We start from the raw sequence: 57,671 nt of genomic DNA on the forward strand, positions 1-57,671 counted from the left end.
CGGTCTGGTTGTCGCACTCGCGGTTGGTGCCGCAACACTCGTCGTCGCTGGTGCACTCGGTGCCGATGCCGACGTCGTTCGTGCAGCACACGTTCGGCCCCAGCTCGCAGTTCAGCACCCCGCAGCAGTCGCCGTTGTTGGCGCACGTCTCACCGAGCGTCTGGGTGCAGCACTGTCCGCCCTCGCACGTGAGCGTGCCGCAGCACTGCGCGGCGCCCGTGCAGGTGTCGGTGACCTCGTTGCCACAGCACATGGTGGTGTCGAAGGTGCAGTCGTCGGCGCAGCCGAGCGTGCCGCCATCGAAGCCCTGCATGTTGCAGGTGCCCGGGACGTTGGTGGTGTCGCACTGCTCGCTGCCGTCGAGCATGCCGTTGCCGCAGTAGTCGCAGCCCGAGAGATCGAGCTGACAGCTGGCGTTGCAGGTCGGCGTGCCGCTGCCGGTGCCGCAGGTGGCCCCGCCGATGTCGGCGCCATCGCAGACCTCACCGCCGTCGCGGATGCCGTTGCCACAGTCGCCGCAGCCGCCCTCGTCGAAGCCACAGCCGACACAGGCCAGTGCGCCAGAGTCGTGGCCGAGCGAGACACACGTTGCACCGGCGAGATCGCTGCCGTCGCAGGGCTCGATGCCGGTGGCAGCGTTGTCGCCGCAGTTGCTGCAGCCGTCGAGCACGAACGCGCAGCCGGAGCACGACAGCGTGCCGAAGTTGTACATGCCGCCGCCGAAGACCTCGGCGCAGCCGATGCTCGGGGGCCCGTCGCACTGCTCGTCGCCGTTGACGAAGTTGTCGCCGCACGCTGGGCTCTGGCACGCCGGCGTGCAGCTGTCGTAAGGATCGGCGTTGCCGTCGTCGCAGTCCTCGCCAGGATCGACCTGACCATCTCCGCACGACGCACCACCACAGCTGCTGCTGCAGCCGTCGCCGTCGACGAGGTTGCCGTCGTCGCACATCTCGTTGGCGCCGAGGTAGCCATCGCCGCACACGTTGAACTGGCAATCGTCGCGACAGCTGTTGCCGCCGCCGTTGCCGGGCCCATCGTCGCAGGCCTCGCCGGCGTCGACGACATCGTTGCCACAGCTGCCGCTAGCACCGCTGTCGCTGCTGCTGCCGTCCACGACGCCGCTGTCGACCGCGCCGACGCTGCTGCCGCTGCCGCTCGAGGCCGGCCCCGAGCTCGCGCTACCGATCGTGCCGGTCGGATCTTCGAGCGGATTGCCGGTGCACGCCGCCAGCCACAGCATCGAGATGCCCATCACGCCCATCACGACTCGATGCGCGCCGGCAACACCGACGTGCCCTCGCCCCCCAGTGCAGCGTCGCTCGGAGCTCATGCGTGAAATCCCAGGCCAACCACGCTGCCCGAGTTTGTCGCCGCGGTCGAGTCCGAAGTAGTCTAAGGTGAATCGTGCGCGAGGGATGATGGGCTGGGAGCAGGCCACGCATGGCGAACGACGACGTGCGCGCCTGGGCGTACGACGCGTGGGGCCGGTGGTGCTCGCGCAAGCGATGATGCTCACGGTCGGCTGCTACGAGGTCCCCGCACCGACGTGGGTGCTCGACGAGCACGCGCGTGGCTACGGCGTACGCATCGAGGTCGTCGCGACCGGCGAGCTCTCGAGCGCGCTGTTGCTGCCGGTGCCCGCCGACCGTCGTCGCGTCGAAGCGCTGCCGGGTGACACCGTGTCGTTCGCACTGCTGGCGGCCGACGCCACGTCGGTGCTCGGCGACGACGCCCTCGATCCGGCGTTCTGGGTCTGCGTGGGCTGCCGCAGCTTCGTCCCCGCGGGCGCGCCCATCACCTGCGATGGGACCCTCGCGACCCTGCTCGACGGCTGTCTGGTGGGCCGCGGCGCCGACGTGCGAATGACCCTGCCCACGGTGGTCGACGCCGCCGACCTGGCGCTGGTCCGGACCCCGCGGGTCGTGGCGATCGCGGGCGTGCCCGGTGAGGCCACCACCGACGCGTGCGTCGAAGCGTACTTCGCCGACCAGCGCGACGAGTCCCTGCGGCAGTGCGTGCTGGCCAGCAACCAGGTCGCGCTGGGGCCCTGGTGGCTGCTGGCACCGCTGCTCTCGCCTGATCTGCAGCAGGCCGGCGTGCTGGCCGAGCACCCCGAGCTCGCGCTGCAGGTGCCCGACTTCAACCCCGAGGTCGAGCGCTTCGCGGTCTACATGGGCGCGTCGCTCGCCGGTGGCTACGGCCTGCACGACGTCGGCGATGTGATTGCCGCGCCCACCGGCCAGGTCGTCACGCTCGCGTTCGACGCCGACCCGCGCGACGCCCAGCGGTGGTTGGCCGTCGACGCCGAGGGCAACACCATCGACCTGCGTCAGTTCGTGCAGGCGCGGTGGTTCGCCAACATGCCACTCGACGGCGTCACCTCGGCGTCGTCACCCGAGTTCAGCTTCCGTACCCCGTCGGAGCCCGCGTCGCTGCGGCTCGACGTGGTGGCGTGGGACGGCCGCTCGGGCCTCGCGGTGGGTTCGCTCGACTTCGACGTGCGAGATGCGGCGCCCTGAGCCAGTGCACTCGCCGCGCGCGTCGCTGCGCGTCGCGCTGGCGTTCGTGACCGCGCTCCTCGTCGTCGGTACGACGCACCAAGCGCTCGCGGCCGACCCGTGCAGCGAGGGCACCGCGTGTACGGCCGTGCGCGGACGCGTGCGGCGGGCCGGCGACCGCACACCGCTGTCGTCGGCGCGGGTGTTGGTGGTGCCCGAGCCGAGCGCGCGCAAGCCCGGCGAGCTGCCCCCGCGCCTGCACCTGCGCGAGCAGGACGAACCGGCGTGGCTGCTCGCGGCCCAGACCGACGCCGACGGCCACTACGCGCTGCCGGCGGTGCCAGCGGGGCGCGTGCGCATCGTCGTGCTCGCCGACGGCTTCGAGCGCCACGAGCGGATCGAGCTGGTGCGTCCCGGTCGCGCCGTGACGACGGTGTTCCTGCGTCCGCTCGAGGGCAACCCCTACCGCACGGTGGTCAATCAGAGCGCGCCGGCCACGACCGCGGCCGAGCCGGTGACAGGCCGCGCGCTCGAGCGCGAAGAGATCGCGACCATGCCGGGCACGCAGGGCGACCCGCTGCGCGCGGTGCAGAGCCTGCCGGGGGTCGGCCGCTCGCCCGGTGGCGTCGGCTTCCTGGTGCTGCGCGGCGCCTCGCCGACGCAGTCGCGCGTGTTCTACGGTGAGCACCCGATCCCGCGGGCGTTCCACGTGCTCGGCTTCACCAGCGTGATGCAGGCCGACGTCATCGACAGCCTCGAGGTGCAGCCGAGCACGTTCGCGGTCCGCTACGGCAATGCCACCGGCGGGGTGGTGTTGTTGCAGCCGCGACGCGGTCGGCGCGACGGCGTGCACGGCCACGGCAAGGTCGACCTCATCTCCGCCAGCGCCCACGTCGAGGGCAAGCTCGGACGCGGCACGTTTCTCGTCGGCGGTCAGCGTGGCTACGTCGACGCGGTGCTGCGCGTGGCCGAAAAGGTCGACCCCACCGCCGTGTTCGCGCTGCCGCGCTACTTCGACTACCAGGCGCAGTACGACCTGCCGCTGCGCAGCGGCGCCGACTTCACCGCGCGGGTGATCGGCTCTGGGGATCGCTGGCAAGGCCGCTACCTCGACGAGTTCGGCAACCGCGGTCAGGCCTATACCCTGGGTGATCACTTTCATCGCGCCGAGCTGGTCCACCGTCACAGCTTCGGCCGCTGGCGCACGCTGGTGAGCCCCGCGTTCCGGTTCGACGTCGCCAACGCGGGCTTCGAGACCTTCCGCAGCTATCGCCGCACGTACGTCACGTCGTGGCGCGCGGAGATCGAGCGTCGCATCGGCGAGCGCGTGTCGATCACGTTGGGCAACGACCTCGTGGTCGCGCCGTTCAGCTCGCGCCGACGCATCAGCGACGGCAGCATCGGCGGCTCGGCGACGATCCGCGAGCTCCGGGGCGTGGAGACGACGCTCGGCCTGTACGGCCACATGACGCTCGAGCTCGGCGAGCTCACGCTGTGGCCCGGCGTGCGCGTGGCGGGCTATCACCGGCGGGCGCCGGAGGACACCGGCGTGCGACAGCATGGCGCCTGGTCGGTCGACCCGCGCCTGCTCGCGCGCTGGCGGATCGGGCGGCGCTGGGTGTTGCGCGGTGGCGTCGGCCGCTACTCGCAGGCCGATCCGCTGTCGTTCTCCGGCAGCACCGGCCTGCTCGACTCGACCCTGGGCCTCTCGCAGAACGTCGCGTTGCCGGCCGTGCTCGCCGAGGCGCTCGACCCCGGCATCGGCCTCGACGATCTCGACGACATCGTGAACGTGTGGATGGCCGTCCACGCCAACCTCGGCGTCAGCTGGACCAGCCGCTTCGGGCTCGGCGTCGACGCCAACGTCTTCACGCGTCGACTGCTGACCTCGCAGAGCCTGGTCTTCGCCCGCGGCGACCCCGGCCCGACCATCCTCGACACGCGCGAGAGCAAGACCGTCACCTTGGGCGGCGAGTTGCTGGTGCGGCAGCGCATCTCCGACAAGCTCTACGCGTGGGTCGGCTACACGGTCATGCGCTCCGACGTGCTCGCGGTGTCGCGGCTGCGCGGCGGCCGGCCCAGCGACTACGACCAGCGCCACAACCTGGTCGTGCTCGCCAGCTACGCCCTGCCCCGTCGCTTCCGCCTGGGCGCGCGCTTCCGCCTGGTCTCGGGCTCACCGTACACCCCGGTGGTCGGCGCCATCGCGACCGAGGTCGGCTACTTCGGCCTCCCCGGAGGCACCAACGCGGCCCGCTTCCCGGTGTTCCACCAGCTCGACGTGCGACTCGACAAGACCTGGATCCGCAAGCGCACCACCTGGTCGGCCTACGTCGACGTGCAGAACGTCTACAACCACGAGAACACGGAGGCGCTGGTCTACGCGCGAGACTTCCGCAGCGTGGTCGGCAACCTCGGGCTACCGATCTTCCCGAGCCTCGGCGTGCGGTTCGACTGGTGAGGAGGGCTCAGCGCCCTTGCGCGGCAGCCACCACTCCTTCAGCACGATCAACGCCGGCAGCACCACCACACACGCCACGAACGTCATCAACACGCCGACCACCGAGACCAGCGACAGCGACTGCAAGCCGCGGTGATTGGTCGAGAGGATCGCACCGAACCCACAGATCGTCGTCCAGGCGGTCATCGCGATCGCGCCGCCGGTCTCCTCGATCACCAGCGCGAGGCTGCCGATGCCGTCCTCGCGATACCGGGCGATCACGTGCAGCGCGGCGTCCTCACCCAGCCCGACCAGCAGCGGCATCGCGATCACGTTGAAGAAGTTGAGCTTCCAGCCGAGCACGTACATCACGCCCAGCAGCCACGCGATCGCCATCGGCACCATCAAGGCCGAGGCCAGGCCCGCCGAGAGCGCGCGGAAGGTCGCAATCGAGGTGCACAGCATCACCACGAACGACAGCGCGACCACCCACGGGCCGTCCTCGACGATGGCCTGGTAGACCTCGGGGATGACGAAGAACTCGGCCGCCAGCGCGACCTCGCCCTGGGGCGTCTCGAGGGTCGCGAACGCGTCGTAGATCCGACGCACGTTGCGGTAGTCGGTCTTCGAGCCGCGGGTCCAGATCACCACGAAACGACCGATCGCGCCGCTGGCATCGGTGAACTGCGCCCTCACCCACTCGGGCAGATCGGCGATCGTCAGCGGCCGGTCGACCTCGAGGTAGTGGTACCACTCGTCGATCTCTTCGCGCGTGCGCTTGCTGAGGCCGCCGCGCTTGGCGTCGATGCGCGCGCGGATGTCGGCGATGACCGCGAGCTTGTCGGCCTGCTGCTCGGGTACGAACACGAACACCGACGTGAGGTCGTGGAGGCGATCGACCATGGTCGCCAGCCGCTCGGGCGCGTAGGCCTGCAGCATCGCGACCACCTCGGGCGCGAGCCGTGGCCGCTTGGCCGCGGCCTGCTCCATCGCCACGAACTTCGGATCGGCGAGGTCGGCGTCCTCGAACTCCTCTTCGTCGTCGAACTCCTCGGCGTCCCAGTCGTCACCATCGTCGCTCGCGGGTGCGGCGGGCGGTGGCGCCGGCTTCGGCGGCGCCACCGTGCGGGCGGGCGTGGGCTCGACCGCCGGCTTCGTCTTCGGCGCGGGCTCGGCCATGCGCGCCGCATCGAAGTGCTCGGCCTCCTCGACGCTGATGTGCCGCAGCGCGTCCATCTGCCGGTAGATGTCGGCGGCCTGCTGGTCGTCACGACCGAGCGCGACCGCATGGGCGACGGTGCGGCTCTTGCCGACCGCGTCGCGGTAGTTCAGCACCTTCTCGTTGGTCGCGGCCTTCTCGGGCCCGAGCTTGTCGAAGTCGTACTCGAACTCGATGTCGCGCGCGTGCGACAACGACCAGCCGGCCCAGCCCAGCGCAATCACGACCACCGCCAGCGCGGCGACCCGCCAGCGCGGCTCGGTGCCGGCGATGTGCATGTGGGTCTTGCCGGCGCGATGGGGCTTGATGTGCCAAGGCCGCACGCGGTCCATCAGCACGATGATCGCGGGCATCACGATCATCGCCGCGGCGATGGCCGCGAACACGCCCACGTTGGCGACCACACCGAACTGCGCGAAGCCCTGGAAGTCGGCCATCGCCAGCACGCCGAAGCCGAGCGCCGTGCTGGCGCCGCCGAACAGCGACGCCGGGCCGGTGGTCGCGAGCATGGTCGCGATCGCGGCGACCGGCGACAGCCCCCGCTGCCGCTCGTCGCGGAAGCGCGCGAGCAGCACGATGTTGAAGTCGATGCCGAGGCCCAGCAGGATCGCGAAGATGAACGCGCTGACGAGGTTGAGGAAGCCGTAGGCGAGCGCGGCGAAGGCCAGCGACATCAGCACCGAGCCCACCAGCGGCACGAACACCAGCACGATCGAGCGCAGGCTGCGAAAATACAGCGCCAGCGACAGCACCAGCACCAGCAGCGAGCCGGCGCTGCCGCCGATGATCTCGCGCTCGAAGGTCTTCACGCGGCCCGTCACCTGCGCGTAGGGCCCGTCGAAGTTGACCTTCATCTCGGGATCGAACGAGCTCGGCGCGAGCGCGTCGACGTGTTGCTGCAGGTCGAGCTGCAGCGCGCGCGCGAACTTCACGTCGGTCGGGGGCAGCCGCGGTCGCAGGCGCACGACCATCATGCGGCCCTCGTCGGCCTCGTCGTACTCCTTGAACTCACCGACGCCGTACTTCTCTTCGAGCTGCTGCTTGTCGAGCTCGAGCTTCTCCTGCCCGCCGGCCTGCTCGGCCAGCCGCTCGCGCTCGCTCAGCAGGCTGAGGTCGCCATAGGCCTGCTTGCGGACCTCGTCGCGGATGCGCTCGATGACGCGGCGCCGCAGATCGAGCACGTCGGTGATGTCGGCGTAGAGCAGCGCGTTGTGCTCGAAGAACGCGCGGTCGCGGTGGAAGATGACGTGACGCAGGTCGGGATGCTCGGCGACCCGCGCCGCGATCGCGTCGCCGAAGGCGATGTTCGCGTCGCGCGACGGGCTGCGGATCGTGATGTACATGTCCGACTGGTTGCCGATCTCGTCGGACAGCCGGTCGATGCCCACCACGCTGGGGAAGTCGTCGGGCAGCAGGCGCCGCAGCTCCTGGTCGATCCGCAGGCGGGTGGTCAGCCAGCCGCTGGCGAGCGCCACCAGCAGGAACGCGACCACGATCGAGCCGGCCCGACGCTCGATCCACGCGGCGACCGTAGCCGCCATCCGCATGCCCTTCTCGGACACGCCCTGGGGTCGAACGAGCTCGTCGCGCAGGGCCACGGGGACGACGGAGGGTAGCGGAGTTTCACCGCGTCGGCGACCACCGCTGCGCGAGCGCCACGGCGATCGCCAGGCCACGGCCGTCGAGCGCCGCGATGCGCTCCGCTGCCCACGGCAGCGCAGCGAGCATGCGCGCGCGCAGATCGCTGGCGTCGCGAGCGTGCGCGCTGGCATCGATCAGGGTGTGCTGCCAGTCACCGAGCCGCGCGCGATCGAGATCGTCGGCAAGTGGAGCCCTGGGCGCCGCGAACGGCGGCGGTGACGGGGTCGCGTGCGCCAAGCGCTCGCGGATCGCGAGCACGTCCGCCTCGAAGCCGGCCGCGTCCCGCTCGCTTCGCAGGGTGTCACCGAGTCGCTCGAGCACCACCACCTCGAGCGCCGGCAGCCACGGCAACACCCGCGAGAACAGCTCGAGCAGCGGCTGCGGCACCGCGTCGTCGTGGGTGTCGCGCCGCACCGCCGTGGTCGCGCCCGGCGGCGTCCACCAGCTACCGCCGGAGAGGTGCACGCAGGTGACGCGCGCCAGCGGATGGTTGGCGAGCACGTCGGCGGCGTCGAGCCCGAAGTTCACGAGCTGGCACCACAGGTTGTGCAGGTCGAGCACGTAGTAGCCGTCGACCGCAGCGAGCACGGCGGCGATCAGATCGCCCTGCCGCCACACGTCGTCGGGATGCAGCGCGAGCGCGAGGTTCTCCAGACCCACCGCCATGCCCGTGGTCTGGGCCAGGCGCATGAGATTGGCGGTCGACACCTCGCGCGCCGCGGCGCCGTCGGTCAGCGGCAGCGGTGCGCCGGCGTCGTGCGGGCCCGCGACCATGAAGCCGAGGTGCTCGGAGATCCCGCGCGCGCCGGCGATCGTTCGATCGGCGGCGAGTCGCGCGAGCCAGGCGTCGTGCCGCGTCGAGCCATCGACGCTGCCAGGCGAGAAGCTCACGCCGTGGGCCCACAGGCGGTCGGCCGCCGCGTAGTGCTCGAGCAGCGGCGGCAGCCATGGCGGCGGCACGCGATCCCACACGGCGTCGAAGCTCCACTCGAGCGCGTCGACCAACCCCTGCTCGAACAGCGGCAGTGCGGCGCGCCGCCAGCCGTCGTCGGGCATCAGCGACAGGGCGAGCCACGCGGTCATGTGTCGAGATGATGCCCGTGGGTCGGCATCGGTGACAGGTGAGCGTCAGCCGCGACCGCACGGGCCACACTCCCAGCTCGGCCCGGGCTCGGGCGCGGCGATCGGCTGCGGCGTGACGGCGATCGGCGGGCCCGACTGCGCCGACGGCCACGCCGATGGCGCGACCGACTCGGGGGTCGAAGGGTGCGAGGCCACGCGGGGCGCGGGCCGTGCGGTCGGGTTGTCGCGCGCCGCCATGCCGGCGAACGCGGCGGGTCCGGGACCGCTGGCGGCATCGGCTCGGGTCGCACAACCGGCGTCGACGCCGAGGCTTGCGGTCAACAGGGCTGCAGCACCGACTCCGGTGCGCAGGCGCTCGATCATGGCGGCGGGCAGCTGCATCGTCGTCGGCTGGAACGTCCGCGACCACGGTTCGGCTTTCACCCCGCGTCGAGACCGGCCGACGACGGGGTACAATCGGCCCGTGGTGGCGAACTCGCTGCGGATCGCGACCCTCGGCCTCGCGCTGGCTGCGGGCTGCCGCGAGCGGCTCGACACCGTCGCGGCCCACGACGATGGACCCAGCGCGGGCACCAGCAGCGATGCCCGGGCGGACGCCAGCTCGAGCAGCGACGGCGGGCTCGATCCCTGCGCCGGTCCGTTCGCGAGCGGCCCCGCCACCAGCTGGCTCGGCTACGGACTCGACCTCGCCAACACCCGTGCGAACCTGCTCGAGCGCGGCATCACCCCCGAGACCGTCGCCTGCCTGACGCCGCGGTGGCGCCTCGACGATCTCGCAGGCGTCACCTCGACGCCCGCGGTCACCGACGGGCGGGTCTACTTCGGCGACTGGGACGGTGACGTCCACGCAGCCGCGGTCGCCGACGGCACCCCGGCATGGGTCACCCCGGTCGGCGCCGCCATCAACGACTCGCCGTTCGTGACCGCCGAGCGGGTCTTCGTCGGCGACGCCGAGGGTTTCCTGCACGCCCTCGATCGCGCCACCGGCGAGGTGCAGTGGTCGCGCGAGCTCGACGCCCACCCCGACGCCGTGATCTACGGATCGCCGGTGGTGGTCGGTGGGCGCGTCATCGTCGGCGTCGCATCGACCGAGCTGGCCACGCCCATGCCCGAGTACGACTTCCGCGGCAGCATCGTCGCGCTGGCGGCCGACGACGGCGCCGAGCTGTGGCGGGTGTACACCACGACGGACGACGACCAGGGCGGCGCGGGCGTGTCGGTGTGGTCGACGCCCGCCATCGACGAGGCCCGCGGGCTGCTCTACATCGGCACCGGCAACACCTACGAGCCGCCGGCGGCACCGCGCTCCGATGCCTTGCTGGCGCTGCGCATCGGCAGCGGCGCGCTGGCATGGTCGCGCCAGTTCACCGCCGGCGACGTGTACACGATCTTCATGCCCGAGCCCCAGGGGCCGGACGCGGATCTCGGCGCCGCGCCGAACCTCTTCCGCGCCGGCGATCGCGAGGTCGTGGGCGTGGGTGACAAGGCCGGGGTCTACGCCGCGCTCGATCGCGACGACGGCGAGACGGTGTGGGCGGTGCAGCTCGGCACCCCAAGTCATCTCGGCGGCATCATGACCACCGCCGCGGTCGCGCAGGGCCGCGTGTTCGTGGCCGCCAACATGTGGAGCGATGCGCTGTTCGACTTCGGCAACCCCGAGCACCGCGCGGTGCTGTGCGCACTCGAGGCCGAGACCGGTACGGTGCTGTGGCAACGCCCGCTGCCCCACCCGGTGTTCGGCGCGATCACCTTCGCGAACGGCGTGGTCGTGCACGGCACCATCGACGGCACCGTCCACGCCATCGACGCCGCGACCGGCGTCGAGCTGTGGACGACCCCCGTGCGCGACGATGGCGACGGCAGCATCGGCGGCGGCTTCTCCGTCGTCGACGGCACGCTGTGGGTCGGGCACGGCTTCTGGTTCTTCACCGAGCCGGCACAGGCGCGCGGCGGCCTGATCGCCTACGGCCTCCCCGTCACGCAGTGATCGGGCCGCCGTCACGCGCAGCGTCTGCGCCGGGCGGCCGTCGCGTTGCGCCGGTTCCTCGCGGGCGCACCGCCCGGCGGATGCCTATGGTTGCGGCCATGACCGAGCCGACCGTCGCCCACTTCATGACCACGAATCCCGCCACTGCGGAGAGCGGCCTGCGGCTCGCCGATGCCCAGGAGCGGATGTTCCTGAACAACATCCGCCACCTCGTGGTCCACGAGGGCGGCCGCGTGCGCGGCCTGCTGTCGACCCGCGACGCGGCGCTGGCCCTGGCGGTCGGCGGCGAGTCGAAGAAGCTCACCGTCGCCGACGCGATGAGCCGTGAGCCCTACACGTGCAGTCCGACGACGCCGATCAGCGCGGTCGCCTCCGAGATGGAGGCGCACCGCTACGGCTGCGCCATCGTCGTCGAGGGCGACGAGCTGCTCGGCGTCTTCACCACCACCGACGCGATGCGGGCCCTGCGGGAGCTCGCGACCGGAAAGCCCGCGGAGCCCCTGACCAAGCCGACCCACGTGGTCGAGCAGACCGCCGAGGCCCACCACGTGAAGCTGCATCGCCATCGCCCCATCGAGGAGGCGGGGCTGTGGCCGAACAACCTCCGCGTGCGTTGAGGTGCGCCGGGCTTCGGCGGGGCTGGTCGCGAACCCGCGCGTCGCCGATGCGTGCCGAGCCATGGCGACGATGCGGGCGCCCCGGCCGCCCCACGCTGCTCACCCGCGGACCCTGGGTTCGCGGACGACCTGCGCGTCGACCGACCGCTCGGTTTTTCGGGTGAGCTCCGGGCGCCCGCGCACCCGGCTCGCTTTCGCGGCGACCACCACGACCCGTGTTAGGCTTGTCGAGTGGGGCGTGTGCCCACGGGGTTTGACATGGGTGTCCGCGCGTCGTTGGCTTCGTGGTTCGTGACGGTCCTGCTGCTGGTGGCGGCGGGCTGCGGTCGCAGCGACTTCATCTTCGACCCCACCACCGGCGCGTCCGACAGCGACACGTCGACCACCGAGACCACCACCGTCACGCCGACCACGACCGACACCGGCGTGATGTGTGGCGATGCGGTGTGCGAGGCTTCCGAGTCGTGCGACAGCTGTCCCGCGGATTGCGGGCCCTGTGGCAGCTGCGGCGACGCGGTCTGTGACGCGACCGAGAGCTGCGACAGCTGTGCGATCGACTGCGGCCCCTGTGGTGTCTGCGGCAACGGCGTGTGCGAGCTCGATCTCGGGGAAGTCTGCGAGACCTGCCCCAGCGACTGCCCTTGCGATCCGTGCGGCAACTTCGTGTGCGAGCCCGAGTTCGGCGAGCAGTGCGACAATTGCCCGGGCGACTGCGGCGATTGCTTCGGCTGCGGCGACGGCATCTGCGTGCCGCAGCAGGGCGAGTTCTGCTTCAGCTGCCCGGCCGACTGCGAGCCCTGCGACGGCTGCGGCGACGGCGTGTGTGATCCCTTCGCGGGCGAGCTGTGCTTCAACTGCCCGGTCGACTGCGGCCCCTGCAGCGACTGCGGCGACGGCATCTGCGATCCGTTCTCGGGCGAGCTGTGCTTCACGTGCCCGGTCGATTGCGGCACCTGTAGCGAGTGCGGCGACGGCATCTGCGATCCGCTCTCGGGCGAGTTCTGCTTCACCTGCGCGCAGGACTGCGGCACCTGCGAGGACTGCGGCGACGGCGTCTGCGACATCAACTCGGGCGAGTTCTGCTTCACCTGCCCGCAGGACTGCGGCATCTGTCAGGACTGCGGCGACGGCAGCTGCGATCCGTTCGCGGGCGAGTTCTGCTTCACGTGCCCCGACGACTGCGGCGATTGCATGGGTTGCGGCGATGGCAGCTGCGATCCGAACGCAGGCGAGTTCTGCTTCACCTGCCCCGACGACTGTGGCGACTGCAACGCCTGTGGCGACGGCATCTGCGACGCCATCCCCGGCGAGTTCTGTGGCAGCTGCCCGCAGGACTGCGGCCCCTGCGGCGCCTGCGGTGACGGCTTCTGCGACAACGACGCGGGCGAGTTCTGCATCAACTGCCCGCAGGACTGCGGCGGCTGCATGGGCTGCGGCGACGGGGTCTGCGATCCGAACGCGGGCGAGTTCTGCGACAGCTGCCCGCAGGACTGCGGGTTCTGTCCGACCTGCGGTGACGGCTTCTGCGACGGCCAGGGCGGCGAGTTCTGCTTCTCGTGCCCCACCGACTGCGGCCCCTGTGGCTTCTGCGGCGACGCGTTCTGCGACGCCGGTGCCGGTGAGTTCTGCTTCAACTGCTCGCAGGATTGTGGCGACTGCCCCGGCTGCGGCGACGGCTTCTGCGACGCCCAGGGCGGCGAGTTCTGCTTCTCGTGCCCGCTCGACTGCGGCCCGTGTGCGGCCTGCGGCGACGGCGTGTGCGATCCGCTCGCGGGCGAGTCGTGCACCAGCTGCGCGCTCGACTGCGGCAGCTGCAACGCGTGTGGCGACGGCAGCTGCGACCCACTCGCGGGCGAGTCGTGCGCGACCTGCAGCAGCGACTGCGGCCTGTGCCCGGGCTGCGGCAACGGGGCCTGCGAGCCCGGCATCGGCGAGTCGTGCAGCAGCTGCCAGGCCGACTGCGGCGCCTGTGCCGGCTGTGGTGATGGCGTGTGCGCGCCGCTGGCGGGCGAGTCCTGCAACGACTGCCCGCAGGACTGCGGCCCGTGCACCGCGCAGTGCGGTGACGGCGTGTGCAACCCGCTGGTCGGGGAGTCCTGCAACACCTGCCCACAGGATTGCGGCGGCTGCCTGTTCTGCGGCGACGGTCAGTGCAACAACGGCGAGGACCAGTTCAACTGCGCGATCGACTGTGGCTGCAGCTCCGGCGCCTGCGGTGGCATGGCACCGGGCAACTGCTGGTGCGATGCGGCGTGCACGAGCATCGGCGACTGCTGCTGGGACGCCTGTGACGCCTGCGGCGAGTGCTCGATGCCGCAGTGCGGCGACGGCAGCTGCAACGGCGGCGAGGACTGCAGCTTCTGCCCCGAGGACTGCGGCTCGTGCGGCTTCTGTGGCGATGGCCTGTGCGACTTCGACGAGGATTGCAGCTTCTGCCCCGAGGACTGCGGCTCGTGCGAGTTCGACGGCTGCACCGCGGACCCGGGCCCGGGCTGCGACGGCTGCGGCTGCGAAGCCTGCGTCTGCGGCATCCTGCCGGCGTGCTGCAACAACCAGTGGTCGGGGGTCTGCGCGCTGGCGTGCAACTTCTGTGGTGGCTGCCCGTAGCGCGACCTCGTCGCTACGAACGCGGCGGGAACAGCCGCACGACCTGGCCGCGCCCGCCGCCGCCGCCGCTGCCACCGGGCCCGGGCTCGAACGGCGGCAGCGCGGCGACCTGCTTCTCGATCACCGGCAACGCGCGGATGAGCGTCGCCTCGGCGTGGAGCGCCGAGCTCTGCGGTCCACACACCAGCACCACGCGGTAGATGCCGCCGAAGGCCCGCACCACCCGCTCGTGGGCCTCGCCCACCTCCGCGTCGCCCCGCCGCGTGCTGGCGATCGCGCGCATCGTCGCCACGAACGCGTGCCACTGCGCGGGGCTGCGCTGCAGCCCGATCTGCTGCAGCCGCGTCGCCGCCCGCTGCAGCCGCGCGCCGTCCTCGGCGGGCAACGACGCACAGGCCTGCGCGAGCGCGTCACGGGTGCCGACGACCAGCTCCGCGAACGCGAGGCCGTGCCGGTCGGCGGTGTTCGCCGCCGCCGAGACCCACGCCGCCACGTCGACGTCCTCGGGCCCGCGCGGCTGTAGCGAGCTGGCCCAGATCACCGGCGAGTGATCGTCGATGACGACCGCTGCGATGGCGTGGGACAGCTCGGCCAGCGCGATCATGGTCTCGTCGAGCGCGCCGCTGGCGAGCTCGGTGCCGGTGACCGGCTGGGGCGCGCGCGCGAGCCCAGCGGTCAGCGTGGTGGAGAAGGTCTGCGCCAACGCCTCGAGTCGGGCGCGCCGCGACTCGGCGTCGGGCGGCGGCGCGGCGAACACCGCGGTGAGACGAAAGCCGCCGGTGAGCTCGACCGACAGATCATGGGGTGCCGGCGGCTTCCACGTCAGCTCGAGACGAACATCGTCGGCCTCGAGCTCGCGCGCCACGAGCTCCAGCAGTCGCGCCATCGCATCCACCGGCGGAGCCTAACAGCGCGTCGCGAGCGCTCGCAATGCCGCGACGCCGCCACCCGCTCGCCGCGAACGCCGATCGGTCGTCTGGCCGAAAGTCGCGGGCGCCGAGCGGCGTTCGGGGGGCCATGACAGCACGAACCCTCATGACTGCACTCGGGCTCGCGGCCGCACTCGGCGCGTGCACGGGCAAGAAGGACACCAGCAAGCCCGACGGCGGCAACGCGGCTTGCACCGAAGAGGCCAAGGTCTGCCCGGACGGCAGCTCGGTCGGGCGCACCGGAGCCAACTGCGAGTTCGCCGAGTGCCCCGCGGCTGCCGACGGCGACGCCACGCCGACGCCCGAGGGCGATGCCCCCGAGGGCGATGCGCCCGACCCGGCCGACGCCGAGTAGCGGGCCAACCGGCTCGCGTGCGTGCGTCGGCGGAGCACCTCGCCCTCACACGCACGCGGGCGACCTCGCGGCGCCTCACCACTCGTCGCGGAAGCGCAGGATGCCGTCGCGCACGCGCTGGAACACCGCGGTGGTGGCCCGCACGTCGCCGGCGTTGTAGAGCGCGATCTGGGCCAGGTCGCCCTTGGCGTAGGTCGTCGCGACCATCGAGCCGTCCATGGTGTCCTTCGGGCTCGCGACGCCGAGCGCCCAGCACACGACGTCGAGCGAAGAAGGTCCGCGACCGTAGCCGCCGAGCACCGCGAACAGATCGAGGTGCGGTCGCAGGGCATACTTCGAGGCCAACAGATCGATGCGCACCGGCACGCCGTGGATGAGCGATCGTCCGATGAGGAACGGCACGTCGAAGCCGCGGCCGTTGTAGCTGACGACCACGTTCGCGTGGCCGGCGAGGGCCCAGAACGCGCGCAGGAGATCGACCTCGCTGACCGGACGGATCCAGTGCGGCAGCGCGGCGGTGCTGGGCTGCGGACCAGTGCCGTGGCCGCCGGCCGGCGGCACCACGAACACCGTGACGTCCTGCGTGCGGGGATCTTGATCGCCGTTGCCGACCGCCAGCGACACCACCTGCCCGAAGTACGGCGAGAGGCTCATGACCTTGGCCTGATCCCACTCGTTGCGCTCGGCGTGCTTGGCCACCGCCTGGGCGATCGTCGGCGGCGCCTTGCGCAGGTCGACGGCCGGCACGGTCTCGATGTCGAACACCATGACGTCGCACAACAGATCCGACACCAGCTCGTGGCCCTCGTCGACCAACGACGTGGGGTCGTAGCCAGACTCGCCGGGCTGTGCAGGCCGGAGCCCGCGAATCGTCAGCTGCAGCGCGCCCTTGTATTCCTCGACCTCGAACAACGCCTTGACGTGATCGCCGACCGAGAGCTCGTCGACCGCCGCCATCGCCCGGGTCGCGTCGCTCCAAATCTTGCCGGCCACGGTGCGCGAGCGATCGGCCAGGCGCAGCTCGCAGTACGGCTTGCCCTGGCGGGTCTGTGCGCGCCGCAGGTGACGTACGACGGCGAACGCCGTGTGCATGCCGGCACCGGCGACCAACGCCTCGAGATCGGCGACATGCGTGACGTCCTGCGGCTCCATCGGGGTGGCGGTTCCGCCACCAGTGTAGCTGTGTTATCAAGCCCGGCGCGAGACGAGCGGTGCTGCCTGCCGGGCGGTACCGGCCGCTCCCGCGCGAATCACATCCCCAGTCACGTCCCAGCCAGGAGAGACCATGCCACAGCTCAAGGGCAGCAAGACCCACGGCAACCTGAAGGCCGCCTTCGCCGGCGAGTCGCAGGCGAACCGCCGCTACCTGTACTTCGCGAAGGTCGCGGACGTCGAAGGCTACCCGGAGATCGCGGGCAACTTCCGCGAGACCGCCGAGGGCGAGACCGGCCACGCGCACGGCCACCTCGACTACATGAAGTCCGCAGGCGATCCGGCGACCGATCTCCCGATCGGCGACACCGCCAGCAACCTGCGCGCCGCGGTGGCGGGCGAGACCCACGAGTACACGGACATGTACCCGGGCATGGCGAAGACCGCCCGCGAAGAGGGCTTCGGCGAGATCGCCGACTGGTTCGAGACCCTCGCGAAGGCCGAGAAGTCCCACGCGGGTCGCTTCCAGGCCCTGCTCGACGGCATCAGCTGACGCGATCGCCTCGCCGCGCGGACGCCCGCGTCGCCGCTGCCCGCTGCGCAGCTCGACCGCGGGCGTCGCCAATTCGTGCGACCCTGGTGGCCCGAGCATGCGAGCGATCGCCCTTCTCACCTTGCTGATTGCCGCGTGTCACGGCCACGCGCCGCAGCCCCCGGTCGCCACGCCGAGTCGCACCAAGGACGTGATGGTGCTGGATCGCGAGGGCCACGCGGTGCCGTTCGACCGCCTGCGCGGCGATGTGACGGTCGTGGCCTTCTGGGCCTCGTACTGCGGGCCCTGTCGCGCGGAGCTGCCGGTGCTCGAGCGTCTGGCGCAGCGCTACGCCGACGATCCGGCGGTGCGCTTCGTCGCGATCGCGGTCGATGAGCCCGAGCAACGCGGGCTCGCCGATGCGACCCTCCACGAACTGGCGCCCTCGGTGGTGAACCGGTTCGCAACACCGGAGGCGCTCGGACCCCTGGTCGCGGTCGACGACTTCGGTCGCCCATCGATCGGGCTGCCGATGCTGACGATCCTCGATCGCGCCGGCCACCTGCACGCGGAGGTCGGCGCGGCGGGCACGATCGACGAGCGCGTCGCCGCCTATGCCCGGCTCGTCGAACTCGCGCGCCACAACGAGCTGCCCGAACGCCGCCCTCGGGGCACCGACGACTTCGTCGCCGAGCTGCGCATGGCCGACTGCGAGCTCATCGTCGAGGTCGCGACCCTGCCACGCACGCGCGCCCGCGCAATCGACGGGATCGTCGAGTTCCTGGGCATCTCCAGCGTCGCCGACACGCCCGAGCTGCGCGCGGACGTGGCGGCCGGGCTCGACGGCGGCGAAACCACGTTCCGCGCGCCGCTGGCGGGCGACGACTGTCAGCCGTCGCAGTCGACCGGCAGGTAGACCGGGTCGTAGCAGCTGGTCAGACGGAAGTCGAAGGTGCCGGTGAAGAGCTCGCCGCACCAGACGCGCACCTCGTCGTGGTACGAGGTGCCGGGCTCCATGCCGATGATGATCGGCACCTGGTTGAACTGATCGATCTTCGCGATGTCGGCCTCGACCACGCTGGCGGCGGAGCTGATCCAGTTCACGGTGAACTCGGTGCCGATCGGCACGGCAATCGACGGCGGCGTGATGGTGAAGGTGCAGTCGTCGTGGGCCACGAAGGTCACGTCGAGCACGCCGTCTTGCAGGTCGCCGCCGCTGCTGCTGCCACCCGTCTCGAAGGTGGTACCGGAGTCGCCGCTGGCGGCGGTCGTGCCGGGCTCGGTGGTGCCCGAGGTGGAATCACCGCTGCCGTCGGTACCGTCACCGGCGCTCGCGGACGCCGTCGCACTCGCGCTCGCACTCGCGCTCGCGCCGTCGTCGCTGCCGGCGTCGCTGCTCGAACCACCGCCCGCGGTCGCGCTCACCGTCGCGGTGGTGCCGAGCGAGTCGGTGCCCTCGGCCGAGGCCTTCGCACCGTCACCGGCGTCGTGGCACGCCAGCGGAATCAGCAGGCACGGGATCGAGAGCCACCGTGGACGCAGGCTTCGCATGTGCACGATCTAGCAGCGTGGGCACGGCGACGCGAGCCGCGACAGGCGAGCGCGACGGCGGCTGCAACCACCGCCATCGCGTTCCGTCTCCCCTCCTCGGGGCCTTCGCGTCGCGCGTGCGAAGCAGCGCTCTCGACATCACGCCTGCGGCCGGCGTCGTCGCCACAGTGGCAGCAGGAGCAACGCCCACGCGGCGCCGCCCGTGGGTGCGCCGCTGCGACAGCTGCAGCCGCCGCCGTCGTCGCTGCCGTCATCTGCAGGCGCACCGCCGCTGCTGTCGGCCGCGCCGGAGCTGGTGGCCTCGACGTCGCCGGTGGTCGTGCCGATGCCCTCGGTACCGCCGCTGGTGTCGGCGGCGTCGGTGGTGCCGCTGCCGCTGCCGTCGTCGCCGGTGCTCCCGCCCGTGCTACCGCCGGCCTCGCAGATCTCGGTGACGTGGCCGCAGTCTTCGACGCAATCGAGCTCGAGCGAGACCTCGCAGATGCCGTCGCCGCACTGCGGCGCGCTGCAGTCGGCGTCGCAGCTCGCCGCCGTCTCGGTGCCCGAGCACACGCCGTCGCCGCAGCTCGCCGTGGTGCCACACAGCGGCGTGGGCCAGCCGCCGTCGCACAGGGTCGGCAGCACGTCGGAGATCTGCGCCGCCGCACCGAGCTGCGGCGCAGAGTCGATGCCCGGGATGTGACCATCCTGCGTGTAGAGCTTCGCGATCGAGCAGTCGCCGGTGTCTTCGTAGTCGCCGCCGGGGCCCTGCACGTGCACGCCCCACAGCAGGCCGTCACCGTCGAACACGCCGGAGCCGGAGTTGCCGAGGAAGGTGTCGCAGTCGTGGCGCACGAGCCCCTGGTTGTTGAAGTCGACCACGTTGCACGAGCGCGCGATCTTCATCGGCACGCCGGTCGGGAAGCCAATCACGCCCAGCGGCGCGCCGATCTCTGCGGGCGTGGGACCCAGCACCGCCGGCACCATCCCCACCACGGGGCGATCGAGCTGCACGAATGCGATGTCGACACCTTGCAGCTCGGCGACCACGCGGCGGCAACCGTAGATGTCGTCGGGGCCCGGCATGAACAGCTCGCCGGGCGCGGTGTAGCGCAGCCCCGGTGCGAACGACGAGGTCGCGCACGCGTCGTCCTCGAGCACGCAGTGGCGCGCGATCACGATGAGATCGTCGTCCACCAGCGTCGCCGAACAGCTCGCCAGCACCGGGTCATCGATGAAGGCCTCGCCCTCGCAGAGGTTCTGCCGCTCGCCGAGCGTGGTGGTGGGCGACACCGCAGCGCCGTCGCAGATGCCCCAGCCGGCACGCAGCTTGAGGACGATCGACTGCTCGGCGAGGCTGCGCCAGGCCTCGTCGGTCTCGTCGTACACCTGCACGCGGTCGTCGACGCCGTAGATCGCCGCCTGCACGGGCGCGGTGCCCATGCATGCGGCGAACCCGGCGACGCTCGCGAGCACCTGGCTCGGCGAGCGGGGCATCACGGCGTGTGCCCCATCATGCGATGGTTGAAGTTCGAGATGAAGCCGAAGTCACCGACCATGTCCGCCCACGCGTAGGGCACCTCGGCGGCGTTGCTCCACCAGTCCAGATCGGCGACGCCGCCGGTGTCACGGCACGCGCGCACGCAGATGCTCGCCGAGAGGTCGTCGTTGCCGGCCATCTCGACCGCGATCACCAGGGCCTGGCCCTCGGTCAGCGTGATCGGCGTGTCGAGGTCGATGACGACGGTGCGCTCCTCGGTCGCGGCCTCGTCGGCCTCGATCGCGAACATCTCGTTGGCGACCGCGTCGGCGGGGTCCGCCGGTGGCTCGCTGCCCTCGATGACGTACACCTCCACGCGGTGCGCCATCGTGCTGTCGCACGCGCCCGCGCCCGCGGTGCCGATGAGATCGTAGACGAGGCTGGTCACCTCGAAGGGGTACGAGGCCGGTGTCAGCGTGGTGGCGGCCATGTGGCTCGCCTCGTCGGGCAGGATCGGCGACACCACCTCGCCCATGTTGCAGGTCTCGGGGGTGTTGCGAACCTCGACCTCACCACCGCCGCCGGTGGTGTCGGTACCGCTGCTGCCGTCCGCGCCCGTGGTCGGGTCGGAGCCGTTCGAGGTGCTCGCGTCGGTGTCGCTCGCGTCGGTGGTGGTGCCGTCGGTCGCGGTGGTCGACGCCGTGGTCGACGCGGTGGTCGACATCGTGGTGGAGTCGGTGGTGCTCGCGGTGGTGGAGGCGCCGCCGGTGCTCGAGTCGGCGCCGGTGTCGTCGTCGCCCGAGGTCGTGCAGGCCGCGCTGGACGCAGCCAGCAGCGAGAGGAGGGGGATCATTCGGATGTTCATCGCCAAGTCCGTGGGTTTCAGGAACCAGCTTTGCGGTTCGCCCCCCAAGGCGTGGCTGCGACGACGATGATCCACGGTCCAAACGTGACCAATCTCAACCCGGCATCGCATGCCGTCCCGGCAGTCCCCGGGGACGGGTCCCCGGGGACCGCGGGCCGCCGCAAGCGATCGGTGCAGTGCCCATCGCCGGTCTGCGCTCGCGAACTGCGACTGGCATCGGCGCTGCAGTCGTGGGCACCCGAGATGCTCGACCTCCACCGCCCCCGCTCGCTTCTCGCTCTCGCGTCCGTGTTGCTGCTCGCCTGCGATCCCGCGGGAGGCTCGTCGAACGACGACGGCGATGGCGGCGGCGGCGGAGCCGATGCCAGCGTCGCCGCGCTCATCGACGACGCCATCGAGCAGAGCAACGACAACATCGAGATCGTCTGCGACTGCTGGGACGAGGCGGGTTTCGCCTCGCGCGGCGCGTGCCTCGAGGATCAGATCCTGCCGGCGCAGCGGCGCTGCGTCGAGGATGCCTACGCCCGCGACGCCGCCGCCTCGCGGCTGTACCTCGAGTGCGTCGTGCCGCTGATGCGTGAGCTCGGCACGTGCCTCGACGCGCGGCTCGACTGCGTCGATCCGTCGACGGTCGACGCGTGCTTCGCCGACTTCGATCTCGGCCGCGAGTCCTGCGTGCAGGTGCCGCTGTCGGTACAACGCGCCTTGGACGACTGCGACCCCGACGACGGCACCGACCCGGGCACTGCACCTGGGCCGGATCCAGGTACGGATCCAGGTACGGATCCGGGTACGGATCCACCGCCACCACCGCCCGCGCCGAGCGACGACCCGCCCACCGACCCGCCAGCCCCGGCGCCCGGCGGCTAGAACCATCCGACGCCGCGGATGCGAAACGGCAGCATCAGCTGCGTCGAGGTGCGGGCGAAGCGATCGAGGTCCACGACCTCGTGGACCCCACGCACGGTCGCTCCCCCGCGATCGCAGGCGTACAGCGAGCGGGCATAGAACGGCGCGTCGACCAGGGTTCGCAACAATCGCGTGTCATCGCCGCGCTCGCTCCGGGTCGAACGCGGCAATCCCCAGCGCGACGGGCCCAGACTGGTGGTCACCGCGGGCTCGATCCGATCGATGCCCGCCGGGCCATATCGCAGCCCCAGCCGACGCTCGACCCCGTCGCGATCGGTCACGTCGTACAGCAATGCGGTGGCGTCGCCCTCGTTCGACCGCGACCAGGTCCAGCTGCGCAGCGACTGCTCGAGCGCTTCGCAGCCGCGGTTGCTGTCGTGATAGCCCGGCCCGACGAATCGCATGGCCGGGGCATCGAGGTCGACCTCGATGCTCGCGCGCGGTGCAACCGGCCACCACAGGTGTCGCCCGGCGCCATCGAGCGCGAACTGCTGCGTGCGCCAGCCGTGCGCCTGCAGCCGGATGCGACCACGTACCGGCCGCCCCCACGGATAGGTGCGCTCGTCGATCTCGACCACCAGTCCGCGATCGTCACGCGTGATGCGGCTACGCCCCAGCGCCAAGGTATCCCCGTGCCGCGAGACCTCGGCGCCACGATACTCGGTGAACACCCACGCGTTCGCACGCGGCCCGTGCACGACCACGTTCAAGCCGCAGTGCGCGAGCGGGTCGGCGGCGCGACCACGACCTCTGGCGCGGAAGTACGCCGGCGAGAACACCGAGCCGACGAATGCGATGACCGTCACCGCGTGTTCGGACGCCTCGTCGAACCCATCGATGTACCACCACAGATACCCGCCGGGTCCGACCTCCACATCGAAGGCAGGGCCGCGTGCAGCGGCGGCCCCACGCGAGCTCCCGTCCGACGCGTCGGCATCAAGCATCGCGCGCTCACGATACCGGCACGGGACGGGGCCGCGGACGGTTCCTTCGACGCTGCCCACCACGCGCGACGCGGGCGAGATCTCCGACGAGAAGCGTACCCGAGCGCACGCGCGAGCGATGGGACGGATGCAGTGCGCGGCCGGTCGCCGCCCGAACGGTGGCTCCGCGTACCCTCCACCACGCGAGTCTCGGAGGGACGGGGCGACGCGCCGGCGGTACGCGGACACACGCGTCGGACGGGTCGCCTACGCAGCCCGATGCGCGTGCGATCGGCGTTGCGTCGTTCCCCGCGAGGGTCGCCACGGGTGCGCTGTCGCAACCCGCTGCACCAACGTTGAACAAGCGCGGCCGCAACGGCGCGCTCGCTCGGCCTGCGCCGCCGACCGCACGCGGTGGCGTCCCCCTGCTCAGCGCCAAATTCGAGCCTCCGAGGCCTGCGACGTCGCCTCGAGGCCGAGGTGCGGCGGCCCACACCTGCACCAACGTTGAACGATCAGGACACCGCCCGCGCGCACCGGCGATCAGTGCACGACGTTGGCAGTCGACGAGGTGGGTCGCCAAATGCCGAGCGTCGACGCCGTGCCCGAATGGCCGGTCGTCACCGCGAGACTGCGTCACACGTGTCCGCGGATTCTGGTCGCGAGTGCCGGCCCAAACCGGTACGCTCGGAGTGAGGGTTGCCGTGGAAAAAAACGCGACGGAATTCCAGATGAACGGGCTTGGCGAATCGTCCTTCGCCAGCCAACGGCGCCCCGCCCCCGAGCACGAGGCGCCGCGCGAGCCACAGCCGCAGTCCGACCCACGGCTGCTCGCACTCGTGGTGGCCAACGACATCATCCCGCGCCTGCTACTCGCGCACCGACTCGACGAGATGGCGGACGATCAGAGCCCTGCGCCCCAGCCGGCCCCGCCGACCCCAGACGACATCGCGCAGCTCGTGGAGATCGCGGTCGCGATGGACACCGACGGTGCCGTTGCGGCGGTCGAGGCCCGAATCTCGCGCGGCGAGTCCTACGAGGCGGCGTTGCTCGACTTCGTCGGCGGCGCTGCTCGCATGCTCGGCGAGCAATGGTTCGACGACGAGCGCTCGTTCGCAGACGTGACGATCGGCCTGGCGACGCTGCATCGCGTGGTGAGCGTCATGCGACACCGGCTGCGCGCGCCGGGCTGCTCGCGTGGGCTCGTGCTGCTGCTGGTCGGGCCCGGTGAGCAGCACACGCTCGCGATCCACATCCTCGGCGACTTGTTGGTGCAGGCTGGCTGGGACGCGGACGTTCGGCCCGTGTTCGAAGAGGCCGAGCTCGTCGCCACCGTCGCCACCGAAGCGGTCGTGATGGTCGGCATCTCGATGAGCACGGACTGCGAGCTCGAGCCCGTCACGCGCACGGTGGGCCGCATCCGGGCCGCGTCGTTGAACCGTGACGTAACCGTCTTGCTCGGTGGCGCCACGGATCTGAGCGACTATGCTAAGAAGATCGGAGCTCACTACTTCGCTGACGCGCGGCATGCGCTCGACTGGCTCGATCGCCGCGGCACCATCGCCCTCTAGTCGAACATGTCGATGCTCCTCACAGGTTCCAACGCGGCCCACGCGATCCTCGACCCGGAAGCCAATCCGCTGACCGCCCGCGTCATCGCATCGATCTGCGACATCGCCCTGGTGATCGACGGCAATGGCGTGATCGTCGAGATCAACGCGAGTGCGGAGTTCGAGGCCCTGCCCGCCTTCCGCGAGCTGGTGGGGCAACGGTGGATCGACCACCTGACCAAGGACTCGCACGCCAAGGCCGGACACCTCCTCACGGAGGCACGGCGGGGCCAGACGTCGCGCTCGCGCGAGATGAACATGCGGATCGCCGGGTTGGGCGAGGTGCCGTTTCGCTTCACCGGCACGCTCGTCGACGGCGAGCGGGTGCTCGCGTTCGGCCTCGACATTCGCTCGGTCGCGGCGGTGCAGCAGCGCTTGGTCAACGCGCAGCTCGCGATGGAGGCCGAGTTCCAGCGGGTACGCCAATCGGAGGCGCAGTACCGGGTGCTGTTCCACGTCTGCTCGGAGGGCGTGGTGCTCGCGCAAGGGCCTCGCCATCTGATCACCGACATCAACCCGGCAGCGCTCAAGCTGCTCGGCAAGTCACACGAATCGGTGCATGGCAAGTCCGTGCGCGACCTCGTCGCGCCGTCGAGCCACGAGGAACTCGCCGGGCTCATCGCATCGGTGGAGGCGGGAAAGAACGTCACCGTCGAGGTGCGCACCGCCGGCGAACCGGGGGTCGACGTCACCGCCCAGCTCACGGTTTTTCGGCAGGCCGGACACGCCGTCTTCCTGTTCCGTTTCTGGCCCGAGCGCATGGAGGCCGCGGCGGCGGTCGACGACGCTGGTCGCGAGCGCACGTTGCGGGTGGTTCAGGCGATGCCCGATGGCTTCGTCGTCACCGACCACGAGCTCCGCATTCTCACCACCAACGCCAGCTTCTGTGAATTGGTGGAGCTCGCCTCGGAGACTCAAGTCGTCGGCACCGCGCTGGGTTCGTGGCTCGGTCGCGCCGGTGTCGACCTCAACGTGATCGTGTCGAAGCTGCGGAGCGACGGCGTCGTGCGCAACTTCTCGACCGTCATTCGCGGTGACCTCGGTGGTGAGCGAGGCGCGACCGTCACGGCCGTCGCCACCCCCGAGGGCGATTCGCGCTACTTCGGCTTCACGATCCGCCCGACCGTCGATACCGTGGGTGCGCGCCGCGGGTCGTTCCAGTCGCGCTCGCCCGAGCAGCTGAAGGCGCTGGTGGGGCAGACGTCGCTGAAGGAGATCGTGCAAGAGTCGGCCGACATGATCGAGCGGCTCTGCATCGAAGCCGCACTCGAGGTCAGCGGCAACAACCGCGCCGTGGCGGCCCATCTGCTGGGCCTGAGCCGACAGAGCCTCTACACCAAGATGCGTCGCTACGGGCTCGAAGAGTTCCCACTCAAGGCGAGCACCAACGAGTGGGATCCCTGAGCTCGCGGAGCGAGCCGCGATCGCGGGCCTCGCCAGGCGTGGTGCCCGGCGCTCGCCCATCTCGAAGCTAGCAGCCCGTGGTGAAACTCCGTGGCGCGAGAACGCCGTCATCGGACCCCGTGGCAAGACGCGAGGACGAAGGAATACCTGGCGTATTTCGAGCTCCGAGCAACGCCGCCAAGGGGTCCGAGGGCGGTGTTATCGCGTCGCGGAGTTTCACCACGGGCTGCTGCGCGAGCGCCGTCGCGAGGGCGACGGGGCCGCCCCGCCGAGGCAGCCGCCGCGTCACCCCCCTTGGCGCGCTCACTGGCGGAAGCTCTTCACCTTCTTCAGCAACTCCTCGACGACCTCGGGCTTGTCCTTCAGCTCGGGATTCGGCGCCATGTTGGCGCTGAGACCCACGGCTGCACCGCCTTCGACGATCACCTTTCGAATGCGGGCGTCGTCGGGCTGCCAGGTGCTGCTGTGGAAGTTGCGCGGGGACGGCTGCAGCACCTTGCCGGCCTCGCCGTCGCCGTTGCCCTCCTTGCCGTGGCAGGTGGAGCACTTGGTGTCCCAGACCCGCTGTGCCTCGGCTACGGCCTCGGGGTTGCCCGGAGGGGCTTCCGCGTTGTCACACGCGCCCAGCAACGAGAAAACGGCAAACAGTGAGAGTGGGACCTTCGGCATCGCTACCTCTTCGCGCATACGTTTTGATGGAGAAGCACCTCTTTGCAAGCCAGGCCGCAAAGAGGTGCTTCGTGTCGTACCTTTGTCTACATCTCCTCCGCCTACGGTAGGGCGGAGTTCTCGACCCGGCCCCCGGACGCTGCCTTCGCGCCTTCGAGCCAGTTGAATCGAGGTGTGCTGAGCAGCACGAGATGGATCACGATCGCCAGTCCGAACAGGAAGACCGAGAGACCGATGAGTGCTTGGCGGGGATCGAACAGTAGCCAGATGCGGTGCATGGCAGGCTCCTACGTCAAGAACGTTTGTGAAATGGTGTTGGAGATTTCGAGCATCGTGGTGTAGCCGTTCTTGCCCGGCACCCACGGGCGCCACATCCAGACCAAGACATGCGCCGCGACGGCGATCAAGGTGAATGTGATGAATCCCGACATGAAGAATTTGTGGAACTCCTGGGCCTGCTTTTCGGTCAGCCCAGAAGGGGAGAATAGCTCTTCGTTTGCCATGATGTATGACCTCCGATGTTTCCTTTCAGTCGACGCGGCTCCGATCCGCATGATTGGGTTTGTTCGGGCTTGCGCCCACTCGGAGATCGACTGAGGCGACGTGCTCGCGGCCGACTCGGGAGGCCCCCGCACGTCGAGCCGTTCGCTCGGCAGCGTCGCGAAGTTCCTTGGCCGCCGAGATCCGGGTCAGGATCGGCGTCGAGGACAGCGCGTCGTCGATGGCGCGCTCGGCCGCCTCGTCCCACGGCAGCTCCTCGTGCACGCGGGCAGGCGTCGCGTCGACCGCGTCCAGCTGCTTGCCGAGGGGCAGAATCGCGAACAATGCATCGAACAGCGCATTGCACACCTCCTGCAAGAGATAGGTGGCACCGCCGTAGCCCATGAAGGGCGTTCCGGGACAGCGTCGAATCGCGGTACCGGGAAAGGACGCGGGAATGTAGATGCCCGGGCGCGCAGCCTCGGCCATGTACATCCGCTCGTTGTACGAGCCGAAGAGAATGAGTGGCGTCCGCGAAGTGACCGCCTCGCGCACCGCGGCGTTATCGGTCTTCTGACCCGGCTTGCGCGAGATCGCGAAGTTGCACGGCAACCCCAGCTCGGTCTCGAGATAGGCCTGGATGCCGCGGGCATAGGTATCGTTGGCAACGATGCCGAAGCTCGCGGTGCCGAAGAAGTCCTGCGTGACGCTGCGCCAGAGGTCCCACATCGGCTTGAGCGTGGTGTGCTTCTCGCGCTCGATGAACGGCTCGACGTCGAGCTCGAGCATCTCCCCCAGCGTTCGTAGGAACCTCGTCGTCGTGTCGAGTCCGATCGGCGCCTGCAGGTACGGCACGTCGAGTTCCTCGCACAACAGCCGCCCGAACTCCCGGTACATCACGACGTTGACGTCGGCGTTGACGAGCTTCGGCACGTCGGCGAGGTGGGTGCCCAGCGGAAAGGTGAGGTTGACCTCGGCGCCGATACCCTCGAGCAAGCGGCGGATCTCCGCGAGATCCGACCACGTATTGAAGTAGCCGTAGCTGGGGCCGATGATGTTCACGCGCGGCTTGCGGCCGGGATCGCGTGCGGGCTTCTTGGGCTTCGCCCGCTTCTTCGGGCCGAACTGCTGGAACAGCCACAGCAGCGCTCGATCGGCGCTCTGCCACTGGTCCTCGTCGATGGTGCGCGGCAGGAACCGTTGGATGCCGGTGCCCTCCGGGGTCACGCCGCCACCAATCATCTCCGCGATCGAGCCGGTGACGACGACGCTGGGCAGGCCGGGGTCGAGCGTACCGTGGGCGCGCTTCATGGCCTGCTCGGTACCGTGCTTTCCGAGCTCCTCCTCGGACAATCCGGTCACCACGATCGGAAGCTCGTGCGGCGGTAGCCCGTCGGTGTAGTGCAGCACCGAGGTGACCGGCAGGTTCTCGCAGCCCACCGGACCGTCGATGATCACCTGCAGGCCTTTGACCGCGGTGAACACATACACGGCGCCCCAATAGCCGCCGGCACGGTCGTGATCGAGCACTAGCATCCGATCGCACCATCGTCCTTCGGCTTGGCCTTGGCACGGTCGCGCCGGAACTCGGGCCGCTCCCGCGGGAGTTCCTCCCACACGCCGGCCGCATGGCCTTGACCCACGCCCTCGAAGAACCTGCGCATGCTCGACATGCGCTCGTGGTTTGCCATCGCGGTGTTCACCACCTGCGCCAGCGAGCCGGCCCCGGCGGCGCCCATCAGCGGACGGGCGGAGATGAGGTTGGTGAAGTACAGTGCAGGCGTGCCCTGTTGCTTCGCCACCTGCACCACCGGCGTGGTACCGATCACGAGGTCGGGCCCGTGTTCGCGCATTGCGGCCAGGTCTTGCTCGAGCGAGGCCCGGTATTGCACCGTGACGCCGCGGGCATCGAGCCACTGTCGATCGGGCTCGGACCACGGCGTCGCCGGGCACGCGGTGCCGACGTACTTCACCTCCGCGCCGCTCTCGATCAGCAGCCGCGCGACCAACAGCTCCGAGCCCTCGTAGCCCGACACGTTGATGCGCCCGCGAATCGGCGAGCCCGCCAGCGCGCCGTCGATCGCGGCCACCGCGGCGTTCTTGGCGGCTGCGATGCGTTCGGCCGCCACGCCACACGCGTCGCCGATCGCGTCGAGCCAGGCCGCGGTTCCATCGCGACCCACCGGCGCCGAACCGATCGCGCGACGCCCCGCGAGCGCGAACTCGCGGATCGATGCGGTGTAGAAGGGGTGGACCGCCGCGACCACGGCGCAGTCCAGCGCGGCGTACAGCTCTCGCCACTCGCGCGTGGGCACGACCGGTCCGGCGGCGAGCCCGAGCGGCTCGAGCAGTCGTCCGATCGTCACGGGATCGACGGGGAACATCTCGCCGAGCAGCGTCACCGTCGGCTGGGTCGCGCGGCCTTGCCGAGGCTCGGCCACCGGGCCCTGCTCGACCTCGCCGCGCGCGTGCGCGAGCATGGCCCCGGCGAGGATGTCCTTGGCCTCGGCATGGGTCGGCACGCCGAAACCCGGCACGTCGATGCCGATGATTCGAACGCCATCGATCGCGCGTGGCAGCAGGCGCAGCGGGACCCCGGACGCCGTCGGCACACAGAGGTTGATGACCACCACCGCGTCGTAGTCTGCCGGCTTCGCGACCGCATGCACCGCGTCGCGCAGGTCTTCGAACAGCTTGCCGGTGACCAACGACTCGGAGTCGAACGGAACGTAGCCGACGGTTCGGCGCGCACCATAGAAGTGCGAGGTGAAGGTCAGCCCGTACACACAGCACGCCGAGCCGCACAGCAACGTTGCGGTGCGACGCATCCGCAGGCCCACGCGGAGCGACCCGAACGCGGGGCACATGCTCTGCGGCTGGTCGTGGGGCCCGACCGGATAGTCGGCGGCATAGCGCGCGAGCAGCTCGCCCTGCCCGGCCGCCGCTGCGGCCACGCGAAGCTTCACCTTGCCGCCCGAACAGCTCGCAGCGGTGTCGACCGTGTCAGCGGTCGGAGGATCGATCGACTGGTCCATCGGATGCGCTCCTATACGGACCGGTCGTAGATCACCTCGAGGGTGCGTTTGCGGATGTGCTGGGCACCGAAGTCCTCGAGCGTCGCGGGCTCGAGCACGACATCGCGACCCACGGCGTCGCTCGAGAACAGTGCCAACAGGCCATCCTGGTCGAGCGGCGTCGGTGCCAAGGGCGGCGCGGTCGCGATGTTGTCCGCGAGCTCGCCGAACAGCGGGCCCCAGGGGCTCTCGGGACGACCGATGATCTCGTACTTTGCGCTCTTGCGGCGGATGTCGTCGTCGGCCGGAATCGCGGCCAACACCGGGATCCCGACCTTCTCGGCGAAGGCACGCGCCTCGCCGGTGTGGTCGTCCTTGTTGATCACGATGCCCGCGACGCCGACGTGACCGCCGAGCTTGCGAAAGTACTGCGCTGCCGAGCACACGTTGTTGGCCACGTACAACGACTGCAGGTCGTTGGACGCCACCACGATCACCTTCTGGCACATGTCACGGGCGATCGGCAGGCCGAAGCCGCCGCAGACCACGTCGCCGAGGAAGTCGAGCAGGACGTAGTCGAACCCCCACTCGTTGAAGCCGAGCTTCTCGAGGGTCTCGAAGCCGTGGATGATCCCGCGTCCGCCGCAGCCGCGGCCGACCTCGGGGCCGCCGAGCTCCATCGCGAACACGCCGTCACGCTTGAAGCAGACGTCGCCCACCGTGACGTTGTCGCCCGCCAGCTTCTTGCGCGACGAGGTCTCGATGATCGTCGGGCACGCACGACCGCCGAACAACAGCGAGGTGGTGTCGCTCTTGGGATCGCAACCGATGAGCAGGACCTTCTTGCCCTGCCGCGCCATCATGTACGAGAGGTTGGCGAGCGTGAAGCTCTTGCCGATGCCACCCTTGCCGTAGATTGCGATGATCTGCGTCGACTTGGTGACGACCGTGGGGATGAGCTCTTCGAGCTCGTTGAGTGTCGAATCTGCGTTGGCCGTCATGATCCCTATCTCCAGTCCACGAGCATCTTGAGGCAGTCGACATCGCCGAATGCCGTCGCGTACGCGTCGTGGACCTGATCGAGTGTGCGTCGGTGGGTGATGAGGCCCTCGAGATCGAGGCGGCCGTCGGCGGCCATGTCGGCGACCGCGATGAGATCCTCGGGCGCCCACTCGGCCGCGACGCGGAATCTCGCTTCTTTGAGGAAGGCGAGCGGGAACTCGAAGCCGACCCGATCGGCGTAGAATCCTGCGAGCACGATCTCGCCGCCGCGTGCCAGCCGCTTCAACAATGCGTCGAGCAGCGAGGCGTCACCGCTGGCGTCGTAGATGCTGCGGTAGTCACGGCGGGCGTCTTCGTCGGGCGCGACCACGCGGTAGCCGACCGCGCCCCGGGCTCGCCGCGGGTTCTTCTCCCACACCGTCGGTGTGCCGCCGGCGGCCACGGCGAGGCGGGCGAGCAGGCGTCCGAGGACGCCGTGGCCGATGATCAGCTCGGGCGGCCGTCCATCGCCGCCGACCAGCGCGTGGCGGGCCGTGGCTGCGAGCGCGAGCAGGATGCCACGCTCGCCGAGGTCGTCGGCCAGGGGCGTCAGGCGTGCCGCGGGCACACGAAGGTGGGAGGCGGCGCCACCGAAGAGGCCGCGCACGTCGCCAAAGCAGTTGGAGCCCGGCACGAACACGCGCTGACCGATCGTGACCGCGGCCTCGGGCCCGGCCTCGAGCACGCGTCCGACGGTCTCGTAGCCGGGCACCAGCGGGTAGCCCATGCCGGGGAACGGCGGCATGCGGCCGGTGAAGAGGAGGCACTCGGTGCCGGTGCTGATGCCGGTCCACTCCACCCCGACGAGGACTTCGGCGGGTCCGAGCGGCCCGTCGAACGCGATCCGCCGCAGCTCCACGTGCTCCGGGCGGGTCATCACGACGGCGAGGGTGGTCAGCACCGGTGTAATAGTACCGAGACACCAAATTGTGTCAAGTGTAAATGACACTCAGCGGGCGCGAGCGGAAATCAGTCGTGAAATCATCGGGCGGCGCGTGGCTCGCAGGCGACCGGGCTCGAAGCCCGCCTGCTCGAGGAGGGCCGAGATCTCCGCCGGGGTGCGCACCCGGCCCTGTCCCATCGCGAGCAGATAGAAGCCGAAGTACGCGTCGCCCATGCGCTCGCCACCGACGGTCCCGCGCATCGGTTCGGCGATCAGCACCACCCCGCCCGGCCGCACGACCCGTCGGACCGCACGCAGCAGCTCGAGCGCCTGGGGATCGTCGTGATCGTGGAGCACGCGAACCAGCGAGACGAGATCGGCGCCCTCGGGCAACGGATCCCGACGCCAGTCACCCGGCACGACCCGCACCCGTGACGACAGCCCCGCGCGGGCGAGCCGGGCCGACGCTCGCGTCGCGACGCCGGGTAGATCGAAGAGCATCAGTTCGATCGCGGGTGCACGCGCTGCAGCGGCCTCGAGGAACGCCCCCTCGCCACCACCGACATCGAGCAGGCGCTGGTGATCCGAGATCGCATAGGCCTCGAGGATGTCCTCGACCAACAGCGGGATCGAAGCCGCCATCAGCTCGGTGTACGCCGCGACACCGGGTGCCGCGGCCGGCGGCGCGTCGGCCTGTGTGTACGTCCAGAAGCGATGCACCTCGGCACCGCGGACCTCACCGCGCAGCAGCGCGACCGGATCGGCCATGTCGCGATAGAAGATCGTGTTGTGCTCGACCAGGCGCGCGACCGCCGGGTTGCCGATGAAGGAGCAGCCGTGGATGCCGAGCCAGTACGCATCGCCGCGCGCCTGCACCAGCCCCAGCGATGCCGCGGCGTCGAGCAGCCGCGCGGTGGCGTCGGGTGACAGCTCGAGCAGCAACGCCAGCTCGGTCGCCGAGCGCGGCCCGGCGTGCAGGATGTCGAGCAGGCCCAGCCGCGCCGCGGCGCAGAGCACCTGCGAGTAGACGAAACCCGCGCTCAGATCGAACAGCGCAGAGGCCCGGCGCCGCGCGACGAAACGTGCGATCCACGAGCCCTCCGCCCAGCGTTGGAAGCTGGGATTGCACAGCATGCGGTTGCGGGTCGCCAGCCAGGCCATGACGACCCCGTCGACGAACCGCCTCACCGTCGCCCACACACCGGCCTCGGTCATGCCGCGGTTCGGCGCAGCCCGGCCGGAACCAAGCGCTCGGCCATCTCGACGACGAGTGCGCGAAGCATCTCGGCGCCTGCGCACGGCGGCACCGCCTCGGCGGCGTGCGCCACCAGGGCACGAAGCCGCACGATCGCGCCGGGCAAGCCGTACTCGGCGACGGCGTTCGGCCGCGCGAACCGTCCGTCCTGCCGGGTCGGCTTGCCGGCGACGTCCTCCATGGCGTGCGCGTCGAGCAGATCATCGGCGACCTGATACGCCTCGCCGAGCAGCTCACCCATCGCGCGCCACGGCTCCGGATCACGGCCGGCCGCGACCGCGCCGGCCATCGCGCTGGCGACGAACATCGAGCTGGTCTTCGCCCGGTGGTACCGCGACAACGGGACCTTGGGCTCGCTTTCCCACGCTTGGCCGGCGACCAGACCCGAGGGTGTGCCCGCAGCTCGGGTCAGGATCAGCACGAGCTGTGGCAGGCGCGTCGGCGCACCGATGCATGCGCGGGCCACCGACTCGAACGCGCCGACGATGAGCGCATCGCCGACGAGTACGGCGAGCGGAGCTCCGAACACGTGGTGGACCGAGGGTCGCCCGCGTCGCGTGGGCGCATCATCGAAGCACGGGAGATCGTCGTGCACGAGCGACGCGCAGTGGAGGAACTCCAGCGCGCACGCGGTGGCGTCGACCAACGCGGGGTCGTCGTTCTCCGCCGCTGCGGCCACCGCCATGCACAGGCGCGGTCGGATGCGGGCGCCGCCGGGGAACACGGCGTGGCGCAGGGCGGCCGATAGCCGCGGAGGCGCATCGCGCTCCAGCTCTCCGAGTCCACGCGCGAGGCTGGTTTCGAGGTTCGCCGTGGCCACGGTAGCGTATCATGATGGTTGACACATCAGAGTGTCAAGTAGATTTGACGCTCGGGCCGTCGACGCGCGGGGTCAGGGGCCGGCGCGGAGCACCTCGAGGTAGGCGGCCGCGAACGCGTCCGGTCGTTCGAAGTGGGGAAGCGCGCCGGTCTCGAACACCTGCCGCGACCATCGCGGGCGGTGCTCGAGCAACGCGTCGGCGCCTTGGTAGTCGACGAAGTCGCCGCGGACACCGTGGCTCAGCCACACCGGCATCGTGAGTGACGTGTAGAGCTGGGTCGCGTCGGTGCTGAAGAGGTGACCGGAGAGGAACCACAGCGGCGCGTGCTCGGCCCCTCGTTGGTGCGCCGTGCGGATCGCGTAGTCCCAGAGGCCGGCGTCGATCTCGCGGCGTCCGTACGTCCGGGCGAGGAAGTAACGGATGACCCGAGGCCGGGTGAGCAACCGAAACAGCGGCGGCCCCACCCATCGCCGCCGCACGATCGCGCGCATCCAGGGGAGGCCGCGGTTGCCCCCCGGCGGGCCTTCGAAGCGCTTGCGGCCCAGCCCCGTGGGGCTCACCAGCGCGAGGGTTCGAAACGCACTCGGGCGCTCGCATGCGGCGCGGGCGAGGAACTCGCACGACAACGACAGCGCCAACGCATCGATCGGGCCACCGCCGTGCGCCTTGCGGATCGCATCGACCGCGAGCAAGACGGCGTCGGTCATGAGCCGCGGCAGGTAGGCTCGATCGCTGCGATCGGAGCGTCCGAAGCCCGGGAGGTCGATCGCGTAGGTCGGTCGCACCGAGGACAGACGCTCGTACAGCGGGCGCACCTCGTACGCGGACGCGGCCGCGTTGACGCTGTGCACGAGCAGCACCGGCGGACCCTCGACCGCGGCCGTCGGCGTCGACGCGTAGAGCTCGAGTGCACCGACGCCGGGATCGCGAAGGCACCTCGGCTGCCCAGGCACCGCCGGCGGGAGCTCGCCAGCGTCGTCCGCGCCCTTCCCTAAGGGTATGTCAAATGTTCTTGACACTACTTGGCGTCAAGTCTAGCATACGTTCTCGCTCGAGGGGGACAAATGCGCGGCGCGACACCTGGCGACAAGACCTTCGGATGGCTCGACATCGTCCGTCTCGGCGCTGTCCAAGCCGCCCTGGGCTCCGTCGTGGTGCTCACCACCTCGACCTTCAACCGCCTCATGGTGGTCGAGCTGGCCCTGGCGGCGACGGTGCCTGGCGCCCTGGTGACGCTCCACCATGCGATGCAGCTGCTGCGCCCGCGCATGGGGCACGGCACCGACGTGGGGGGGCGACGCTCGCCGTGGATCCTCCTCGGGATGGTGGCGCTGGCGCTGGGTGGCATCGGTGCCGCCGCGGCCATCACCCTCATGCCTGCGCAGCCCCGCCTGGGACTCGCGCTCGCCGTGGTCTCCTACGCCGCCATCGGCGGAGGCGTGAGCGCCTGCGGTACCTCGTTGTTGGTCCTGCTGGCCAAGGGGGTCGCCGCGCCGCGACGCGCGGCAGCGACCACGGTGGTGTGGATGATGATGATCGCCGGGTTCGCGATCACGGCCGGGGTTGCGGGCAGTCTGCTCGAGCCCTTTTCCTATGGTCGCCTGATGAGCGTGACCGCCGGGGTCTCGGCGATTGCGTTGCTCATCGCGTTCGTGGGGATGCACGGCGTCGAAGCCCGCATCGTGCACATCGCCGCAGCGCCCCCGCGCCCCGCGGCCGAGCCGGGTGCATTCCGCCGCGCGCTCGCCCAGGTGTGGGCCGAACCCGATGCCCGTCGATTCACTGCGTTCGTCTTGGTGTCGATGCTGGCCTACAGCGCCCAGGATCTGATCCTCGAACCATTCGCGGGTCTCGTCTTCGGTTGGTCGCCCGGCGCCTCGACCAAGCTGGCCGGCTCGCAGCACGCAGGCGTCTTCGTCGGCATGTTGCTGGTCGCGATCGTCACCTCGGTCTTCAAGGGGCGCAGCATCGCATCGCTCAAAGGTTGGGTGGTCGGCGGTTGCATCGCCTCGGCACTCACGATGTCGGGCCTCGCATTCGCTGGCCTGACCGGCAGCATGTGGTGGCCCCTGAGCCAGAACGTGTTCTTACTCGGCGTCGCCAACGGTGCCTTCTCGATCGCAGCCATCGCCGCGATGATGACGCTGTCGACCCACGGTCGCAGCGGGCGCGAGGGCACGCGGATGGGCCTGTGGGGCGCGGCCCAGGCGATCGCCTTCGGAGCTGGTGGATTCCTCGGGACCCTGCTGGTCGATGCTGCGCAGGGCATCGCCGGTCAGTCGTCGGGCCTGGCCTACGCCTTCGTCTTCACCCTCGAGGCGATCGGATTCACCGTCGCTGCTCGGCTCGCACTGCGCACGACGTTGCCCGAGCACGGCACCGAGCGCACGTCCACCCCGAGCCTGCCCACACCGCAACCTAACTACCTGGTCGACCCGGTCTGACCCATGCTCGCGCAGCGCATCGCCACGACCGCAGCGACGACTGCTCCCACGCCGCGCAGCGGCGAGCGCGTGCGCGCGGGGGGTCGCGCATGGCACGGCAGTCGCTGGCTTCGCACCATCCTCACCAGCCTGTTCGTGCTGTTGATGCTGGGCTCGGCGCACCTGTTCATGGTCGCGGTCAACGCTGGCGAGCACGCCGTCGCCCGTCCCGACCCTGCCGCGGGGGTGCCGGCGCGGCTCTTCACCGATCTGTCGCTGGTGGACGAGCTCGCGGCCGCCGGGGCGCGCACCCACGATCCCGCGGAACGGCGCGTGATCGCGGCCGGGCTGGCCGCGGCCGAGGCGGGCACGCTCGAGGTCCGCACCCTGCCGGTGACCCGGTTCCTGGTCTACGCGGCCCTGGGCATGAGCGCGTTGGGGCTGCTGCTCATCTGGATCACATCGAGGATCCGCAGCGACGCCGCGCAATCCATCCTCGGCATCTTCGGTGGCAACCTGATCTGGACCGGCGCGGTCGAGTACGGCTTCACGCTGGCGTCGCGTTCGTTGGGCATCGGCAAGACCGTGGCGGTGGTCGACGGTCAGCTGGTGGCCAGCTATGGCGAATATGTGCTGCTCAAGCACAGCTGGGGTGGGCTGCTGCTCATTCTCGCCTACCTGTTGTTCCTCGAGTCGTCGCGGTGCCCGGTGTTCCTGTGGTGGCGCGAGCGCACCCCGACCATGCGCGGACCCATCGCGACCGGGCGGATCGACAACTACGGCCCCCGCAGCGCCTTCCAGTACGCGACGACGGTGTGGTTCTTCTATCTCCTGCTGCTGTGGACATATGACGAGCAGGTCGCTGGGGTCTACTCGCTCACGACCAAATCGATCCTGTTCGCCGCGATCGCGGGGTCGATTTATTGCACGTGGAAGCTGCACCAACAGGCCGGCTGGGGCCCCGCCATCCGCTATGCCGTGGGCGCGATGATCGTGGTGTGGACGCCCATCGAGATCCTCGGGAAGTGGGGGGTGATGCGTCAGCCGTGGCTGCTGCTCGAGCCCACGACGTTCGCGGTGTTCTTCGGCGGCCTGGGGCTCGGCACCTGGGCGCTGTGGCGCGCCGCTCGTCGCCGCCGGGTCGGCGCCCCCGGGGACGCCGACGCCGTGCATTCGGAGCTGGCGGTCGCCTGATCGTCGCGCAAGAGGTCACCATGTCGGCATTCCCATTCACCGCGATCGTCGCCCAGGATGAGCTGAAGCTCGCGCTCCAGCTGGTCGTCATCGATCCGACCCTGGGCGGGGTCTTGGTGCTCGGCGATCGCGGCACCGGCAAGTCGACCGCGGTGCGGGCACTGGCGTCACTGCTCCCGCGGATGAACGCCGTGTGCGGCTGCGCGTACAACTGCGACCCCAGCGACGATCCAAGCCGCTGCGTGCCCGAGTGTCCGCGTCGTCAAGGCGCAGCGATCCAGACCCAGCAGATCCCGGTACCGGTGGTGGATCTCCCGCTCGGCGCGACCGAGGATCGGGTGGTTGGGGCGCTCGATCTCGAGGCCGCGCTCGCCCGTGGCGAGCGGGTCTTCTCGCCCGGTCTCTTGGCGCGGGCCAATCGCGGCTTCCTGTACATCGACGAGGTCAATCTCCTGCCCGATCACCTGGTCGATCTCCTGCTCGACGTCGCCGCATCCGGTGAGAACGTGGTCGAGCGCGAGGGCGTGAGCGTGCGGCACCCGGCGCGCTTCGTGCTCATCGGCAGCGGCAACCCGGAGGAGGGCGAGCTGCGGCCGCAGCTGCTCGATCGCTTCGGACTCGCGCTCGAGATCTCGACCCCGACCGAGGTCCCCGCGCGCGTCGAAGTCGTTCGCCGCAGGATGGCCTTCGACCACGATCCGCAGCGATTCCTCGCGTCGTACGCGGCCGAAGAAGCAGCGCTGAGCCGCCGGCTCGCCGACGCGCGCGGGCGCCTGCGCGAGCTCGCCGTGTCCGATGCCGTGATGGAGCGCGCGGCGTCGCTGTGCGCCACGCTCGGGACCGACGGCCTGCGCGGCGAGCTCACGCTGATCCGTGCCGCTCGAGCCGCCGCCAGCCTCGACGGCGCCACCGAGACCACCGAACTGCACCTCCAGCAGGTTGCCGCGCTCGCACTTCGCCACCGCCTGCGACGCGACCCGCTCGACGAGGTCGGCTCGACCGCACGCATCGATCGCGCCCTCGAAGAGGTGTTCCGCTCGTGAGCGCCATCCTCCCCCATGCCGCCGTTGCGGCGCCGCAGGCCCGACCGTGGACCGACGTCATCGTCGCCGCGCGCATGCTCGCGGTCGACCCGTTCGGGCTGGGCGGCATGCACCTGCGCGCCCGCTCCGGTCCGCCGCGTGATCGCGTGTGCGCGTGGATCCGCGGCCTGCTGCCGGCGTCGACCCCATGCACGCGGGTGCCGCTCCACGTCACCGATGATCGTCTGCTGGGTGGCATCGCGCTCGCGGCCACGCTGCACAGCGGCGCGGTGGTGTGGGATCCGGGACTGCTTGCCGCCGCCCATGGCGGCCTCGTGCTGCTGCCGATGGCCGAGCGCGTGGAGACGCGGATCAGCGCGACGCTCTGCGCGGTGCTCGACCGCGGCAAGCTCGCCATCGAGCGCGACGGAGTGACCGCAGTCGTCCCCTGCTCGCTCTCGCTGGTCGTGCTCGATGAGGGCATCGACGACGAACAGGTCGCGGCCTCACTGCTCGACCGGCTGGCGTTCGGCTTCGATCTGGACGCGTTCGACCCGCGCGAGCTGCCCGACGACATCGCGCACGTCGATGCGTTGACCGAGGTCCGCGCCCGCCTGGCCACCGTCACGATGGCCCCCGAGGCGATCGATGCCCTGTGCCGTGCCGCGCTGACGCTGGGCATCGCTTCGATTCGTGCGGTGCTCCTGGCCGCGCGCGCCGCTCGGGTACACGCCGCGCTCGCGGGGCGTGTCGCGGTGGAGACCGAAGATCTCGACGTCGCCGCACGACTCGTGCTCGGTCGCCGGGCCACCTGCTGGGAAGCTCCGGGCGAGGCCGCGGCGCCCACCGCCGACGACGACAGCGACGCCACGCCGGCGCCCGAGACTGCCACGCCGCCGCAGCCATCCGCGAGCGACGACGACGATGCCCGCGACGAGGATGCGAACAACCCCGCTTCGCTCGAGGACATCGTGTTGGCAGCCGCCAGGTGCGGCGTACCCGATGGGTTGTTGGAGACGCTGCGTACGCACCGAACGCGCGGCGCGACGCCGCCCGGCGCCGGTCGAGCCGGCAGCACGCGCCTCTCGATCCAGGGCGGACGACCCGCGGGCAGTCGTGCCGCCCAGCTGCGACAGGGGGCACGCATCGCCGTGCTCGACACCCTGCGGGCCGCGGCGCCGTGGCAGCGACTGCGCGGAGCGTTCACGCTCGCCGAGTGCGGGTCGGTGCGACGGGTGGAGGTCCGCCGCGAGGATTTCCGCATCAAGCAATTCCGTCAGCGCACCGAGACCTGCGTGATCTTTGCCGTCGACGCGTCGGGCTCGGCGGCGATGCAGCGCCTCGCCGAGGCCAAGGGTGCGGTGGAGCAGCTGCTCGGTGATTGCTATGTGCGCCGCGATCACGTCGCGCTGATCGCGTTTCGCGGCACCTTGGCCGACGTCGTGCTGCCGCCCACGCGATCGCTCGCGCGGGTCCGTCGTCGACTTGCGGATCTCGCCGGCGGCGGCACCACGCCGTTGGCCGCGGGCATCGATGCCGCGACCGCACTCGCCACCGACGCGCGCAAGCGCGGGCGCGCGCCGTTGGTCGTGATGATGACCGACGGGCGCGGCAACGTCGCACGCGATGGTCGCACCGGGGTCGCCGCCACCGACGACGCGCTCGCTTGCTCGCGACAGCTGCGGCTGGCGGGCGTGCCCGCGCTCGTGCTCGACACCTCACCCCGCGCGACCCCACGGGTGCGTGCACTCGCGACCGAGATGAACGCACGGTACCTCGCGCTGCCCTATCTCGACTCGGCCGGGGTCTCCCGCGAGATCCGATCGCTCGCCCACGAGTCGATGCCATGTCGGTAGCCGCCGCCCAACTCCCCGCGGGCAACGCGGTCGCGCGCGGCCCACGAGCGTGCGCGACGATCGGCGATCGGCCCCACAGCCGCACCGTCGAAGTCGCGGCGAATCGGTGGCACCTGCTCGAGATGGGCCAGGGTCCGGTGGCGTTGCTGCTGCACGGCGCGGGTGCATCGAGCCACTCGTGCGTACCGCTGATGCAGCGACTGGCGCCCGCCTTCACGGTGCTCGCACCCGACCTCCCGGGGCACGCGCGCTCGTCCTTCGCGCCGTCGTTCGACCCGACGTTGCCCAACGTGGTCGCGGCCATGCGCGAGCTCGTCAGGGCGCTCGGGCTGCAGCCGCAGCTGCTGATCGGTCACTCGGCGGGCGCAGCGATCGCGACCCGCCTCGCGCTCGATGGCGTGGTCTCGCCGTCGCTCCTCGTCGGCCTCGCACCTGCGCTGGTGCCCTTTCGTGGGCTCGCCGCCGCGGTGCTACCGCCCGCTGCCGCGCTGCTCAGCGGCTCGCGGGCCTCGGCACTTCTTGCTGCTTGCTTCGCGACCTCGCAACGCATCGATCGGGTCCTGCGCGGCACCGGTTCGGTGCTCGACCCGGCCGGTGTCGAGTCGTACCGCGAGCTGGTCGCTCGCCCCGAGCACGTCGCCGGCGTGCTGTCGATGATGTCGCGTTGGAGCATCGACGAGCTCTACGACGACTTGTCGACCCTCGCGATCCCATGCCTGCTGGTCGCCGGGCGCAACGATCTCGCGGTGCCGCTGTCGCAGGTGCGCGAGGCCGCCGCGCGCCTCCGACACGCGAGGGTCGCGGTGGTGGACGACGTTGGCCACCTGCTCCACGAGGAGCAACCCGACCGCATTTCTGCACTGATCCTCGAACACCTCGATCGGCCCCTCGACCCATGACGACGCGAAGCCCAATCAAGCAACTGGAGACGACCCGATGGCACTGCTGAGCTTCGAACGACGATACCGCGTGCGCGGAGGCACCCTCGTCGGGGGTGATCTCTTCGACTTCTGGTTCGGCCCCTTCTATGTGGGCTTCTTCGGCGTGACGACCATCTTCTTCGCGGTGGTCGGCACCGCGCTGATCCTGTGGGGCGCCGCGATGGGCAGCACGTGGAATCCGTGGCTGATCAACATCGCGCCGCCGCCCATCGAGTACGGCCTCGGCATCGCGCCCCTGCGCGAGGGGGGCATCTGGCAGCTGGTGACGGTGTGCGCCCTCGGGGCGTTCCTCTCGTGGGCACTACGGCAGGCCGAGATCGCCCGCAAGCTCGGGATGGGCTACCACATCGCCTTCGCCTATGGGGTCGCGGTATTCGCCTACTTCACGCTCGTGGTGATCCGCCCGGTCATGCTCGGGGCCTGGGGCCATGCATTTCCGTACGGGATCTTCAGCCACCTCGATTGGGTGTCGAACGTCGGGTACCAATACCTGCACTTCCACTACAACCCGGCGCACATGATTGCGGTGTCGTTCTTCTTCACCACGACGCTTGCGTTGGCGCTGCACGGTGGCCTCATCCTCTCGGCGACCAACCCCCAGAAGGGTGAAACCGTGAAGGGTGCGGAGTACGAGGATACGTTCTTCCGCGATCACATCGGCTACTCGATCGGCGCGCTGGGCATCCACCGCCTCGGCCTGCTGCTCGCGCTCAGCGCGGGATTCTTCAGCGCGATCTGCATCATCCTCAGCGGCCCCTACTGGACCAAGGGCTGGCCCGAATGGTGGAGCTGGTGGCTCAACCTCCCGATCTGGTCCTAGTCCGGAGATTCCCATGCAGCACACGAACATCTTCACCCGGATACAAGTCGCGGCGCCCCCCAACCCGTCGATGCCGATTCCGAACGCCGCGAGCCGCAGCCGCGGCGCGCGGTTGTCCCGCCTCATCGGGTGGTTCGGCAACGCGCAGTTGGGACCCATCTACCTCGGGTACACCGGCCTCGCGTCCGCCGTCTGCTTCCTCATCGCGTTCGAAATCATCGGGCTCAACATGCTCGCCTCGGTGGACTGGAGCCCGACGGAGTTCGTGCGCCAGCTGCCGTGGCTCGCGCTCGAGCCCCCACCGCCCTCGGGCGGCCTGTCCATCCCCGCACTGAACCAGGGCGGGTGGTGGCTGATGGCTGGCTTCTTCCTGACGCTGTCCATCCTGCTGTGGTGGCGCCGGACCTTCCAGCGCGCCAAGGCGCTGGGAATGGGGACGCACGTCGCTTGGGGCTTTGCCTCTGCAATCTGGCTGTACCTCGTGCTCGGCTTCATTCGGCCGATCCTGATGGGCAGCTGGGGCGAGGCGGTGCCGTTCGGCATCTTCCCGCACCTCGATTGGACGGCGGCGTTCTCGTTGCGCTACGGCAACCTGTTCTACAACCCGTTCCACTGCCTCTCGATCGTCTTCCTGTACGGCTCGACGCTCCTGTTCGCCATGCACGGCGCGACCGTGCTCGCGGTGAGCCACCTCGGTGGCGAACGCGAGGTGAGCCAGGTCGTGGATCGCGGCACCGCGGCCGAGCGCAGCGCGCTGTTCTGGCGCTGGACCATGGGCTTCAACGCGACGTTCGAATCGATCCATCGCTGGGCGTGGTGGTTCGCGGTCCTGTGTCCGCTGACGGGTGGCATCGGTATCCTGCTGAGCGGTACCGCGGTCGACAACTGGTATCAGTGGGCGCAGAAGCACGACTTTGCGCCGTCGTACCCTGCGGTCTACGAGAATGCGCAGGACCCTGCGCTCTCGGACGTGCCGACCGTACGGGCACCGGATCCGGCCGCGACCGTCGCACCGGCACCGGTGGCACCGCCGGTCGTCGCACCGACGCCGGAGCCGACCCCGACCACCGAGGTCGTGGATCCCACGGCAGCCGGCGGCGTGCCGGTGACCCCCGAGGGACCTGACACGATCGCCGATGCCGACGCGAAGGCCGATGCCGACGCGAAGGCCGATGCCGACGCGAAGGCCGACGCCGACGCGAAAGCCGATGCCGACGCGAAGGCCGACGCCGACGCGAAGGACACGAAGGCCGACGCGAAGGACACGAAGGCCGACGCGAAGGACACGAAGGCCGACGCGAAGGACACCAAGGCCGACGCGAAGGACACCAAGGCCGACGCGAAGGACACCAAGGCCGACGCGAAGGACACGAAGGCCGACGCGAAGGACGATACACCCGCGGAGCCGACGCCGAGCGAAGGCAAGGCCGACACCACCGTGGACGCCAAGGAGGGACAGCCATGAGTGGTCTCAAGCAGACAATCCTGGGGATGGTTGGATTCTTCATCCTCCTGATGGTGGTGTTCTGGTTCGAGCCCACGCGAACCACCCAGATCGGCTACGACGGCGTCGCGATGCAGGTCACCGATTCGGTGGAGCGCATCGCAGACCGGACCGCCGGCAACACCGTGCCGCCGGCGCTCCCGCTGACGAAGTCGGGCGATCTGGCGGTCGACGCCTACAAGAACGTGCAGGTGCTCGGCCACCTGAGCACCGGCGAGTTCGTCGGCATGATGAACTCGATCACCGCGTGGGTTTCGCCCGAGCAGGGCTGCGCGTACTGCCACGTGGACGGCGACCTCGCCTCGGACGCGCTCTACACCAAGGTGGTGTCGCGCCGGATGCTGCAGATGACCATGCACATCAACGAGGACCTGCAGAGCCACGTCAAGCAGACCGGCGTCACCTGCTGGACCTGCCACCGGGGCCAACCGGTGCCGCGCTACATCTGGCACGAGCAACCCCAGGAAGAGCTCCTGACGGCGTCGCTGGGCTACGACGCGCAGCAGAACCGCTTCAACGCCGACAACGCGACCGCCCTGCCGCGCACGGTGTTCGAGGAGTTCTTGCTCGGCGACACCAACATCCGCGTGCAGACGGACCAGGCGTTGCCCGGAGAGAACCACTCGTCGATCAAGCAGACTGAGTGGACCTACTCGCTGATGATGCACTTCTCGCGCTCGCTGGGCGTGAACTGCACGTACTGCCACAACTCGCGCGCGTGGGAGAACTGGGACGAGAGCCCGGCCGCGCGCTCGACGGCGTGGCACGGCATCCGCATGGTTCGGCACCTCAACAACGAGTGGCTCGGGCCGTTGGCGTCGGTGTTCCCACCGAACCGACTCGGCCCCAACGGTGATGGGCCCAAGCTCAACTGTGCGACCTGCCATCAAGGCGCGTTCAAGCCGCTGCTGGGCCAGAGCATGCTGCCGGACTTCCCACCGCTCGCACGCGCCATGCCGCAGCCACAGCGGACCGCGCCCGCGGCAGGTGCAGCCGGCGCGCCCTGACGCGATCGCATCGACCGGGATCAGGCGCCCGAGCGACGCGTGGGTCGAGCACCCGCGCATCGCCCGGGCGCACGCACATGCGCGAGCGAACGCGCTGCGCGGGGCCGCTCTCTGGCCGCACCGCGCGGGCGTGGACGAGCCTCGTCGCTCACCGCGAAGCAGCGACGCGGCGCGACAGGTCGAAGAGGTGGGCGGGCAGCGAGGCGGTGGTCAGCGCGACGACCCACAGCGGATCGCCGCCCGCGAGCGCCACCCGCAGCGCCGCAAGCAGCAGCGCACCGGCGAGCAGCTGACCGCCGACGTCGAGCACGCGCAGGCGGGACCCCGCGCGACGTGCTCGCACCACACCCGCGACGATCGCGAACTCGGCGACGATTGCGACCAGCGCAACGTCGACGAAGCGACCTTCGTCGAGCAGGAACTCGAGCATCGCGAGGCTCAGGCGGGCGACGTGAGGCCCAGCAGGTGGGCCATGTCCTTGAAGAAGATGCGCATGTGCGCGCCGGGTCGTGCCCGCACCAACTCTTTGTGCATGTACGCCTGCCAGGTCAGCATCTGCACGTCGGGATCGCGGCACATGGTCACGAATCGCTCGCGCCGCTTGTCGCTCTTGTACCAAAAGCGCTGCATGATCCCGAGGATCCAGAACACGCGACCATGGGCCTTCATGAAGCGCTTGCGCGCCAGCTGCAGTGCCTTCGGGTTGCCGGTCGCGAGGAACTCGTTGCCCGCGAGCGCTGCCAACTGCCCACCGACCATGGCGTAGTAGATGCCTTCGCCCGAGGCCGGAGCCACGACCCCGGCGGCGTCGCCGGCGAGCACGACGTCACGACCGTTGTCCCACCGCTTCAGCGGCTTCATCGGGATCGGTGCGCCCTCGCGACGTACGGTGGCGGCGCCCTGCAGGCCCGCGCGCGCCCTGAGCTCCGCGATCGACCCGCGGAGCTTGAACCCCGTCGCGGCACTGCCGGAGCCGATGCTGACCGACTTGCCGTGGGGGAAGACCCAGCCGTAGAAGTCGGGTGACGTGGTGCCGTCGTAGATCACGTCGCACCGCGAGGCGTCGAAGCCTTCGCTGTTCGAGGGCGGCGCCTCGACCACTTCGTGGTAGGCGAAGACGTACGGGGGCGGGGTCTCGCTGACCTCCTGCCGCGCGACCTTCGACAGCGCACCGTCGGCGCCGATGACCATGCGCGCGCGCACGGTGTGGCTGTGGCCGTCGGCGCCGAAGTGCACGACGACGCCGGCGTGGTCGTCCTCGCGGGAGATCCGCTCGAAGCTGCCGGTGCACCGCACGGCGCCGTGACGGGTGGCGCGCTGGCGCAGGAACTCGTCGAAAACCTCGCGATCGACCATGCCCACGAATCCGCCATCGATCGGCATGTCGACCACCCGCCGACTCGGCGAGATCATCCGCGCCGAGTGGATGCGCGCACACAGCAGGTCGTCCGGGATCGCGAAGTCGGCGATGAGCCGCGGGGGGATGGCGCCGCCGCAAGGCTTGATCCGCCCGGCCTTGTCGAGCAGCAGGACCGAGTGACCGGCCCGTGCGAGCTCGTCGGCCGCCGTGGCGCCGGCGGGCCCGCCACCGACGACGACGGCATCGAAGGATTCGTTCGTGTTCATCATGGGGATCTCCGATTCGTGGTCCGCGGGTGTACCGATTCAGCCCAAGGTGTCGAGCGCCCGCACGGCGAAGCCGCTGACGAGCATGCCCAGCACGAAGCACGTCGTGCCGGTGGCGTTGTAGAGCGGTGCACGCTTGCGTGGATTCCGGATCAACATCGGCATCAGCAGCAGCTGCGCGGCCAACAATCCCGCCACCACCAGCGATTCGACCGGACGTCCGCTGGCCGCGAGCATCGCGACCACGACGACTTGGGGGATTGCCATGACGACGCAGGCGAAGACCGCCGCCGGCCGCACACCGAGCTGCACCGGTAGGCTGCGCACACCCAAGGCCTGGTCGCCCTCGACCGCCTTGAAGTCGTTCAGCACCATGATCCCGAACGCGCCCACGCTGTACAGCAGCGCGAGCCAACCGATGTGGGCGTCGGGCATCTGCACCGTGAGTGCGGCCGCGCCGGTGAACCACGGCAGTCCCTCGTAGCAGAGCCCGACGGCGGCGTTCCCCCACCAACCGTTGAGCTTGAGTCGCAGCGGTGGCGCGCTGTAGGCCCACGCGAGCAGCAGCCCCACGATCGAAGCCACGAAGACCCACGGCCCCAGCGCCCAGCCCACCGCCAGCGACAGCGCGGTCCAGGCGATCGCGATGCCGAGCCCCCAACGGCCCGGCACCCGGCCCGAGGGGATCGGTCGGTTGGGCTCGTTGATGGCGTCCACGTGGCGATCGAACCAGTCGTTGCACGCCTGGCTGGTGCCGCACACCAGCGGCCCCGCCAGCAACGCGGCGCCGAGGATCGACGGCAGGTGCTCGAGCACCGGTACGCCCGCCGACACGACGCCGCAGCCCAGCGCCCACATGGGCGCGAACCATGTCACCGGCTTGAGCAGCTCGATGACCGCGGACGGGCTGGGAACAGCGCGCCGGGTGAGCCGCGCGGGCAACCGTTCGCCGGGTTTCGCCATGGCCGAGTCGAGCTGCATCGCGGAGACCTCGATCCCTGGGTAACACCCCCCCATCCGAGTGTAAAGTGGACGGACGTCGAATTGTGTCAAATACACTTGACAGTCCCAGGGGCCACGGGCAGGCTTTGCTTCGATGTCGCCCTCGGACGTGTCTCCGCCTGGCGGGCCCCGAACGGGCCGGGCGACCCCGCTGTACACGCCGGATCAACGTCGGCGACGCGACGCGACCCCCTGGACACTCGTGCAGGGTGTGCTGGCGCCCATCCAGTTCTTGGCCTTCGCCGTCAGCGTGGCGCTCGTGCTGCGCACGCTCGCGAGCGGGCGTGGTGCCGACGCGGCCGCGATCTCGGTGCTGGTGAAGACGGCGCTGCTGCTCGCCATCATGGTCACCGGCGCCATCTGGGAGAAGGTGGTGTTCGGGCGCTACCTCTTCGCGCCCGCGTTCTACTGGGAAGACGTCTTCAGCATGCTGGTGATCGCGTTGCACGTCGCGTACGTGCTCGCGCTCGTCAGTGGCGTGGTCGACACGCGTGCGCAGCTCTTCGTCGCGCTCGCAGCCTACGCCGCGTATCTCGTGAACGCGACCCAGTTCGTGCTCAAGCTCCGCGCTGCTCGCCTGCAAGAGCGAGTTGCGCTGGTGTCGGTCTCGCGGAGCGCTGCGTGACCATGCCCGACCACGTCGCGACGTCGAACCGCAGCCACGCCGACGCACTGCCGGTGCTGCGCCAGCGCGGGCAACACGAGGTCTTCTGTGGGCTCACCGGGATCATGTGGCTGCACCGCAAGATCCAGGACGCGTTCTTCCTGGTGATCGGCTCGCGAACCTGCGCCCACCTGCTGCAGTCGGCGGCCGGCGTGATGATCTTCGCCGAGCCCCGCTTCGCGACCGCGATTCTCGAGGAGGGCGATCTCGCGGGACTCGCCGACGCCAACGACGAGATCGACCGCGTGGTCGCGCGCCTGCTCGCGCGTCGCCCCGAGATCCGCACGTTGTTCCTGGTGGGTTCGTGCCCTTCGGAGGTGATCAAGCTCGACCTGTCACGGGCAGCCGAGCGCCTGTCGAAGTCGCACGGCCCCTCGGTCCGGTTCGTGAGCTACTCGGGCAGCGGGCTCGAGACCACCTTCACACAGGGCGAAGATGCCTGCTTGGCGTCACTGCTGCGCGGTGCCACGCCGGCATCGCCCCGTGCACCGAGCTCGTTGCTCGTGGTCGGGACGCTCGCCGATCCGGTCGAAGACGGCTTCCGCCGCAGCTTCGACGCGCTCGGGATCCCAGTGCAGTTCTTCCCGCCGCGCAGGGCGTGGGAGCTGCCGGAGGTCGGACCGCAGACCCGCTACCTGTTGGCGCAACCGTTCCTCGCGGAGACCGGCGCAGCGCTCGACCGACTCGGCGCGCAGCGACTGCCGGCGGCCTTCCCCTTCGGTGCCGAGGGCACACGCAGCTGGCTCGCCGCCGCCGCGTCTGCATTCGAGGTGCCCCGCGCACGCTTCGAGGAGGTCGTCGGGCCCGCCGAGCGCCGAGCTCAGGCGGCGCTCGCCAAGATCCGCACGGCACTCGAGGGCAAGCGAGTGTTCCTGTTCCCCGACTCGCAGCTCGAGATCCCGCTGGCGCGCTTCCTCCACCGCGAGCTCGGCATGGAGCTGCTCGAGGTCGGCACGCCGTACCTGCAGCGCGAGCACCTCGCCGCCGAGCTGGCGATGCTGCCAGCGTCGGTGGTGCTGAGCGAGGGCCAGGATGTCGAGCGTCAGCTCGACCGATGCCGCGCCGCCAGGCCCGACCTCGTGGTCTGCGGCCTGGGTCTCGCCAATCCCCTCGAGGTCGAGGGCATCACCACCAAGTGGTCGATCGAGCTGGTCTTCACCCCGGTGCACGGCTTCGAGCACGCCGCCGATCTCGCCAACCTCTTCTCGCGTCCGCTGCTCCGTCGCGGACGACTCGCGGTCTAGCATGCAACTCGCGGTCTGGACCTACGAGGGCCCCCCCCATGTCGGCGCGATGCGAGTCGCGACTGCCATGAAGGGCGTGCACTTCCTGCTGCACGCGCCGCAGGGTGACACCTACGCCGATCTGCTCTTCACGATGATCGAGCGCCGACGCGAGCGCCCGCCGGTGACCTACACCACCTTCGCGGCGCGCGACCTCGGCAGCGATACCGCCGAGCTGTTCAAGACCGCCGCCCGCGAGGCCTACCAGCGCTTCGCACCCGAGCTGCTGCTGGTCGGCGCATCGTGTACGGCCGAGCTGATCCAGGACGACCCCGGTGGCATCGCTGCGGCACTGGGCCTGCCCATCCCGGTGGTGCCGCTCGAGCTCTCGGCCTACCAGCGCAAGGAGAACTGGGGCGCTGCGCACACGTTCTACAAGATCGTCCGCGCCTGCTGCCCCGCGACGGTGCCGCTCCGCAGCGAGCGCTCGCGGCCACGCTGCAACCTGCTCGGCCCCACCGCGCTCGGCTTTCGCCATCGCGACGACGTGATGGAGCTGACCCGGCTGCTCGACCGCTTGGGCGTCGACGTCGAGGTCGTCGCGCCGCTCGGTGCGTCCCCCCACGATCTCGCACGGCTCGCCCAGGCCGACTTCAACGTGGTCATGTACCCCGAGATCGCCGACTCGGTCGCGCGTTGGCTCGGCAAGACCTTCGCGCAGCCGTGCTTGTCGGCGCCGCTGGGTGTGATCGCGACCCGCGAGTTCTGCCAACGGGTCGCCCAGATGAGCGGCGCCGATGCGGACTCGGTGATCGACGACGCCAGCTGTCGCCTGCCCTGGTACTCGCGTTCGGTCGACTCGACCTACCTCACGAAGAAGCAGGTCTTCGTGTTCGGCGACGCGAGTCATGCGATTGCCGCGGCCCGCATCGCCACCGCCGAGCTCGGCTTCGAGGTCATCGGGCTGGGCACCTACAGCCGCGAGTTCGCACGCGAGGTCCGCGAGGCCGCCGCTGGCTACGGCGTCGAGGCGCTCATCACCGACGATCACCTGTTGGTCGAGGAGCGCATCGGCGCACTGCAGCCCGAGCTGGTGCTCGGCACGCAGATGGAACGCCACATCGCCAAGCGCCTGGGGCTGCCTTGCGCGGTGATCTCGGCGCCGGTGCACGTACAGGACTATCCGGCCCGCTACTCGCCGCAGATGGGCTTCGAGGGCGCCAACGTGCTGTTCGACACCTGGGTGCACCCGCTGATGATGGGTCTCGAAGAGCACCTCTTGGCGATGTTCCGCGACGACTTCGAGTTCGCCGACGGACGCGGCCCCTCGCACCTGGGCGCTGCGGCCTCGCCGACGGTGGTCGAGGCGCCAGCAGCTGCGCCCACGCCACCCCCGGCGGCGGCAGAGAGCCCCGCGGCGGCCGAGTCCGACGCGCCGCGCTGGACCGAGGAGGCCGAGCGCGAGCTCAAGAAGATCCCGTTTTTCGTGCGCGGCAAGGCGCGGCGAAACACCGAACGCTTTGCTCGGGAGTTTGGACGGACCCCCATCACGCTGGAGACGCTCTACGATGCAAAGGCCCACTTCCAAGCCTGACGCCACGCCGATCGTCGTGGTGATCATCACCCTCGATCATCACCTCGGGGGCGTGATGGACCGCGTGCGCGAGCGGCTCGAGCCCGAGATCCCGGGGCTGGACCTGCGGCACCACGCGATGACGACGTTCAGCGATCCGCGCGCAGTCGAGACCTGCCGCCGCGACATCGCCGAGGGCGACATCATCCTCGCCAACATGTTCTTTCTCGAGGAGCACATCCGTGCGGTCCTGCCGGCGCTCGAGGCCCGCCACGAGTCGTGCGATGCCATGATCTGCACGCTCTCCGCCGGCGAGGTCATGCGACTGACCCGCATGGGCGAGTTCCGCATGAACGGCTCGAAGAAGGGCATGTCGCTGCTCAAGAAGCTGCGCGGCAAGGGCACCGGGGCCAACAAATCGGGCGGCGCGGGCCAGCTCGCGATGCTGCGCTTCTTGCCGAAGCTGTTCGCACTCATCCCCGGCAAGGCACAGGATCTGCGGGCCTACTTCCTGACCATGTCGTATCTGCTGTCGGGCTCGACCGACAATCTCGCCGACATGGTGCGATTGTTCGTCACCCAGTACGCCGATGGCCCGCGTCGGGGCTTGCGCGGCACGCTGAAGCCCGGCGCGCCGCGGTGCTATCCCGAGGTCGGCGTCTATCACCCGCGCCTGCGTGCACGCATCTCCGAGTCCCTCGCCGAGCTGCCCGAGCCCGCGCAGGCACGCGGCACCGTCGGCCTGTTGGTGATGCGCTCGTATGTGCTCGCCGGCGACACGCGCCACTACGATCAGGTCATCGAGAGCCTCGAGGCGCGCGGACTTCGGGTCATCCCCGCGTTCGCCTGCGGCCTCGACAACCGCCCGGCGATCGAGAAGTTCTTCATGGACAAGCATCGCGTCCGCGTGGATGCGGTGCTGTCGTTGACGGGCTTCTCGCTGGTCGGCGGGCCGGCGTTCAACAACGCGCGCGCGGCCGAGGAGATCCTCACGCAGCTCGACGTTCCGTTCGTCACCGCCCAGCCGCTCGAGTTCCAGAGCATCGAGCAGTGGGAGGCCTCGGTCTCGGGTCTGACGGCGATCGAGTCGACGATGATGGTCGCGATCCCCGAGCTCGACGGCGCCACCGCGCCGGTCGTGTTCGCCGGCCGCCGCGGCGGCATGAAGGGCGCGATGGTCGGCATCGACGATCGGATCGAGCGCCTCACCGGGCGCCTCGAGCGGCTGGTGCAGCTGCGACGCAAGGAACGCTCGCAACGCAACGTCGCGATCGTGCTCTTCAACTTCCCGCCCAACGGGGGCGCCACCGGCACGGCCGCGTACCTCTCGGTGTTCGAGTCACTGCACCGGACCCTGCTCGCGATGGCCGCCGACGGCTACGACGTCGAGGTCCCCGCGACCGTCGATGCCCTGCGCGCGAAGGTTCTCGAGGGCAACGCGGGCCAGTTCGGCACCGACGCCAACGTGATGGCGCGGGTCTCCGCCGACGACCACGTGCGTCGGACCCCTCACCTCGCGGAGATCGAGAAGCAGTGGGGCCCGGCGCCCGGCAAGCACCTCAGCAGTGGCTCCTCGATCTTCGTGCTCGGGGCGAAGTTCGGCCGGGTCATGGTCGGCATCCAACCGACCTTCGGCTACGAGGGCGACCCGATGCGGTTGCTCTTCGAGTCGAGCTTCGCCCCCACCCACGCGTTCGCGGCGTTCTACCGCTACATGCGCGAGGACTTCCGTGCCGACGTCGTGCTGCACTTCGGCACCCACGGCGCGCTGGAGTTCATGCCCGGCAAGCAGGTGGGCCTGTCGCGGCACTGTTGGCCCGATCGCTTGCTCGGCGATCTGCCCAATGTCTATCTCTACGCGTCCAACAACCCCTCCGAGGGCACGATCGCCCGCCGGCGATCGGCGGCGACACTGGTCAGCTACCTGACGCCACCGGTGACGCGTTCCGGACTGTATCGCGAGCTGCAGAGCCTCCGCGCCTCGCTCGATCGTCTGCGCTCGCTCCCCGCCAGCGACGGCGAGGCCGTCAACCTGGTGCCGTTCATCCAGGCGCAGGCCGCAGCGCTCGACCTCGTGGCCGCCGAACCGGCGTGGCCGGGGCCGCTCGCACCGGAGCTCGCAACCCTGAGCGTCGCGCTGCACGAGCTCGAGCAGACCTTGATTCCCTGCGGGCTGCACGTGCTCGGTGAGCCGATGCCGAAGGCTGCGCGGATCGACTACCTGACGGCGATCGCCGAGGTCGCCCCCGAGGGTCCCCTGCCGCAGCCGACGATCGCGGCCCTGGTGTCGGGCGCCTCGCCGAAGGCCGCATTGATCGCCGGCGGCGTGGAGCCGAGCAAGCACGCCATCGCGCGCTGCGAGACGCTGCAGCACACCGACCGACAGCTCGCAGAGGATCACGAAATCCCGGCGCTGCTGCGGGCGCTCGACGGCCGCTTCATCCGCCCCGCGCCGGGTGGCGATCTCCTTCGCAACCCCGACGTGCTCCCGACCGGGCGCAATGTCCACGGCTTCGATCCGTGCGCCATCCCCAGCGACTTCGCGATGCGCGAGGGCGAGCGGCAAGCCGCACTCCTGCTGCGCAAACACCTCGACGAAGGCAACGCATTCCCCCGATCGATCGCGCTGGTGCTGTGGGGATCCGACAACCTCAAGTCGGGCGGCGGACCCATCGGGCAGGCGCTGGCCTTGCTCGGCGCACGCGCGCGCACCGATAGCTACGGCAAGGTCTGTGGCGCCGAGCTGATCCCGCTGGCCGAGCTCGGCCGCCCGCGGATCGACGTGATGATGACGCTGTCCGGCATCTTCCGCGATCTGCTGCCCATGCAGACCAAGATCCTCGCCGAGGCCGCGTTCTTGGCCGCGAGCGCCGACGAGCCGATCGAATCGAACTTCGTGCGAGCGCACGCGCTCGAGCATATGGCGGCCCACAATTGCGATCTCGAGACCGCCTCGCTGCGGGTGTTCGGCAACGCCGAGAACGCCTACGGCGCGAACGTGAACCAAATGATCGAGAGCGGTGCGTGGCAGGACGAAGACGAGCTCGGCGACGTGTTCGCTGCGCGCAAGTGCTTTGCGTATCATCCCAGCGGTCGCGCAGCGCCCCAGAAGACCCTGCTCAAGAGCGTGCTCGCGCGGGTCGATCTCGCCTATCAGAACCTCGAGTCCGTCGAGCTCGGGATCACCACGATCGATCACTACTTCGATACCCTGGGAGGCATCGCCCGCGCCGCGCGCTCGCAGCGAGGCAGCGGGCCGGCGCTACCGGTCTACATCGGCGACCAGACCGGGTCGGGTGAGCAGGTTCGGACCCTGCGCGAGCAGGTCGCGCTCGAGACCCGCACGCGCTCGCTCAACCCCAAGTGGAGCGAGGAAATGCTGCGTCACGGGGCCGAGGGCGTGCGACAGATCGAAGCCCAGGTCACCAACACGCTCGGCTGGTCCGCGACCACCGCCCAGGTCGAGCCGTGGGTCTACCGCGAGCTGACCAACACCTACATGCTCGATCCGCAGATGCGCGATCGGCTTGCCGCGCTCAATCCCAAGGCGTCGGTGAAGCTGGCCTATCGCCTCCTCGAGGCCTCGGAGCGCCAATACTGGCACCCGGACCCAGAGACCCTCGCTGCCCTCGTCCGGGCCGGCGACGCACTCGAAGACCGCCTCGAAGGGGCGGTATCCCGCGTCGCCTGAGGGCGCAAGGAGCAGAAGATGACGATGTCGGAACTCGTACGAATCAATCGCCGTGGCGATGGGGACGGCAGCGTCCAGTTCCACGACGCGACCGCAGCCGCGCTCTCGGGAGCAAAGGTGTTCGCGATCTACGGCAAGGGCGGCATCGGCAAGAGCACGACATCCTCCAACCTGTCGGTCGCCTTCTCGAAGCTCGGCAAGCGCGTGCTGCAGATCGGTTGCGACCCCAAGCACGACTCGACCTTCACGCTGACCAAGCAGCTGCAACCCACGGTGATCGACGTGCTGCAGTCGGTCGACTTCCACCCCGAGGAGCTGCGGCCCGAGGACTTCGTGGTCGAGGGCTACAACGGCGTCCTGTGCATCGAGGCCGGTGGGCCGCCCGCCGGCACCGGCTGCGGCGGCTACGTGGTCGGCCAGACCGTCAAGCTGCTCAAGGAGCACCACCTGCTCGAGGAGACCGACGTGGTCATCTTCGACGTGCTCGGCGACGTCGTCTGCGGCGGTTTCGCGGCGCCGCTGCAGCACGCCCAACGTGCACTCATCGTCGCGGCCAATGACTTCGATTCGATCTTCGCGATGAATCGTATCGTCGCCGCCATCGAGGCCAAGGCCAAGAACTACGCGGTGCGGGTCGGCGGGGTCATCGCGAACCGCAGCGTCGACACCGACCAGATCGACCGGTTCAACACCCGGGTCGGGCTCTCGCGCCTGGCCCACATCCCCGACCTCGACGTGGTCCGCCGCAGCCGGCTCAAGAAGGCCACGCTCTTCGAGATGGACGCATCGCCCGAGGTCGAGGCGGTGCAACGCGAGTTCCTGCGGCTGGCTGCGGGCCTGTGGGCGGGCGTCGAGCCGCTCGATGCACGGCCGATGAAGGACCGCGAAATCTTCGACTTCCTGGGGTTCGAATGACCGCCACCACCGCCAATGAAACCGCACTTGCCGTTCCGGAGACCGCCTACGAGCGACGCCGCGGCGAACTCGAGCAGTACTTCGATCGCACCGCTGCCAGTGCCTGGGCCGCGCTGACCTCGAATGCGCCGGTGGGTCGCATCCGCGCGACCGTGCGCGCCGGTCGTGAGCGCATGCGCGAGACCCTGCTGGGATACCTGCCCGACGATCTGACCGGCGCCCGCGTGCTCGATGCCGGCTGCGGCACCGGCACCTTCGCCGAGTGCCTGGCCGCGCGTGGTGCCGAGGTCGTCGCGGTCGACATCTCGCAGACGCTCGTCGATCTCGCGCGCGAGCGTGCCGAGGCCGGCGGCGTGGGACCCGGCACCATCGAGTACCGCGTGGGCGACATGCTCGACCCGGGCCTGGGCCTGTTCGACTGGGTGGTCGCGCTCGACTCGCTGATCCACTACCAGGCCGATCAGCTGCAGGCGCTGCTGGTGCAGCTGTGCGCCCGCACCCGCTACGGCGTCGCCTTCACGTTCGTGCCGCGCACCGCGTTGCTCTCGCTCATGCACCTGGTCGGCAAGGCCTTCCCTCGCGGGAACCGATCGCCCGACATCCGCCCCATCACCGAGCGCGCGCTCCGAAACCGACTCGCCGCCGACGAGGCCCTCGCCGGCTTCGCCGCCGGCCGCAGCGATCGGATCGAGAGCGGCTTCTACACCTCGCAGGCCATGGAGCTCTGCCGCGCATGAAGCCCAGTCTCGCCATTCGCTTCTGGCAGGCCCTCGGTACGAAGGTCTTGCCATTCGCGGACGCCGCGACGCCCGAGCTCCCACTCGGCAGGCTCCTGCGCCTGTCGATGTTCCAGATCTCCGTCGGCATGGGCCTGGTGCTGCTGAACGGCACGCTCAATCGCGTGATGATCGTCGAACTCGGCATCGGCGCGTCGCTGGTCTCGGCCATGGTGGCGCTCCCGATCCTGTTCGCGCCGCTTCGCGCGTTGGTCGGGCACCGCTCCGACAACCACCGCTCCGCGCTGGGCTGGCGTCGCCTGCCCTACGCGTTCCTCGGCACGCTGATGCAGTTCGGCGGCCTGGCGATCCTGCCCTTCGCGATGCTGGTGCTGTCGGGGCGCGGGGTCTCGCAGCCCGGCGTCATCGGGCACACCGCGACCGCACTCGCGTTCTTGATGGTGGGCGTCGGACTGCACACGACGCAGACTGCGGGCGTCGCCCTGGCGACCGACCTCGCGCCGGCCGAGAGCCGTCCCCGCGTGGTCGCGCTGCTCTACGTGATGCTGCTACTGGGGATGGTCGGGGCCTCGCTGACCTTCGGGGCCCTGCTGCGGAACTTCGGCTACGTCGAGCTGATCCAGATCGTGCAAGGGGCAGCGGTGGTCACCGTCGCGATCAACGTGATCGCGTTGTGGAAGCAAGAGCCGCGGCGCAGCGACATCGATCCCGACGATGCCCCCGAGGCACCACGCTTCTTCGCGACGTTTCGCGCCTTCGCGAACCGCCGCCACGCGGGCCGCCTGCTGGTGGCGGTGGCGTTCGGCGGTGCCGGCTTCGGCGCCCAGGACATCCTGCTCGAGCCCTTCGGCGGCGAGCTGCTGCAGCTCTCGGTCGCCGGCACCACGGTGCTCACCGCGTTGATGGCCGGCGGCACGCTCGCGGGACTGTTCGCGGCGGCGCGATGGCTGTCGCGCGGCCGCGATCCCTATCAGCTGGCCGCGTATGGCGTGCTGGTCGGCATCGTCGGGTTCTCGTGCGTCGTGTTGTCGGCGCCCTTCGCCTCGCGACTGCTGTTCTGGCTCGGCACCGGCGTCATCGGCTTCGGCGCGGGTTGGTTCTCGGTCGGCACGCTCAGCGCCGCCATGGCCATCTCGGACCCCGGCCAGAGCGGCATCGCCGTCGGGGCCTGGGGCGCGGTGCAGGCCACGGTGACCGGTGCCGGCATCGCGCTCGGCGGCCTGCTGCGCGACGTCGTCTCGGCGTTCGCGCTGCGCGGCGCGCTCGGCCCCGGCCTCAATCAACCGTCGGCCGGATATCTGCTGGTCTATACCCTCGAGATTGGGCTGCTCTTCGGCACGCTCATCGCCATCGGCCCCTTGGTGAGATTCGCCAATCGTCGCGGTTCACCCACTCGCTTCGGACTCGCGGAGCTCCCCACCTGACGCATTCGATAGTCCCGGTGCAGCCATGTCCCACGAACTCACGTCATCGATCGATACCGCACAGGTCGTCCTGTACTGCTTCTTCATCTTCTTCGCGGGCCTCGT

The 57,671-nt window shown here is 70.1% G+C and carries 49 protein-coding genes and 1 pseudogene (2 of these 50 only partly in view); 27 read left to right on the forward strand and 23 right to left on the reverse strand.

Annotated elements, in window-relative coordinates; translation table 11 throughout:
* Positions 1-1,252, reverse strand: the 5' portion of a protein-coding gene (locus tag IPH07_26870) for a DUF4215 domain-containing protein (protein ID MBK6921048.1). Its footprint begins 98 nt before the window's first position; only the first 1,252 of its 1,350 coding nucleotides appear in the window; it begins with the start codon at positions 1,250-1,252; its stop codon lies off the left edge, out of view.
* Positions 1,253-1,397: 145 nt separating this feature from the next.
* On the opposite strand from IPH07_26870, the gene IPH07_26875 reads away from it, so the two are divergent.
* Together IPH07_26875 and IPH07_26880 are read left to right on the forward strand one after the other, a co-directional pair.
* A complete protein-coding gene (locus tag IPH07_26875) occupies positions 1,398-2,519 on the forward strand; it encodes a hypothetical protein (GenBank protein MBK6921049.1) in 1,122 nt (373 codons plus the stop codon).
* A 4-nt stretch (positions 2,520-2,523) separates the two neighbouring features.
* On the forward strand, positions 2,524-4,959 hold the full coding sequence (locus IPH07_26880) for a TonB-dependent receptor (protein ID MBK6921050.1): 2,436 nt from the start codon (positions 2,524-2,526) through the stop codon (positions 4,957-4,959).
* Here IPH07_26880 and IPH07_26885 read toward each other — a convergent pair.
* From IPH07_26885 to IPH07_26895, 3 genes are read right to left on the reverse strand one after another with little or no spacing between them, the layout of a single operon-like run.
* Complete coding sequence (locus tag IPH07_26885) at positions 4,918-7,755, reverse strand: MMPL family transporter (protein ID MBK6921051.1); 2,838 nt, start codon at positions 7,753-7,755, stop codon at positions 4,918-4,920. The genes IPH07_26880 and IPH07_26885 overlap by 42 nt on opposite strands.
* Positions 7,756-7,780: 25 nt before the next feature.
* On the reverse strand, positions 7,781-8,881 hold the full coding sequence (locus IPH07_26890; protein MBK6921052.1) for a DUF692 family protein: 1,101 nt from the start codon (positions 8,879-8,881) through the stop codon (positions 7,781-7,783).
* Between the two features lie 45 nt (positions 8,882-8,926).
* Complete coding sequence (locus IPH07_26895; GenBank protein MBK6921053.1) at positions 8,927-9,262, reverse strand: hypothetical protein; 336 nt, start codon at positions 9,260-9,262, stop codon at positions 8,927-8,929.
* An 82-nt stretch (positions 9,263-9,344) separates the two neighbouring features.
* On the opposite strand from IPH07_26895, the gene IPH07_26900 reads away from it, so the two are divergent.
* The 3 genes from IPH07_26900 (at position 9,345) to IPH07_26910 (ending at position 14,092) form a co-directional block, all read left to right on the forward strand.
* On the forward strand, positions 9,345-10,868 hold the full coding sequence (locus IPH07_26900; GenBank protein ID MBK6921054.1) for a PQQ-binding-like beta-propeller repeat protein: 1,524 nt from the start codon (positions 9,345-9,347) through the stop codon (positions 10,866-10,868).
* A 98-nt stretch (positions 10,869-10,966) separates the two neighbouring features.
* Positions 10,967-11,485, forward strand: coding sequence for a CBS domain-containing protein (locus IPH07_26905; GenBank protein MBK6921055.1), 519 nt, complete (start codon positions 10,967-10,969; stop codon positions 11,483-11,485).
* 291 nt (positions 11,486-11,776) lie between these two features.
* Positions 11,777-14,092 carry a hypothetical protein gene (locus IPH07_26910; protein MBK6921056.1) on the forward strand — a complete coding sequence of 772 codons (2,316 nt, stop codon included), beginning with the start codon at positions 11,777-11,779 and terminating at the stop codon, positions 14,090-14,092.
* 13 nt (positions 14,093-14,105) lie between these two features.
* Here IPH07_26910 and IPH07_26915 read toward each other — a convergent pair whose 3' ends face one another.
* Positions 14,106-14,978, reverse strand: a complete 873-nt coding sequence (locus IPH07_26915) for a hypothetical protein (protein ID MBK6921057.1) — start codon at positions 14,976-14,978, stop codon at positions 14,106-14,108.
* 131 nt (positions 14,979-15,109) lie between these two features.
* Here IPH07_26915 and IPH07_26920 point away from each other — a divergent pair, with 131 nt between their 5' ends.
* Positions 15,110-15,376 carry a hypothetical protein gene (locus IPH07_26920; GenBank protein ID MBK6921058.1) on the forward strand — a complete coding sequence of 89 codons (267 nt, stop codon included), beginning with the start codon at positions 15,110-15,112 and terminating at the stop codon, positions 15,374-15,376.
* A 75-nt stretch (positions 15,377-15,451) separates the two neighbouring features.
* On the opposite strand, the gene IPH07_26925 is transcribed toward IPH07_26920, so the two are convergent.
* Complete coding sequence (locus tag IPH07_26925) at positions 15,452-16,528, reverse strand: ribonuclease H-like domain-containing protein (GenBank protein ID MBK6921059.1); 1,077 nt, start codon at positions 16,526-16,528, stop codon at positions 15,452-15,454.
* Between the two features lie 133 nt (positions 16,529-16,661).
* Between IPH07_26925 and IPH07_26930 the strand changes: the two genes are divergently transcribed.
* Positions 16,662-17,081 carry a rubrerythrin gene (locus IPH07_26930; protein MBK6921060.1) on the forward strand — a complete coding sequence of 140 codons (420 nt, stop codon included), beginning with the start codon at positions 16,662-16,664 and terminating at the stop codon, positions 17,079-17,081.
* Between the two features lie 97 nt (positions 17,082-17,178).
* On the forward strand, positions 17,179-17,976 hold the full coding sequence (locus tag IPH07_26935) for a TlpA family protein disulfide reductase (GenBank protein MBK6921061.1): 798 nt from the start codon (positions 17,179-17,181) through the stop codon (positions 17,974-17,976).
* On the opposite strand, the gene IPH07_26940 is transcribed toward IPH07_26935, so the two are convergent.
* From IPH07_26940 to IPH07_26950, 3 genes are all read right to left on the reverse strand, one after another.
* Positions 17,949-18,611 (reverse strand): hypothetical protein, encoded by a 663-nt coding sequence (locus IPH07_26940; protein ID MBK6921062.1) that lies wholly within the window; start codon positions 18,609-18,611, stop codon positions 17,949-17,951. The genes IPH07_26935 and IPH07_26940 overlap by 28 nt on opposite strands.
* Positions 18,612-18,749: 138 nt before the next feature.
* A complete protein-coding gene (locus IPH07_26945; GenBank protein ID MBK6921063.1) occupies positions 18,750-20,090 on the reverse strand; it encodes a trypsin-like peptidase domain-containing protein in 1,341 nt (446 codons plus the stop codon).
* Positions 20,087-20,923, reverse strand: a complete 837-nt coding sequence (locus IPH07_26950) for a hypothetical protein (GenBank protein ID MBK6921064.1) — start codon at positions 20,921-20,923, stop codon at positions 20,087-20,089. Before IPH07_26950 ends, IPH07_26945 begins: the two co-directional genes overlap by 4 nt.
* Positions 20,924-21,223: 300 nt before the next feature.
* On the opposite strand from IPH07_26950, the gene IPH07_26955 reads away from it, so the two are divergent.
* Positions 21,224-21,805 carry a hypothetical protein gene (locus IPH07_26955; protein MBK6921065.1) on the forward strand — a complete coding sequence of 194 codons (582 nt, stop codon included), beginning with the start codon at positions 21,224-21,226 and terminating at the stop codon, positions 21,803-21,805.
* Here the strand turns inward: IPH07_26955 and IPH07_26960 are convergent.
* Positions 21,802-22,788, reverse strand: a complete 987-nt coding sequence (locus tag IPH07_26960) for a carotenoid 1,2-hydratase (GenBank protein MBK6921066.1) — start codon at positions 22,786-22,788, stop codon at positions 21,802-21,804. The genes IPH07_26955 and IPH07_26960 overlap by 4 nt on opposite strands.
* 710 nt (positions 22,789-23,498) lie before the next feature.
* Between IPH07_26960 and IPH07_26965 the strand changes: the two genes are divergently transcribed.
* Positions 23,499-24,338: a cobalamin-dependent protein gene (locus tag IPH07_26965; protein MBK6921067.1), complete on the forward strand. Its 840-nt coding sequence runs from the start codon at positions 23,499-23,501 to the stop codon at positions 24,336-24,338.
* Positions 24,339-24,350: 12 nt separating this feature from the next.
* Complete coding sequence (ppsR, locus tag IPH07_26970) at positions 24,351-25,781, forward strand: transcriptional regulator PpsR (GenBank protein MBK6921068.1); 1,431 nt, start codon at positions 24,351-24,353, stop codon at positions 25,779-25,781.
* A gap of 303 nt (positions 25,782-26,084) precedes the next feature.
* Here the strand turns inward: ppsR and IPH07_26975 are convergent, their stop codons facing one another.
* The 10 genes from IPH07_26975 to IPH07_27020 form a co-directional block, all read right to left on the reverse strand.
* Positions 26,085-26,450, reverse strand: a complete 366-nt coding sequence (locus IPH07_26975) for a c-type cytochrome (GenBank protein MBK6921069.1) — start codon at positions 26,448-26,450, stop codon at positions 26,085-26,087.
* Positions 26,451-26,551: 101 nt separating this feature from the next.
* Positions 26,552-26,728 (reverse strand): light-harvesting protein, encoded by a 177-nt coding sequence (locus tag IPH07_26980; GenBank protein ID MBK6921070.1) that lies wholly within the window; start codon positions 26,726-26,728, stop codon positions 26,552-26,554.
* A gap of 9 nt (positions 26,729-26,737) precedes the next feature.
* The gene (locus IPH07_26985; GenBank protein ID MBK6921071.1) at positions 26,738-26,953 is read right to left on the reverse strand and encodes a light-harvesting protein; all 216 of its coding nucleotides are present in this window, start codon (positions 26,951-26,953) and stop codon (positions 26,738-26,740) included.
* Positions 26,954-26,978: 25 nt separating this feature from the next.
* Complete coding sequence (bchZ, locus tag IPH07_26990) at positions 26,979-28,466, reverse strand: chlorophyllide a reductase subunit Z (protein ID MBK6921072.1); 1,488 nt, start codon at positions 28,464-28,466, stop codon at positions 26,979-26,981.
* Positions 28,460-29,965, reverse strand: coding sequence for a chlorophyllide a reductase subunit Y (gene bchY / locus IPH07_26995; protein ID MBK6921073.1), 1,506 nt, complete (start codon positions 29,963-29,965; stop codon positions 28,460-28,462). Before bchY ends, bchZ begins: the two co-directional genes overlap by 7 nt.
* Before the next feature lie 11 nt (positions 29,966-29,976).
* Positions 29,977-30,945, reverse strand: a complete 969-nt coding sequence (locus tag IPH07_27000; GenBank protein MBK6921074.1) for a chlorophyllide a reductase iron protein subunit X — start codon at positions 30,943-30,945, stop codon at positions 29,977-29,979.
* Between the two features lie 5 nt (positions 30,946-30,950).
* Complete coding sequence (gene bchC / locus IPH07_27005) at positions 30,951-31,883, reverse strand: chlorophyll synthesis pathway protein BchC (GenBank protein MBK6921075.1); 933 nt, start codon at positions 31,881-31,883, stop codon at positions 30,951-30,953.
* Between the two features lie 51 nt (positions 31,884-31,934).
* A complete protein-coding gene (locus IPH07_27010) occupies positions 31,935-33,083 on the reverse strand; it encodes a methyltransferase domain-containing protein (GenBank protein MBK6921076.1) in 1,149 nt (382 codons plus the stop codon).
* Complete coding sequence (locus IPH07_27015) at positions 33,080-33,943, reverse strand: polyprenyl synthetase family protein (protein ID MBK6921077.1); 864 nt, start codon at positions 33,941-33,943, stop codon at positions 33,080-33,082. Before IPH07_27015 ends, IPH07_27010 begins: the two co-directional genes overlap by 4 nt.
* 72 nt (positions 33,944-34,015) lie before the next feature.
* On the reverse strand, positions 34,016-34,897 hold the full coding sequence (locus IPH07_27020; GenBank protein MBK6921078.1) for an alpha/beta hydrolase: 882 nt from the start codon (positions 34,895-34,897) through the stop codon (positions 34,016-34,018).
* Between the two features lie 111 nt (positions 34,898-35,008).
* On the opposite strand from IPH07_27020, the gene IPH07_27025 reads away from it, so the two are divergent.
* The 8 genes and pseudogenes from IPH07_27025 (at position 35,009) to IPH07_27060 (ending at position 44,711) form a co-directional block, all read left to right on the forward strand.
* The gene (locus IPH07_27025; protein ID MBK6921079.1) at positions 35,009-36,388 is read left to right on the forward strand and encodes a BCD family MFS transporter; all 1,380 of its coding nucleotides are present in this window, start codon (positions 35,009-35,011) and stop codon (positions 36,386-36,388) included.
* Between the two features lie 3 nt (positions 36,389-36,391).
* Entirely contained in the window at positions 36,392-37,561 is a 1,170-nt protein-coding gene (locus IPH07_27030; GenBank protein ID MBK6921080.1) for a hypothetical protein, read from the forward strand.
* 20 nt (positions 37,562-37,581) lie between these two features.
* Positions 37,582-38,604: a magnesium chelatase ATPase subunit I gene (gene bchI, locus IPH07_27035; GenBank protein MBK6921081.1), complete on the forward strand. Its 1,023-nt coding sequence runs from the start codon at positions 37,582-37,584 to the stop codon at positions 38,602-38,604.
* 5 nt (positions 38,605-38,609) lie between these two features.
* Positions 38,610-40,439 (forward strand): magnesium chelatase subunit D, encoded by a 1,830-nt coding sequence (locus tag IPH07_27040; GenBank protein ID MBK6921082.1) that lies wholly within the window; start codon positions 38,610-38,612, stop codon positions 40,437-40,439.
* Complete coding sequence (locus IPH07_27045) at positions 40,430-41,338, forward strand: alpha/beta fold hydrolase (GenBank protein MBK6921083.1); 909 nt, start codon at positions 40,430-40,432, stop codon at positions 41,336-41,338. Before IPH07_27040 ends, IPH07_27045 begins: the two co-directional genes overlap by 10 nt.
* Before the next feature lie 37 nt (positions 41,339-41,375).
* Positions 41,376-42,200, forward strand: a complete 825-nt coding sequence (locus IPH07_27050; GenBank protein ID MBK6921084.1) for a photosynthetic reaction center subunit L — start codon at positions 41,376-41,378, stop codon at positions 42,198-42,200.
* 13 nt (positions 42,201-42,213) lie between these two features.
* Positions 42,214-43,161 (forward strand): annotated as a pseudogene (locus IPH07_27055) (photosynthetic reaction center subunit M).
* Between the two features lie 500 nt (positions 43,162-43,661).
* Entirely contained in the window at positions 43,662-44,711 is a 1,050-nt protein-coding gene (locus tag IPH07_27060) for a photosynthetic reaction center cytochrome c subunit (protein MBK6921085.1), read from the forward strand.
* A 148-nt stretch (positions 44,712-44,859) separates the two neighbouring features.
* Here the strand turns inward: IPH07_27060 and IPH07_27065 are convergent, their stop codons facing one another.
* The 3 genes from IPH07_27065 to chlG are packed head-to-tail and all read right to left on the reverse strand — an operon-like array spanning position 44,860 to position 47,300.
* Positions 44,860-45,141 (reverse strand): hypothetical protein, encoded by a 282-nt coding sequence (locus IPH07_27065; GenBank protein MBK6921086.1) that lies wholly within the window; start codon positions 45,139-45,141, stop codon positions 44,860-44,862.
* 8 nt (positions 45,142-45,149) lie between these two features.
* The gene (locus tag IPH07_27070) at positions 45,150-46,337 is read right to left on the reverse strand and encodes a geranylgeranyl diphosphate reductase (GenBank protein MBK6921087.1); all 1,188 of its coding nucleotides are present in this window, start codon (positions 46,335-46,337) and stop codon (positions 45,150-45,152) included.
* 39 nt (positions 46,338-46,376) lie between these two features.
* The gene (chlG, locus tag IPH07_27075; GenBank protein MBK6921088.1) at positions 46,377-47,300 is read right to left on the reverse strand and encodes a chlorophyll synthase ChlG; all 924 of its coding nucleotides are present in this window, start codon (positions 47,298-47,300) and stop codon (positions 46,377-46,379) included.
* 133 nt (positions 47,301-47,433) lie between these two features.
* On the opposite strand from chlG, the gene bchF reads away from it, so the two are divergent.
* The 8 genes in view from bchF to IPH07_27115 are tightly spaced (at most 25 nt apart) and all read left to right on the forward strand, a layout consistent with a single transcriptional unit that may run on beyond the window.
* The gene (gene bchF, locus IPH07_27080) at positions 47,434-47,964 is read left to right on the forward strand and encodes a 2-vinyl bacteriochlorophyllide hydratase (protein ID MBK6921089.1); all 531 of its coding nucleotides are present in this window, start codon (positions 47,434-47,436) and stop codon (positions 47,962-47,964) included.
* Between the two features lie 2 nt (positions 47,965-47,966).
* Positions 47,967-49,247 carry a ferredoxin:protochlorophyllide reductase (ATP-dependent) subunit N gene (locus IPH07_27085; protein ID MBK6921090.1) on the forward strand — a complete coding sequence of 427 codons (1,281 nt, stop codon included), beginning with the start codon at positions 47,967-47,969 and terminating at the stop codon, positions 49,245-49,247.
* 1 nt (position 49,248) lies between these two features.
* On the forward strand, positions 49,249-50,820 hold the full coding sequence (locus IPH07_27090; GenBank protein ID MBK6921091.1) for a ferredoxin:protochlorophyllide reductase (ATP-dependent) subunit B: 1,572 nt from the start codon (positions 49,249-49,251) through the stop codon (positions 50,818-50,820).
* Complete coding sequence (locus IPH07_27095) at positions 50,795-54,490, forward strand: magnesium chelatase subunit H (GenBank protein MBK6921092.1); 3,696 nt, start codon at positions 50,795-50,797, stop codon at positions 54,488-54,490. Before IPH07_27090 ends, IPH07_27095 begins: the two co-directional genes overlap by 26 nt.
* An 18-nt stretch (positions 54,491-54,508) precedes the next feature.
* Positions 54,509-55,405 (forward strand): ferredoxin:protochlorophyllide reductase (ATP-dependent) iron-sulfur ATP-binding protein, encoded by an 897-nt coding sequence (locus tag IPH07_27100; protein ID MBK6921093.1) that lies wholly within the window; start codon positions 54,509-54,511, stop codon positions 55,403-55,405.
* The gene (locus IPH07_27105; protein ID MBK6921094.1) at positions 55,402-56,142 is read left to right on the forward strand and encodes a magnesium protoporphyrin IX methyltransferase; all 741 of its coding nucleotides are present in this window, start codon (positions 55,402-55,404) and stop codon (positions 56,140-56,142) included. The genes IPH07_27100 and IPH07_27105 overlap by 4 nt, the downstream gene beginning before the upstream one ends.
* A complete protein-coding gene (locus tag IPH07_27110) occupies positions 56,139-57,566 on the forward strand; it encodes a BCD family MFS transporter (protein MBK6921095.1) in 1,428 nt (475 codons plus the stop codon). The genes IPH07_27105 and IPH07_27110 overlap by 4 nt, the downstream gene beginning before the upstream one ends.
* Positions 57,567-57,591: 25 nt before the next feature.
* Positions 57,592-57,671: the start of a PRC-barrel domain-containing protein gene (locus tag IPH07_27115; protein ID MBK6921096.1), read on the forward strand. 751 nt of this gene lie beyond the right edge of the window; only the first 80 of its 831 coding nucleotides appear in the window; the start codon lies at positions 57,592-57,594; the stop codon falls past the right edge of the window.

The sequence above is a fragment of the Deltaproteobacteria bacterium genome, assembly GCA_016709225.1.
Lineage (GTDB): Bacteria > Myxococcota_A > Polyangia > Nannocystales > Nannocystaceae > Xiheibacterium > Xiheibacterium phototrophicum.

What these genes read in the sequence shown, in the direction of transcription:
- IPH07_26890 (MBK6921052.1), bottom strand. Translation starts at nt 8,881, where the DNA reads ATGACCGCGTGGCTCGCCCTGTCGCTGATGCCCGACGACGGCTGGCGG.
- IPH07_26895 (MBK6921053.1), bottom strand. Translation starts at nt 9,262, where the DNA reads ATGCAGCTGCCCGCCGCCATGATCGAGCGCCTGCGCACCGGAGTCGGT.
- IPH07_26905 (MBK6921055.1), top strand. Translation starts at nt 10,967, where the DNA reads ATGACCGAGCCGACCGTCGCCCACTTCATGACCACGAATCCCGCCACT.
- IPH07_26915 (MBK6921057.1), bottom strand. Translation starts at nt 14,978, where the DNA reads ATGGCGCGACTGCTGGAGCTCGTGGCGCGCGAGCTCGAGGCCGACGAT.
- IPH07_26920 (MBK6921058.1), top strand. Translation starts at nt 15,110, where the DNA reads ATGACAGCACGAACCCTCATGACTGCACTCGGGCTCGCGGCCGCACTC.
- IPH07_26925 (MBK6921059.1), bottom strand. Translation starts at nt 16,528, where the DNA reads ATGGAGCCGCAGGACGTCACGCATGTCGCCGATCTCGAGGCGTTGGTC.
- IPH07_26930 (MBK6921060.1), top strand. Translation starts at nt 16,662, where the DNA reads ATGCCACAGCTCAAGGGCAGCAAGACCCACGGCAACCTGAAGGCCGCC.
- IPH07_26935 (MBK6921061.1), top strand. Translation starts at nt 17,179, where the DNA reads ATGCGAGCGATCGCCCTTCTCACCTTGCTGATTGCCGCGTGTCACGGC.
- IPH07_26940 (MBK6921062.1), bottom strand. Translation starts at nt 18,611, where the DNA reads ATGCGAAGCCTGCGTCCACGGTGGCTCTCGATCCCGTGCCTGCTGATT.
- IPH07_26950 (MBK6921064.1), bottom strand. Translation starts at nt 20,923, where the DNA reads ATGATCCCCCTCCTCTCGCTGCTGGCTGCGTCCAGCGCGGCCTGCACG.
- IPH07_26960 (MBK6921066.1), bottom strand. Translation starts at nt 22,788, where the DNA reads ATGCTTGATGCCGACGCGTCGGACGGGAGCTCGCGTGGGGCCGCCGCT.
- IPH07_26965 (MBK6921067.1), top strand. Translation starts at nt 23,499, where the DNA reads ATGAACGGGCTTGGCGAATCGTCCTTCGCCAGCCAACGGCGCCCCGCC.
- ppsR (MBK6921068.1), top strand. Translation starts at nt 24,351, where the DNA reads ATGCTCCTCACAGGTTCCAACGCGGCCCACGCGATCCTCGACCCGGAA.
- IPH07_26975 (MBK6921069.1), bottom strand. Translation starts at nt 26,450, where the DNA reads ATGCCGAAGGTCCCACTCTCACTGTTTGCCGTTTTCTCGTTGCTGGGC.
- IPH07_26980 (MBK6921070.1), bottom strand. Translation starts at nt 26,728, where the DNA reads ATGCACCGCATCTGGCTACTGTTCGATCCCCGCCAAGCACTCATCGGT.
- IPH07_26985 (MBK6921071.1), bottom strand. Translation starts at nt 26,953, where the DNA reads ATGGCAAACGAAGAGCTATTCTCCCCTTCTGGGCTGACCGAAAAGCAG.
- bchZ (MBK6921072.1), bottom strand. Translation starts at nt 28,466, where the DNA reads ATGCTAGTGCTCGATCACGACCGTGCCGGCGGCTATTGGGGCGCCGTG.
- bchY (MBK6921073.1), bottom strand. Translation starts at nt 29,965, where the DNA reads ATGGACCAGTCGATCGATCCTCCGACCGCTGACACGGTCGACACCGCT.
- IPH07_27000 (MBK6921074.1), bottom strand. Translation starts at nt 30,945, where the DNA reads ATGACGGCCAACGCAGATTCGACACTCAACGAGCTCGAAGAGCTCATC.
- IPH07_27010 (MBK6921076.1), bottom strand. Translation starts at nt 33,083, where the DNA reads ATGACCGAGGCCGGTGTGTGGGCGACGGTGAGGCGGTTCGTCGACGGG.
- IPH07_27025 (MBK6921079.1), top strand. Translation starts at nt 35,009, where the DNA reads ATGCGCGGCGCGACACCTGGCGACAAGACCTTCGGATGGCTCGACATC.
- IPH07_27030 (MBK6921080.1), top strand. Translation starts at nt 36,392, where the DNA reads ATGCTCGCGCAGCGCATCGCCACGACCGCAGCGACGACTGCTCCCACG.
- bchI (MBK6921081.1), top strand. Translation starts at nt 37,582, where the DNA reads ATGTCGGCATTCCCATTCACCGCGATCGTCGCCCAGGATGAGCTGAAG.
- IPH07_27045 (MBK6921083.1), top strand. Translation starts at nt 40,430, where the DNA reads ATGTCGGTAGCCGCCGCCCAACTCCCCGCGGGCAACGCGGTCGCGCGC.
- IPH07_27050 (MBK6921084.1), top strand. Translation starts at nt 41,376, where the DNA reads ATGGCACTGCTGAGCTTCGAACGACGATACCGCGTGCGCGGAGGCACC.
- IPH07_27060 (MBK6921085.1), top strand. Translation starts at nt 43,662, where the DNA reads ATGAGTGGTCTCAAGCAGACAATCCTGGGGATGGTTGGATTCTTCATC.
- IPH07_27065 (MBK6921086.1), bottom strand. Translation starts at nt 45,141, where the DNA reads ATGCTCGAGTTCCTGCTCGACGAAGGTCGCTTCGTCGACGTTGCGCTG.
- IPH07_27070 (MBK6921087.1), bottom strand. Translation starts at nt 46,337, where the DNA reads ATGAACACGAACGAATCCTTCGATGCCGTCGTCGTCGGTGGCGGGCCC.
- chlG (MBK6921088.1), bottom strand. Translation starts at nt 47,300, where the DNA reads ATGGCGAAACCCGGCGAACGGTTGCCCGCGCGGCTCACCCGGCGCGCT.
- bchF (MBK6921089.1), top strand. Translation starts at nt 47,434, where the DNA reads ATGTCGCCCTCGGACGTGTCTCCGCCTGGCGGGCCCCGAACGGGCCGG.
- IPH07_27085 (MBK6921090.1), top strand. Translation starts at nt 47,967, where the DNA reads ATGCCCGACCACGTCGCGACGTCGAACCGCAGCCACGCCGACGCACTG.
- IPH07_27090 (MBK6921091.1), top strand. Translation starts at nt 49,249, where the DNA reads ATGCAACTCGCGGTCTGGACCTACGAGGGCCCCCCCCATGTCGGCGCG.
- IPH07_27095 (MBK6921092.1), top strand. Translation starts at nt 50,795, where the DNA reads ATGCAAAGGCCCACTTCCAAGCCTGACGCCACGCCGATCGTCGTGGTG.
- IPH07_27100 (MBK6921093.1), top strand. Translation starts at nt 54,509, where the DNA reads ATGACGATGTCGGAACTCGTACGAATCAATCGCCGTGGCGATGGGGAC.
- IPH07_27105 (MBK6921094.1), top strand. Translation starts at nt 55,402, where the DNA reads ATGACCGCCACCACCGCCAATGAAACCGCACTTGCCGTTCCGGAGACC.
- IPH07_27110 (MBK6921095.1), top strand. Translation starts at nt 56,139, where the DNA reads ATGAAGCCCAGTCTCGCCATTCGCTTCTGGCAGGCCCTCGGTACGAAG.